Origin of the sequence: Moheibacter lacus (genome assembly GCF_014042165.1) — a bacterium.
In the GTDB taxonomy this organism is placed as follows: Bacteria; Bacteroidota; Bacteroidia; order Flavobacteriales; family Weeksellaceae; genus Moheibacter; species Moheibacter lacus.
In genome coordinates, this window is record NZ_JACDZE010000002.1 from 230,686 (window position 1) to 278,705 (window position 48,020).

46 protein-coding genes (1 of these 46 running past the window's edge) are annotated in these 48,020 nt (G+C 37.1%); 25 read left to right on the forward strand and 21 right to left on the reverse strand.

The window, feature by feature from the left end:
* The 3 genes from HU137_RS09225 to HU137_RS09235 all read left to right on the forward strand — a co-directional run.
* On the forward strand, positions 1 to 200 hold the 3' end of the coding sequence (locus HU137_RS09225; RefSeq protein WP_182043555.1) for a S46 family peptidase. 1,945 nt of this gene lie to the left of the window's left edge; only the last 200 of its 2,145 coding nucleotides appear in the window; its start codon lies off the left edge, out of view; it ends in the stop codon at positions 198 to 200.
* A gap of 120 nt (positions 201 to 320) precedes the next feature.
* Entirely contained in the window at positions 321 to 542 is a 222-nt protein-coding gene (locus HU137_RS09230) for a hypothetical protein (RefSeq protein WP_220457205.1), read from the forward strand.
* A gap of 48 nt (positions 543 to 590) precedes the next feature.
* Entirely contained in the window at positions 591 to 1,154 is a 564-nt protein-coding gene (locus HU137_RS09235) for a thermonuclease family protein (RefSeq protein ID WP_182043556.1), read from the forward strand.
* Positions 1,155 to 1,201: 47 nt separating this feature from the next.
* Here HU137_RS09235 and HU137_RS09240 read toward each other — a convergent pair whose 3' ends face one another.
* Genes HU137_RS09240 through HU137_RS09255 form a run of 4 tightly spaced genes read right to left on the reverse strand, consistent with a single transcriptional unit; the run spans position 1,202 to position 4,423 of the window.
* A complete protein-coding gene (locus HU137_RS09240; protein ID WP_182043557.1) occupies positions 1,202 to 2,299 on the reverse strand; it encodes an alanine racemase in 1,098 nt (365 codons plus the stop codon).
* Complete coding sequence (locus HU137_RS09245) at positions 2,287 to 3,735, reverse strand: sodium:solute symporter family protein (RefSeq protein WP_246361530.1); 1,449 nt, start codon at positions 3,733 to 3,735, stop codon at positions 2,287 to 2,289. The genes HU137_RS09240 and HU137_RS09245 overlap by 13 nt, the downstream gene beginning before the upstream one ends.
* Entirely contained in the window at positions 3,735 to 3,932 is a 198-nt protein-coding gene (rpsU, locus tag HU137_RS09250) for a 30S ribosomal protein S21 (RefSeq protein WP_182043558.1), read from the reverse strand. The genes HU137_RS09245 and rpsU overlap by 1 nt, the downstream gene beginning before the upstream one ends.
* Before the next feature lie 56 nt (positions 3,933 to 3,988).
* Positions 3,989 to 4,423 carry a GNAT family N-acetyltransferase gene (locus HU137_RS09255; RefSeq protein WP_182043559.1) on the reverse strand — a complete coding sequence of 145 codons (435 nt, stop codon included), beginning with the start codon at positions 4,421 to 4,423 and terminating at the stop codon, positions 3,989 to 3,991.
* A gap of 243 nt (positions 4,424 to 4,666) precedes the next feature.
* On the opposite strand from HU137_RS09255, the gene HU137_RS09260 reads away from it, so the two are divergent.
* Positions 4,667 to 5,437 carry a hypothetical protein gene (locus tag HU137_RS09260; RefSeq protein WP_182043560.1) on the forward strand — a complete coding sequence of 257 codons (771 nt, stop codon included), beginning with the start codon at positions 4,667 to 4,669 and terminating at the stop codon, positions 5,435 to 5,437.
* Positions 5,438 to 5,512: 75 nt separating this feature from the next.
* On the opposite strand, the gene HU137_RS09265 is transcribed toward HU137_RS09260, so the two are convergent.
* Positions 5,513 to 6,487: a deoxyhypusine synthase family protein gene (locus tag HU137_RS09265; protein WP_182043561.1), complete on the reverse strand. Its 975-nt coding sequence runs from the start codon at positions 6,485 to 6,487 to the stop codon at positions 5,513 to 5,515.
* Entirely contained in the window at positions 6,484 to 7,920 is a 1,437-nt protein-coding gene (locus tag HU137_RS09270; protein ID WP_182043562.1) for a type III PLP-dependent enzyme domain-containing protein, read from the reverse strand. The genes HU137_RS09265 and HU137_RS09270 overlap by 4 nt, the downstream gene beginning before the upstream one ends.
* Positions 7,921 to 8,243: 323 nt before the next feature.
* Here HU137_RS09270 and HU137_RS09275 point away from each other — a divergent pair, with 323 nt between their 5' ends.
* Together HU137_RS09275 and HU137_RS09280 are read left to right on the forward strand one after the other, a co-directional pair.
* On the forward strand, positions 8,244 to 9,542 hold the full coding sequence (locus HU137_RS09275; RefSeq protein ID WP_182043563.1) for a chloride channel protein: 1,299 nt from the start codon (positions 8,244 to 8,246) through the stop codon (positions 9,540 to 9,542).
* A 15-nt stretch (positions 9,543 to 9,557) separates the two neighbouring features.
* Positions 9,558 to 10,049, forward strand: a complete 492-nt coding sequence (locus HU137_RS09280; protein WP_182043564.1) for a thioredoxin family protein — start codon at positions 9,558 to 9,560, stop codon at positions 10,047 to 10,049.
* Between the two features lie 172 nt (positions 10,050 to 10,221).
* On the opposite strand, the gene HU137_RS09285 is transcribed toward HU137_RS09280, so the two are convergent.
* Positions 10,222 to 11,166 (reverse strand): NAD(P)H-dependent flavin oxidoreductase, encoded by a 945-nt coding sequence (locus HU137_RS09285; RefSeq protein WP_182043565.1) that lies wholly within the window; start codon positions 11,164 to 11,166, stop codon positions 10,222 to 10,224.
* Positions 11,167 to 11,321: 155 nt separating this feature from the next.
* On the opposite strand from HU137_RS09285, the gene HU137_RS09290 reads away from it, so the two are divergent.
* The 8 genes from HU137_RS09290 to HU137_RS09325 all read left to right on the forward strand — a co-directional run bounded on the left by HU137_RS09290 (position 11,322) and on the right by HU137_RS09325 (position 21,868).
* Positions 11,322 to 11,543, forward strand: coding sequence for a DUF2795 domain-containing protein (locus HU137_RS09290; protein WP_084016193.1), 222 nt, complete (start codon positions 11,322 to 11,324; stop codon positions 11,541 to 11,543).
* A 102-nt stretch (positions 11,544 to 11,645) separates the two neighbouring features.
* Positions 11,646 to 15,029, forward strand: a complete 3,384-nt coding sequence (gene secA, locus HU137_RS09295; protein WP_182043566.1) for a preprotein translocase subunit SecA — start codon at positions 11,646 to 11,648, stop codon at positions 15,027 to 15,029.
* 304 nt (positions 15,030 to 15,333) lie between these two features.
* Complete coding sequence (locus HU137_RS09300) at positions 15,334 to 16,134, forward strand: SDR family NAD(P)-dependent oxidoreductase (protein ID WP_182043567.1); 801 nt, start codon at positions 15,334 to 15,336, stop codon at positions 16,132 to 16,134.
* A 173-nt stretch (positions 16,135 to 16,307) separates the two neighbouring features.
* Positions 16,308 to 17,021, forward strand: a complete 714-nt coding sequence (locus tag HU137_RS09305) for a YebC/PmpR family DNA-binding transcriptional regulator (protein ID WP_182043568.1) — start codon at positions 16,308 to 16,310, stop codon at positions 17,019 to 17,021.
* A 186-nt stretch (positions 17,022 to 17,207) separates the two neighbouring features.
* Entirely contained in the window at positions 17,208 to 18,977 is a 1,770-nt protein-coding gene (argS, locus tag HU137_RS09310; protein ID WP_182043569.1) for an arginine--tRNA ligase, read from the forward strand.
* Positions 18,978 to 19,178: 201 nt separating this feature from the next.
* Positions 19,179 to 20,477, forward strand: coding sequence for an aminopeptidase P family protein (locus tag HU137_RS09315; protein ID WP_182043570.1), 1,299 nt, complete (start codon positions 19,179 to 19,181; stop codon positions 20,475 to 20,477).
* A 193-nt stretch (positions 20,478 to 20,670) separates the two neighbouring features.
* Entirely contained in the window at positions 20,671 to 21,162 is a 492-nt protein-coding gene (locus HU137_RS09320; RefSeq protein WP_182043571.1) for a TlpA family protein disulfide reductase, read from the forward strand.
* A 103-nt stretch (positions 21,163 to 21,265) separates the two neighbouring features.
* Positions 21,266 to 21,868, forward strand: coding sequence for a thioredoxin family protein (locus tag HU137_RS09325; protein ID WP_182043603.1), 603 nt, complete (start codon positions 21,266 to 21,268; stop codon positions 21,866 to 21,868).
* A 19-nt stretch (positions 21,869 to 21,887) separates the two neighbouring features.
* Here HU137_RS09325 and HU137_RS09330 read toward each other — a convergent pair whose 3' ends face one another.
* From HU137_RS09330 to HU137_RS09375, 10 genes are read right to left on the reverse strand one after another with little or no spacing between them, the layout of a single operon-like run.
* The gene (locus tag HU137_RS09330) at positions 21,888 to 22,814 is read right to left on the reverse strand and encodes a glycosyltransferase family 2 protein (protein WP_182043572.1); all 927 of its coding nucleotides are present in this window, start codon (positions 22,812 to 22,814) and stop codon (positions 21,888 to 21,890) included.
* A gap of 10 nt (positions 22,815 to 22,824) precedes the next feature.
* Positions 22,825 to 23,754 carry a glycosyltransferase family 2 protein gene (locus HU137_RS09335; RefSeq protein ID WP_182043573.1) on the reverse strand — a complete coding sequence of 310 codons (930 nt, stop codon included), beginning with the start codon at positions 23,752 to 23,754 and terminating at the stop codon, positions 22,825 to 22,827.
* The gene (locus HU137_RS09340; RefSeq protein ID WP_182043574.1) at positions 23,744 to 24,463 is read right to left on the reverse strand and encodes a glycosyltransferase family 2 protein; all 720 of its coding nucleotides are present in this window, start codon (positions 24,461 to 24,463) and stop codon (positions 23,744 to 23,746) included. The genes HU137_RS09335 and HU137_RS09340 overlap by 11 nt, the downstream gene beginning before the upstream one ends.
* Entirely contained in the window at positions 24,450 to 25,673 is a 1,224-nt protein-coding gene (locus HU137_RS09345) for an ABC transporter ATP-binding protein (protein ID WP_182043575.1), read from the reverse strand. Before HU137_RS09345 ends, HU137_RS09340 begins: the two co-directional genes overlap by 14 nt.
* An 8-nt stretch (positions 25,674 to 25,681) precedes the next feature.
* Positions 25,682 to 26,530 carry an ABC transporter permease gene (locus HU137_RS09350; RefSeq protein ID WP_182043576.1) on the reverse strand — a complete coding sequence of 283 codons (849 nt, stop codon included), beginning with the start codon at positions 26,528 to 26,530 and terminating at the stop codon, positions 25,682 to 25,684.
* A 2-nt stretch (positions 26,531 to 26,532) separates the two neighbouring features.
* On the reverse strand, positions 26,533 to 27,393 hold the full coding sequence (gene rfbA, locus HU137_RS09355) for a glucose-1-phosphate thymidylyltransferase RfbA (RefSeq protein ID WP_182043577.1): 861 nt from the start codon (positions 27,391 to 27,393) through the stop codon (positions 26,533 to 26,535).
* A gap of 31 nt (positions 27,394 to 27,424) precedes the next feature.
* Positions 27,425 to 27,814: a four helix bundle protein gene (locus tag HU137_RS09360; RefSeq protein ID WP_182043578.1), complete on the reverse strand. Its 390-nt coding sequence runs from the start codon at positions 27,812 to 27,814 to the stop codon at positions 27,425 to 27,427.
* Between the two features lie 27 nt (positions 27,815 to 27,841).
* Positions 27,842 to 28,900 (reverse strand): dTDP-glucose 4,6-dehydratase, encoded by a 1,059-nt coding sequence (gene rfbB / locus HU137_RS09365; protein ID WP_182043579.1) that lies wholly within the window; start codon positions 28,898 to 28,900, stop codon positions 27,842 to 27,844.
* Between the two features lies 1 nt (position 28,901).
* Positions 28,902 to 29,342: an adenylyltransferase/cytidyltransferase family protein gene (locus HU137_RS09370; protein ID WP_182043580.1), complete on the reverse strand. Its 441-nt coding sequence runs from the start codon at positions 29,340 to 29,342 to the stop codon at positions 28,902 to 28,904.
* A gap of 25 nt (positions 29,343 to 29,367) precedes the next feature.
* Complete coding sequence (locus HU137_RS09375) at positions 29,368 to 30,690, reverse strand: UDP-glucose dehydrogenase family protein (RefSeq protein WP_182043581.1); 1,323 nt, start codon at positions 30,688 to 30,690, stop codon at positions 29,368 to 29,370.
* A gap of 204 nt (positions 30,691 to 30,894) precedes the next feature.
* On the opposite strand from HU137_RS09375, the gene panB reads away from it, so the two are divergent.
* The 4 genes from panB to HU137_RS09395 are packed head-to-tail and all read left to right on the forward strand — an operon-like array spanning position 30,895 to position 34,306.
* The gene (gene panB / locus HU137_RS09380; protein WP_182043582.1) at positions 30,895 to 31,707 is read left to right on the forward strand and encodes a 3-methyl-2-oxobutanoate hydroxymethyltransferase; all 813 of its coding nucleotides are present in this window, start codon (positions 30,895 to 30,897) and stop codon (positions 31,705 to 31,707) included.
* 31 nt (positions 31,708 to 31,738) lie between these two features.
* The gene (locus HU137_RS09385; protein WP_182043583.1) at positions 31,739 to 32,428 is read left to right on the forward strand and encodes an RluA family pseudouridine synthase; all 690 of its coding nucleotides are present in this window, start codon (positions 31,739 to 31,741) and stop codon (positions 32,426 to 32,428) included.
* Between the two features lie 10 nt (positions 32,429 to 32,438).
* On the forward strand, positions 32,439 to 33,308 hold the full coding sequence (locus tag HU137_RS09390; protein WP_182043584.1) for a lysophospholipid acyltransferase family protein: 870 nt from the start codon (positions 32,439 to 32,441) through the stop codon (positions 33,306 to 33,308).
* Positions 33,305 to 34,306 (forward strand): glycosyltransferase family 2 protein, encoded by a 1,002-nt coding sequence (locus HU137_RS09395; protein WP_182043585.1) that lies wholly within the window; start codon positions 33,305 to 33,307, stop codon positions 34,304 to 34,306. Before HU137_RS09390 ends, HU137_RS09395 begins: the two co-directional genes overlap by 4 nt.
* 111 nt (positions 34,307 to 34,417) lie before the next feature.
* Here the strand turns inward: HU137_RS09395 and HU137_RS09400 are convergent, their stop codons facing one another.
* On the reverse strand, positions 34,418 to 34,813 hold the full coding sequence (locus HU137_RS09400) for a hypothetical protein (RefSeq protein ID WP_182043586.1): 396 nt from the start codon (positions 34,811 to 34,813) through the stop codon (positions 34,418 to 34,420).
* A gap of 42 nt (positions 34,814 to 34,855) precedes the next feature.
* Between HU137_RS09400 and HU137_RS09405 the strand changes: the two genes are divergently transcribed.
* Positions 34,856 to 35,455 (forward strand): NUDIX hydrolase, encoded by a 600-nt coding sequence (locus HU137_RS09405; protein ID WP_182043587.1) that lies wholly within the window; start codon positions 34,856 to 34,858, stop codon positions 35,453 to 35,455.
* Here the strand turns inward: HU137_RS09405 and HU137_RS09410 are convergent.
* The 3 genes from HU137_RS09410 to HU137_RS09420 are packed head-to-tail and all read right to left on the reverse strand — an operon-like array spanning position 35,441 to position 37,934.
* Entirely contained in the window at positions 35,441 to 35,887 is a 447-nt protein-coding gene (locus tag HU137_RS09410; RefSeq protein ID WP_182043588.1) for a hypothetical protein, read from the reverse strand. The genes HU137_RS09405 and HU137_RS09410 overlap by 15 nt on opposite strands.
* Positions 35,887 to 36,408, reverse strand: coding sequence for a DUF4920 domain-containing protein (locus HU137_RS09415; RefSeq protein WP_182043589.1), 522 nt, complete (start codon positions 36,406 to 36,408; stop codon positions 35,887 to 35,889). The genes HU137_RS09410 and HU137_RS09415 overlap by 1 nt, the downstream gene beginning before the upstream one ends.
* Positions 36,409 to 36,461: 53 nt before the next feature.
* Positions 36,462 to 37,934 carry a helix-turn-helix domain-containing protein gene (locus HU137_RS09420; RefSeq protein WP_220457206.1) on the reverse strand — a complete coding sequence of 491 codons (1,473 nt, stop codon included), beginning with the start codon at positions 37,932 to 37,934 and terminating at the stop codon, positions 36,462 to 36,464.
* A gap of 109 nt (positions 37,935 to 38,043) precedes the next feature.
* Here HU137_RS09420 and aceB point away from each other — a divergent pair, with 109 nt between their 5' ends.
* From aceB to HU137_RS09450, 6 genes are all read left to right on the forward strand, one after another.
* A complete protein-coding gene (aceB, locus tag HU137_RS09425; protein ID WP_182043590.1) occupies positions 38,044 to 39,636 on the forward strand; it encodes a malate synthase A in 1,593 nt (530 codons plus the stop codon).
* A gap of 21 nt (positions 39,637 to 39,657) precedes the next feature.
* Positions 39,658 to 40,935: an isocitrate lyase gene (aceA, locus tag HU137_RS09430; protein WP_182043591.1), complete on the forward strand. Its 1,278-nt coding sequence runs from the start codon at positions 39,658 to 39,660 to the stop codon at positions 40,933 to 40,935.
* Positions 40,936 to 41,094: 159 nt separating this feature from the next.
* Positions 41,095 to 42,741: a site-specific DNA-methyltransferase gene (locus tag HU137_RS09435; protein ID WP_182043592.1), complete on the forward strand. Its 1,647-nt coding sequence runs from the start codon at positions 41,095 to 41,097 to the stop codon at positions 42,739 to 42,741.
* A 3-nt stretch (positions 42,742 to 42,744) separates the two neighbouring features.
* Complete coding sequence (locus tag HU137_RS09440; protein ID WP_182043593.1) at positions 42,745 to 43,809, forward strand: Fic family protein; 1,065 nt, start codon at positions 42,745 to 42,747, stop codon at positions 43,807 to 43,809.
* Positions 43,810 to 43,952: 143 nt separating this feature from the next.
* Entirely contained in the window at positions 43,953 to 46,589 is a 2,637-nt protein-coding gene (locus tag HU137_RS09445) for a DEAD/DEAH box helicase (protein WP_182043594.1), read from the forward strand.
* Positions 46,590 to 46,625: 36 nt separating this feature from the next.
* Positions 46,626 to 46,946 carry a hypothetical protein gene (locus HU137_RS09450; RefSeq protein WP_182043595.1) on the forward strand — a complete coding sequence of 107 codons (321 nt, stop codon included), beginning with the start codon at positions 46,626 to 46,628 and terminating at the stop codon, positions 46,944 to 46,946.
* The last annotated feature ends 1,074 nt before the right edge of the window (positions 46,947 to 48,020 follow it).

A 48,020-nucleotide genomic window follows, 5' to 3' on the forward strand; every position in this document is an offset into this window, starting at 1 on the left:
CTGGAAGTCCTGCGTTGGACAAAGACGGAAATCTGATCGGATTGAACTTCGACCGTGTTTGGGAGGGAACGATGAGTGATTTGAATTATGATCCTGAAATCTGTAGAAACATCATGGTAGATGCAAGATACATCCTTTTCATCATCGATAAATTTGCCGGAGCCGGTTATTTGTTAGACGAAATGAAAATTGTGAAATAATTGGTTTTCAAACAATCAATATAAATGGTGGCTTTGTTAAGGCCACCATTTTTTATGTTAATATTGAAAAGAAAATCGTAAAATTATTGAATATTTTAATTTAAAATAATACAAACTCAAATGAAAGCTAAAACCCTCCCCATCCTCCTCACCTATTTCCTATTCGCATCTTTTACCACAGCACCGGAAACCAGCGTTTACCTCTGCAACAGTTCCGGTGGTAAAAGATATCATTTTTCGGAAAATTGTCGTGGACTTTCCAATTGCCAACACCCAATCATCAAAGTCAGCCTGCAAGAAGCCAAAAAAAGAGGAAAAACCATCTGCGGATACGAAGATTGAGCGAATGTCATTATTTTTGATGGCTTGAAAAATCAACAATAATTCAACATGAAACTTTCTAAAATCAAACTTTTATTCATTCTCCTCAATCTCTGTTTCGTCCAGTGCGGAAGAGCTTATTCCGAGGGAAATTGCTTTGATTTATACAATTCTGAGAATGCGGAAGTCTCAAATGACAAAGGGATCGATGCGCCATCTTCCGATAAAAATCTCTATACCGCAAAAGTCATCCGAATCGTCGATGGCGATACGCTGGAAGTACTTTTTCATGAATTGCCCGTGATGATTCGCCTGGCGCACATTGATACACCGGAAAAGAAACAAGCCTTTGGAAAACGTGCCAAACAAGCATTGTCAGACCTTTGTTTCGGGCAGGAAATCCAATTTGAATTTGATAAAAAAGACCGAAATGGCCGATACATCTGCGTCATTTACGATGCAAATGGTAAAAATCTGAACCAAGAAATGATCAAACTCGGCATGGCTTGGCATTTCAAGAAATATTCTGAGGACAATACCTATGCTGAATTGGAAAAAGAAGCAAGAGAAAGTAAAATCGGACTCTGGAAAGATCCCAATCCAATTGCGCCTTGGAACTGGCGGAAGAACTGATGCTTGGATGTTGGATGAATTTTTAGATTTGAAACCTCAAGCCCAATTCACTCAAAAACCTTATCGATGAATTTAGAATTCAACAGCCTCGCAACCGCCATATAATTGGGTGTGAAACTGATTTGGTCACCCACTTTATAAACCTGATTTCCTTCTTCATCCAAATTATCACCTAAATCTACCACGATCATATCGGAAGTTATCCCCACAAAATCCAAAGCTGTATTCAGCGGTTCGATGTCTTCCCGATTCACATCCAGCATCCCAAAATCCAAAATGGCTTTTACTGATGATTCTCCTCTTTTTTCTTGATCAAACTCCGCTGTATGACCGATGTTCCCATCGCTGATTACACCATCCGGAACGGTTTGTTTAATTTCGAGTTCGATGATGTTGGCTTTGAATTCAAAGGTATCGACCGACAAACCTTCAAATTTTTCATTGTCATAAGGTGATACCCCAAAAAATGCTGCTTCGCCAATTCTAAAATGGTTGATTTCAGGCGGAATCGTTCCTTGATTGATCAAAGGTAAAGTGATCGAAGAACCACCAGAAATCAAAGGTAAATTTTTATTGAATTTGGCAGAAATCAATTCTTTGTACAAGACCAAATGCAATAATTTGTCTTGTGTCGGGATGATTCCGTACATACAACCGAGATTTGAACCTAACCCAATCACCTCAATATTGGACAATTCAAATACTTTTTCATAAAAATCCATCACATCATTTCGGTTGATGCCTTCGCGCAATTCTCCCAATTCGATCATGATGATGATTTGGTGGGTTTTGTTCATCTTTTTGGCCGATTCATTGAGCGCTTGAATTGTTTCATAAGATGAATTCAAAGAAATATCGGCATACTCGACCACTTGATCTGCATAGATTTTTGCAGGTGGTTTGATGTAAATGGTTTTCATTTCCGGATTGACTTCTTTCAAATTCTTCAAACTGGTCAACCGAGAATCTCCAACTGAATTGATATGCTGAATCACTTCAGGCGTCAACACATTTTCAAGAAAGGTTTTATCGCCGGAAAATACCTTGGTGATCAAACTCCATTGGATATTGTTTTTCGAAAGAAATTGGCTCAAATACTGAATATTTTCTTGTATTTTTTTGGTTCGAATGATTAATTCTGCCATGTTTTTTGTTTATAATTTGAATAATTTTGGACTACTATAAAGCTAATTGTTGCGATTAAAATTCCAAAGAAATTGGCATCGAGGGAAAAAGGTAATTCTATTTTACTTAAAATTAAAATCAAAGTTGTTCCTCCTCCCAAAATCATCGCGATCAAAGCTGCTTTTGAAGATGGTTTTTTACAAATCAAAGCACCCAAAACAGGAACTAGTAGCCCAGAAACCATAAAAGCATACGAATAAAGCATGAGGTCCAAAACGTTTTGCATCATCGTGGCCAATACAATCGCCAAAGCACCGATGATTAAGGTGACAAATTGAGACAAACGGACTTGATTGTACTTTCCTTCTCCTTTGAAATATCCCAAAATATCAGTCATGAAATTACCGGAAGCCGCCATCAAACAACTATCAGCCGTAGACATGATCGCTGAAAAATAAGCTGACATCATCAGTCCGATGAATCCGATCGGTAAAACCGTGGTCAACAATAATGGCAAACCCAATTCTGCGTCCATTTCTGAACCGGGAGCATACCCAATTCCCGTAAACATTCCTTGATTAAATGCAACTCTGGCAAACATTCCTAGAATTACGCCCATAAAAGCCATCACAGGCCACTCAAAAAGTCCGGCGATTTTCCATGCTTTTTTTGCGGTTTTCTCATCTCGGCAAGCATAAATCCTTTGGTACAAAGTCATACCCACAAACCAAATCGGGACGATGGTGATGAGCCAATTGAAAAGAGTGAGCCAAGAAACATTGGTAAATGATAAAAATTCCGCAGGTAAGCTTTGTTGAATCACATCCCAACCGCCGATTTTAAAATAAGCGATTGGAATTCCTATGAAACACAATCCGACCATTAAGATCATCCACTGAATCGTATCGGTATAAATTACGGCTTTGATCCCGCCGATTACGGTATAGACAACTGCGATCACACCCATGAGTAGAGCCGCTTCTTTGATCGTAAAATTTGGGAAAGTTGCAGAAGCCAGTTTGGCTCCGGCGAGAATCTGGGAACTCGTAAACCCGATGTAGCCGATGAGCGAAATGATTCCGGCGACCAGTGCTACTTTTTTGTTATAATGAAAATTTAATGTTTCAGGAAAGGTTAAAAATTGATGTTTTTTGGCAATCGGATAAATTTTGGGAATGAGAAAAACCACACTTAACCAAGCTCCGATCAATCCTGAAAAAAGCATCCAACTCCCAGATAATCCCATCACGAAACCCAAACCTCCTAAACCGATGGAAAATCCACCGCCTACGTCTGTCGCAACGACAGAAAGACCGATATGACCAGCGCTCATATTACGACCACCTACGAAATAATCCTCGTTGGATTTGTTTTTTCGCATGAAATAAATTCCCACACCGATCATTGCGATCATGTACAACACAAAAATCGATAAATCTAGTAGATGAATCTGCATCAGATTTCGTTTTGCTCGTTCAAAAATTGCTGTTTATAAACCGCTTTTTTTCTTTGTTCCCTTTTTTCTATGGATTTTTTGATGAATTGTTGATTTGCTCTGATTTGCTTTAAGACTTTGGTTCGTTGGTATTTTTTCCGGTATCTTTTAATGGCTTTGTCTATACTTTCTGATTCTTTTACTTGTACTATTAACAAAATTTAGTTTTTAAATTAAACATGTATTGAATTGATTCTAAATGAAATCAATCCACTTATCTTTTCAATCTCATTTCCAAATAAGGATTGGTAAATCCATATTTTTCATATAAAAATTTGGCAGGATTGTCTTTCTCAACGTGAAGTGCGATATCACCTTTACAGTTGGCGATGGTGTGTTCCATCAGTAATTTCCCAACTCCGGTTCCACGGTGTTCTTTATGAACAGCGATATAGACCAAAATGTTATCCGGAATGTATTCATCCATTCCCGTTTTATTGACGATAACCGCTCCGGCGATTTCGCCGTCTTTTTCTGCCGTAAAAACATAACCTCCTAAACTTGCACGCTCTTTCATGGCATATTCGATCGCTTTTCTGATGGCAGACTTGGTATCGCCATACTGGTCTAGATTTTCATATAAGAAATTGACGATCCGTTCAACATCAATCGGCGATAGTTGGTTATGGGTTTTGACTTTGTAGTTCATTTATCGTTTTTTAGTTTACCCCCATTATAACCCATTTGGGAAACTGACAAAATAATTACAGTAAAAATTTTAAATGTACTGATCAAATTTATCCATGACATCATCATTTCTACTTTTTATAACATCTGTATCGAATAAGGCAATTGCCGTATTTTGGGGTGTTTAACTGTAGATTTCCTTTAAAATAATTTCGAATCAAAAAATTTCGAATCATATTTACTGAAAATTCTAAAAACTAAAATTATGAAAACTAAATTCCTTTCTATGGTTCTATTGGTTTGTTTTGGTTTGTCTTATGCGCAAGACAAAGTGAAATACACGGACGAAGAGTTAAAAATGTTGAAAACCTATTATTTCAACGAAGGATTTAATAAACCTGCCACCCAAAAAGTTTCTACCGTCATCATGAAAGATGGAACGAAACACAGAGGTTATTGTAAAACCATCATTACCAAAAAGGGTCAAATCGCCCAAATGGTTTTCAAAGACAGCATCACCGATAAAAAAGAAACCTATGATGCAGATCAAATCAAAGAAGCTTTTTTATATGCAAGTGGATTTGAGAAATACAATAAGGTAACGGAAAAATTCAGCAATTATGGAATGGGAAAACGAAATAGCTTAAAAAAAATTACTTCCAATGATCAAATTTACTTTGTAAACCAAACCGTTTCTTTAAAGAATAAAAAGGACGATAAAGAATTTTTGATGCAATTGATCAATCCTGATTTCAGTGATTATATAGATGTTTACCATGATCCATTTGCCAAAGAAACACAAGGAGTGAAATTTGGCGCAGCGCCTAGAATTGGTGGTGGAATCATTAAATCTTATTATGTAAAAAAAGGAGATAAAGTCCTTTGGTTACACAAAGCTGATTTTGAAGAAAATTATGATTTTTTATTTGGTGACAGTCCTGAGTTTATGGCAAAATACCCTTATAAATCGGTAGATTGGGATTGGTTCAGCGGTTTGGTAGTTGCTTATACCAAAATGCGCATAGATGCGATGTAATATAAAATTCTAACCAACAAAAAGGGTGGCTGAATCATTTCCAGTCACCCTTTTTTATTTTTCAAATTAATCTTTCTACTGCCCTAAAATCCATGCGAAAATCAGCGGTGCAACAATCGTTGCATCTGATTCTACGATGAATTTCGGTGTATTGATGTCCAATTTCCCCCAAGTGATTTTTTCGTTGGGAACTGCTCCCGAATACGATCCATAAGAAGTCGTCGAATCGGAAATCTGACAGAAATAAGACCAAAAAGGAACATCTGTCCATTCCAAATCCTGGTACATCATCGGTACAACGCAGATCGGGAAATCACCTGCAATTCCTCCACCGATTTGGAAGAAACCTACTCCTTTTCCACCTGAATTGGCTCTGTACCATTCGGTGAGCCATACCATATATTCGATTCCCGATTTTACGGTTGAAGCTTTTAATTTTCCTTTGATCACGTTGGAAGCAAAAATATTTCCGGTCGTAGAATCTTCCCATCCCGGAACGACGATCGGAATGTTTTTCTCAGCCGCAGCCACGATCCATGAATCCTTTGGATCGATTTCATAATATTGCTCCAAAACACCTGAATTCACCACTTGGTATAAAAATTCATGTGGGAAATACCGTTCGCCATTTGCTTCAGCTTTGTACCAAACGTCTTCCAAATGTTTTTGCAATCTTCTGAAAGCTTCTTCTTCCGGAATACATGTATCGGTCACGCGATTGTAATGGTTTTCAAGCAAATCCCATTCGTCTTGCGGCGTCAAATCACGGTAATTTGGGACGCGCTTGTAATGCGAATGCGCTACCAAATTCATCACATCTTCTTCCAAATTGGCTCCAGTACAAGAAATGATGTCTACTTTTCCTTGTCTGATCATTTCAGCAAGAGAAATTCCCAACTCGGCAGTACTCATGGCTCCAGCAAGGGAAACGAGCATTTTTCCACCTTCGTTGATATGGGTTTCATATCCTTTCGCAGCATCAACTAAAGCCGCTGCGTTGAAATGTCTGTAATTGTGTTCGATGAACTGACTGATCGGTCCTTTGCTCATTTTGTTTTGGTTTTTTTATTTGTTTGAATTTGTTTTTTTGAGGTATGAAATTGATTGTATCCGAGGATATCCAACACATCTTCATGGGATTGTTGTTCGGAAAACACTTCGACATCGTGATTCTCGTCGATCAATAAATATTTGGGTTGCGGTATCAAACAATGGTGAATGCCTCCAAATCCGCCAATGTTGTCCTGATAGGCTCCTGTATTGAAAAACCCGACGTACAACGGTTTATTTTGGTTGAATTTCGGGAGATAAATCGCATTGACATGCTGTTCAGAATTATAATAATCGTCACTGTCACAAGTTAGTCCACCGAGTAAAACCCGTTCATATCGGTCCTGCCAACGGTTGATTGGAAACAACACAAAACGTTTATTGATCGCCCAAGCGTCCGGTAAAGTTGTCATAAATGATGAATCAATCATGTTCCAAGACTCCCGGTCATTTTGCTTTTTTTGTTGCAAAACTTTATAAATCATCGCACCGCTCTCGCCTACTGTAAAACTACCGAATTCGGTAAAAATGTTCGGCACCGGAACTTCCCAATCGTCGCAGATGATTTTGATTTGGTTCAAAATTTCTTCGACCATATAAGCATAATCGAACTCGAAACTTGGAGAATTTTTCACCGGAAATCCACCACCGATGTTCAAACTATCCAACGTCGGACAAACTTCCTTCAATTTCACATACACCTGCAAACATTTGTTGAGTTCGTTCCAATAATAAGAATTATCCTTAATCCCTGTATTGATAAAGAAATGCAGCATTTTCAGTTTGACATTTTTCTCGTCTTTCACATAATTGTTATAAAACGGAACGATGTCTTTGTACCCAATTCCCAAACGAGAAGTATAGAATTCAAATTTCGGTTCTTCTTCAGATGCAATTCGGATTCCGATTTCAAATTTCTTATCGGTCGCTTCAAGTAACAACGGCAATTCTTCATAATTATCGATCACAGGCATCACTTTTTTATGACCGTTGTTGAGGAGTCTTGCGATGTTTTCGATGTATTGGGCTCGTTTAAATCCATTGCAGATGACATATTGGTCTTTGGTCAATAGTCCTTCGTCCAAAAGACTTTCCACAATGTTGATGTCATAAGCAGAAGAAGTTTCGATGTGAATATCGTTTTTGAGTGCTTCTTCAAGAATATGATGAAAATGCGAACTTTTGGTACAATAACAATAATTGTATTTTCCTTTGTAACCCAACTTTTTCCTTGCCGATTCAAACCAAAATTTCGCTCGTTGGATATTTTGAGAAATTTTGGGTAAATAAGTGAATTTCAATGGAGTACCATGTTCTTCAATCAATTTCATCAGATCGATTCCATGAAATTGAAGATTTCCGTCTACCAGGGTAAATTCTTCCGTAGGAAAATAAAAAGATTGTTCGATAAGGTCTAAATAGCGTGTGTTCATTTTTTCTAATGCGTTTGTTTAAAGTAATTTTTGATTTGGTCAATATGATTCATAAATCTTTAAACCCTTAATAAACACCGGACTTCAAATAAAATTGCTTCGTTTAAAATCCACTCTTTAAAATATAATTTTCTCAATTCTAAAGTCTATTTTTTAAATTATGTATAGATGATTCAATTTAAAGAAACAAATATATAGATTTTCAGATGTGATTTTAATGATAATCCTATAAGAATTTAAAGAAATTGGATGAATTGAAGAATTGACAGTCAAAATTAACGAAAAAGGTCTTTGTAGCTTGATCATTATTCTAAATTTGCAAAGTGAAACTGAAACAAAAAAGAAAGTTAATCACCTACCTGAACATTTTGGATCAACCCATACGGTTTAATCCTTTTGTGTTTAGCCGGATGTTTCTTTTATGGGCTTTTCTCGGATTATTGGGCGGAATCATCGCAGGATTGTATTGGTTAGGATTGGAATATTTAACCCATTTGTTGGGTGTATTCCAGGGATGGTTGGTCATTCCGCTTATGGCAATTTGTGGACTGGCAGCGGGTTTGATCATTCATTTTATAGGAGATCCCGGTGAAATTCATCTGATCGTAAACAACATTCGTTTCAACAAAGGAAAATTGGATCCCAAAAACAATCCTTCCATGATCCTTTCTTCTTTACTTTGTGTAGCCAGCGGAGGAAGTTTGGGGCCGGAAGCTCCATTGGTGCAAGTTACGGGTTCCACGGGAAGTTATATAGGAAAACTCTTACGATTAAAAGGCGAGGAATTGCGATCGCTGAGCATTGCAGGAATGGCATCCGGGTTTACGGCGCTTTTCGGTGCGCCACTTGGCGGTAGTTTATTTTCATTGGAAATTTTACACCATAAACATGCGGTCCAATATTACAAAGCGATCATTCCGGCATTGGTTTCGAGCTGTTTTAGTTATGTAGTTTTTGCTTTTATCATCCAAACCGGTTTGGGCGCTATTTGGGATTTACCGGAATATCAATATTCAAATGTTTTTGATTTTGGTTATGCCATTTTATTTGGATTGGTAGGGGTTTTGGTGGCTTGGTTTTTTATTTATGCTACGAAATTTTTAAAAAAATTATTTGAATTCTATCCGCTGCCGATTTATATCAAAACCCTGATCGGAGGTGTTATTTTGGGACTAATTGCCTTTTATTTCCCGATCACTCGATACTTTGGGCATCATCAAATCAACCATTTGATTCAGGAAGATTTTGCGCTGGCACCTTTGTTGGCCATTTTGATTTTCAAAATCATCGCGATTTCCGTTACGGTGACCTCGGGTTGGCGCGGCGGATTTATCATTCCCTTATTTTTTACAGGAGCTGCAGTAGGATTGATTATTCATCATTTTTTCCCGGGATTAAATTTAGGATTAACCATCGTTTGCTGCATGGCTGCCATAAATTCCTGTGTAACGAGAACCCCGATGAGTACTACGATTCTCCTTACGACTTTGACAGGATTTGATTATCTGACACTCATCCTTTTTGCCAGTCTTACAGGATATTTTCTCGCACCCCGCATCCCCTTTATTTCCTCCCAAATGGATAAATCTGAGTTGAAAATAAATAAAATTCAAAATAGATAATTTACCTTTGACTGTATGAAAAATACCATCTTAGTTTTGGGATTCCTATTGGGAATCCAATTCGGAAATGCACAAGAAAAATTTAGTGTTTATCACCCGGAAGCTGACGCCAAAGCCGAAATCGCCAACGCCGTTTCAAAAGCAAATGCGGAAGGCAAACATGTATTCTTACAATTGGGTGGAAACTGGTGCGGCTGGTGTAAATTGTTTCATGAACTGACCACGACCGACGAAGAACTCAAAAAATACATCGCTGAAAATTATGAAGTGGTTCATGTGAATTACAGCAAGGAAAATCAGAATCTGGACGTTTTGAAAACTTTGGATTATCCGCAGCGATTTGGGTTTCCGGTATTTGTAATTCTGGATGGTAAAGGAAATCGGATCCACACCCAAAGTTCAGGATATCTCGAAGAAGGAAAAGGCCATAGTCAGAAAAAAGTAATGGAATTTTTGCAACAATGGTCACCGAGCGCTTTGGATCCTGCTAATTATGAGAAGAAATAATTAGATCAACGCACTAGTAATATTGATTGTTAATAAATTACACAACGAAAGCTCTGTAGGAGTTATGTGTTGGTAGAACTTGTCCATTATAAAAAGTAAACATTTTGTCATGATTTTTGATGTAAAACAATTAAAAATCATGACAAAACCCTAATTAATAATGTACTACGAATTAAAATATTGTATTAAAATCTAGCTTCAATTCTCTGATTTCGGTTAACAACTCTTTAAAAACTTCTTCCACCGAAACCACCGAATCAATCAAGGAAGCTACTTGTCCGATTTCCAATTCTCCATTTTTTAAATCCCCTTCAAACATTCCTTTCTTCGCTCTTGCCCTCCCCAAAAGTTGAATCAAATCTTCTTTTGTCGCTGCATTTTCATAGGCTTTTTTTACTTCTTCGTAAAAACCATTTTTAATTAATCGGACCGGTGCCAATTCTTTTAAAGTCAATTCTGTTCCACCCTCAATTGTATCAACAATGGTTTCTTTAAAAGCATTATGTGATGAAGACTCATAAGTCGCCGCAAATCGACTCCCGATCTGTACACCATCTGCACCAAGTACCATCGCTGCCACCACTTGACGACCTGTTGCGATTCCCCCTGCAGCAATCAAAGGAATCTCGATTTTCCGCCGTACATCAGGAATCAGACAAAAAGTCGTGGTTTCATCTCTGCCATTATGTCCGCCCGCTTCAAATCCTTCTGCCACAACAGCGTCTACTCCGGCTTCTTCTGATTTTAATGCAAATTTGGCACTGCTCACCACATGAACCACCGTAATCCCTTCTTTTTTAAGTGTTTCCGTCCAAGTTTTTGGATTTCCTGCTGATGTAAAAACGATGGGAACTTTATTTTCAATGATGGTTTGGATGTGTTGATCGATGTCCGGATACAACATCGGAAGGTTGACACCAAAGGGTTTGTCGGTCGCCAATTTGCATTTGATGATGTGCTCTCTTAAAACATCGGGATACATACTTCCGGCTCCCAACAGCCCCAAACCACCTTGATTGCTAACGGCTGAGGCCAGTTTCCACCCACTATTCCAAATCATTCCGGCTTGAACAATCGGATATTGAATTTTGAATAAATTACTTATTTTATTTGTCATTTTTTTCGATACATTTGCCCAAAAATAAAAAAATTCGAAACAAAACCTGACAACCTCGTTTTTGGCAAATTATTTGATTCGGGAAAACCGCCTGATTTTCAGACAGGCAAAAGAAAAATTTAGTAAAAAAATAAACGATAAATAAAGTTTAGAATATGTATTGGACTTTAGAATTAGCATCTTATTTAAGTGATGCACCTTGGCCGGCAACAAAGGATGAATTGATTGATTACGCCATCCGTACCGGCGCCCCACTTGAAGTTGTGGAAAACCTTCAATCCATAGAAGACGAAGGTGATTCTTATGAAAGTATAGAAGAAATCTGGTCTGACTACCCTACAGACGATGATTTCCTATGGAACGAAGATGAATATTAAACACCAAAGCCCAAATTAGGGCTTTTTTTCATAAAAAAATAAACCTTTTCACGGACTGATTTTCACAATGAACAATCAAGTCCTTGATGAAAAAAATGAATCATGAGTATTATTGAAAAAGTATTAAAAGGTTTTTTAGGCGATAAAAATCAAAAAGACGTAAAAGAATTACAAAAATATGCCGACAAGGCATTACAGGCTGAAAAGCAAATTGAGCAATTGTCTAATGACCAATTGAGAGAAAAATCTGTCGAATTCAAATCCAAATTGGCTGAAGGAACACAAGCGCAGAAAGCTGAAATTGCCGAATTAAAATCCAAAGCGGAATCTCTGGAAAATTTCGATGAGAAAGAAGCCATTTTTGAACAAATCGACAAAATCAATAAAGAAGCCTACGAAATCGAAGAAAAAATCCTGATGGACATTCTTCCAGAAGCTTTTGCTGTCGTAAAAGAAACCGCAAAACGTTTCACTAACAATCCTGAAATCCAAGTAAAAGCTACCGCTTTTGACCGCGAACTATCCGCTACAAAAGATTATGTCCAAGTTGTAGACGATGAAAATGTCATCTGGAAAAATTCATGGGATGCGGCCGGAAAAGAAGTGGTTTGGGATATGGTGCACTATGACGTTCAGTTGATCGGTGGTACAGCGCTTCATCAAGGAAAAATCGCCGAAATGCAAACCGGTGAAGGTAAAACCCTAGTGGCAACTCTTCCGGTTTATCTAAATGCACTAACCGGACGTGGTGTACACTTGGTAACGGTTAATGATTACCTCGCCAAACGTGACTCCGCTTGGATGGCTCCTATATTTGAATTCCATGGTTTGCGTGTGGATTGTATCGATTACCACCAACCGAATTCTGAAGGACGTAAAAATGCTTACAAAGCAGATATCGTATATGGAACCAATAATGAATTTGGTTTTGATTACCTGCGTGACAACATGGCCAATACGCCGGAGAGTTTGGTGCAAAGAGAATTGAATTTCGCGATCGTCGATGAGGTCGATTCGGTTTTGATCGATGATGCCCGTACGCCTTTGATCATTTCAGGTCCAGTGCCGCAAGGAGATCGTCAGGAATTCGATGCTTTGAAACCGAAAATTGAAAAATTATTCAACGTTCAAAGAGAAGAATTGGGTAAAACCCTGAACAAAGCCAAAAAATTATTTGACGAAGGAAATAAAAAAGACGGTGGATTTCATTTGTACCAAGTTTTCAGAGGATTACCAAAATACAAACCTTTGATCAAATTCCTAAGTCAAGAAGGAATCCGTACCCAATTGCAAAAAACAGAAGGCATTTACATCGCCGACAACAACCGCGAAATGCCACAAGTAGACCAACATCTATATTTCGTCATCGACGAGAAAAACAACCAGGTTGATTTGACCGATAAAGGGATCGAATACATGTCACAAGGTATGGAAGATCCAAACTTCTTTATTTTGCCTGATGTTTCGACCAAAATCGGGGAAATCGAATCAAAAAATCTTCCAAAAGAAGAAGAAGTGGCGGAAAAAGAAGAATTCTTCCGAGAATTCTCCATCAAATCAGAACGCATCCATACTTTGACCCAATTGCTAAAAGCCTATACCCTATTTGAAAAAGACAACGAGTATGTGGTAATGGATGGTCAGGTAAAAATCGTAGACGAACAAACGGGTCGTATCATGGACGGTCGTCGCTATTCGGATGGATTGCACCAAGCGATTGAAGCCAAAGAAAATGTAAAAATCGAAGCGGCAACCCAAACTTTTGCGACCATTACTTTACAGAATTATTTCCGTATGTACAACAAATTGGCGGGAATGACCGGTACAGCAGAAACAGAAGCAGGCGAATTCTGGGAAATCTACAAATTGGACGTTGTAGCGATTCCGACCAATCGACCAATTGCCCGACAAGATTTACAAGACAAAGTATACAAAACGAACCGTGAGAAGTTCAATGCAGTAATCGAGGACATCGTCGATTTGGCAGAAAACCAAAAACGTCCGGTGCTTGTGGGAACCACAAACGTTGAAACTTCAGAATTGTTAAGTCGCGCTTTGCAATTGCGTAAGATCCAACACAACGTTCTCAACGCCAAATTACACAAAAAAGAAGCCGATATCGTAACGGAAGCCGGTCGTTCAGGCGTTGTAACCATCGCTACCAACATGGCGGGTCGTGGTACGGACATCAAATTGACACCGGAAGTAAAAGAAGCCGGAGGTTTGGCGATCATAGGTACGGAAAGACATGATTCGAGACGGGTTGACCGTCAGTTGAGAGGGCGATCCGGTCGTCAGGGAGATCCTGGAAGTTCGCTTTTCTATGTTTCGCTAGAGGATAATTTGATGCGTTTATTTGGGTCTGAAAGGATTTCCAAATTGATGGACCGTATGGGACATAAAGACGGAGACATGATCCAACATTCGATGATTTCGAAATCCATAGAACGTGCGCAACGAAAAGTGGAGGAAAACAATTTCGGAATCCGTAAGCGTTTGCTCGAATACGATGATGTGATGAACAAACAAAGAGAGGTGATTTACCGTCGTCGTAAAAATGCTTTGTTTGGGGAAAGACTAGATGTGGACATCGCCAATATGATTTATGATACGGCTGCGTCCATCGTAGGTGAAGCCAAAAACAATGAGAATTTCAAACAATTGGAATTTGATTTGATCAAATATTTCACCATGGATACACCGATTTCTGAAGGTGAATTCAAATCGATTTCTACACGTGATTTAACCGAAAAAGTTTATCATGCTGCAGTTGCCGATTATCAACGACACGTAGAACGTCAAGCTGAAAAAGCTTTCCCGTTGATCGCTCATGTTTATGAAAATCCGAACAATCAATTTACCCGAATTCAAGTTCCTTTTACCGACGGTACAAAAACGCTGATGGTGGTAACTGATATGAAGGAGTCTTATGAATCTCAAGGTAAAAAATTGATCAAAGATTTTGAAAAAGGAATCGTTTTAAGTTTGATCGATGAACACTGGAAAGAACATTTACGCGATGTGGATGATTTACGTCGTTCCGTTCAAAATGCTGTTTATGAGCAGAAAGATCCATTGGTGATTTACAAACAGGAGTCCTTTTTTGTATTCCAACGCATGTTAGATCGCGTAAACAAAGAAATCATTTCTTTCTTGTTCAAAGGTGAAATCCCAACACCAGATCCTGAACAAATCCAACAAGCGCGTCAACAGGTTAAACAAGAAAAAGTAGAAACCAATCGAGGTGCAGAAGATAGTTCTTCTTCATCTTCCAACAACAACGGATATTACAGCAGTTCAACTTCTTCTACCGGTGCTCCCGCGCAACAACGTCAAGAAGTAACCGCTCCGAGAAGTGTGGTTAAAATCTTACCCAACGACAAAGTAGCGATCCGAAATATTTCTACTGGAGAAAAACAAGAGATGAAATACAAAGTAGCAAAACCCAAAATCGATAGTGGCGAATGGGTTTTGGTTGAAAACTAAATTGATTATTCAATAATTTGATTTGAAACGGATATCTGAAAAGATGTCCGTTTTTTTGATTATAAAATTATTATTTAATCATGCACTACTATTTAATTTAGCTTAAATTTGATTTAATCAATACACTGACAATTAAATACTTGACATTTCACCCAAAATAATTATTTCAAAAGCCAACTTTGTAGATGAATGGATGTTTAGTTCTGAAAATTTGTTTTTTCATATCATGATTGAAACTAAAGAGAAACAGATGATTTAAAAAATATAGCTCATTATATTCGAATTCTACTAAAAAATAACCACCATGAATAAAAATCAAAACCAAGTTATTTGGATAACAGGCGCATCTTCCGGAATCGGAAAAGCATTATCTTTTGAATGGGCAAAATTAGGATACATCGTAATTCTTTCATCAAGACGCAAAGAACTGCTGGATCAAGTAGCAGAAGAAATCAAACAATCTGGAGGAAAATCTTATGTAATTACTTGTGATATCATGGATGAGAAAGAAATTGAAAAAACGATACAAGTAATCATCAAAAATTTTGGAAGACTCGATGTAGTGATTGCCAATGCAGGATTTGGGGTTTTTGGGAGTTTGGAAAATCTAACTGCTGAAAATTGGAACCGACAATTTCAAGGCAATGTGACCGGATTGGCTTTGACGGTGAAATATGCATTGCCCTATTTGAAACAAACCAAAGGCAGAATCGGTTTGGTCGGTAGTGTTGGTGCTTTTTTACCTAGTCCAAATTTAGGAGCTTATGGCGCTTCAAAAGCTGCTGTAAATTCAATTGGACAAACTTTGCAAATAGAATTAATGGGCACAGGAGTGAGTTGTACTACCATGCATCCCGGATTTGTTCAATCAGAAATCACAAGAATCGACAACGATGGGAATTGGCATCCGGAGAGACCTGATCCGCGACCAGCCAATTTGATTTGGCCTGCAGAAAAAGCTGCAAAAAAGATGACCAAAGCCATTTTACAACGCAAAAGAAATTATGTTTTTACCGGTCATGGAAAATTATTTGTCTGTATCCAAAGATGGTTTCCGGGTTTGATGCGGAAAATAATCGCCAAAAGTCCCAAGCCGGAAGCTTAAATTCCTTTAAATTATTTTAGAAATTTCATCCAGAATTTTAATTTTTTACTGTTCATTTTTGTGAAAATTAATTTCTGATTGATTCTTGGTATTCCAGGAAAATAAATTCTCCCCTATTCCATTTTTCATTTACCCAAATTCCCTTAATTTTGCAACGCTAAAAACCTCAAAACATGGGAAGAGCCTTTGAATTTAGAAAAGGAAGAAAAATGAAACGTTGGGCCACGATGGCCAAAACCTTTACACGCATCGGAAAAGACATCGCCATGGCGGTAAAAGACGGTGGTCCTAACCCGGAAGCCAATTCCCGCCTTCGCGCCGTGATCCAAAATGCCAAGGCTGCCAATATGCCGAAGGAAAACGTAGAGCGCGCTATCAAAAAAGCATCTGATAAAGATACCGCGGACTATAAAGAAGTACTTTTTGAAGGTTATGGATTACATGGAATTGCCGTTCTGATTGAAACCGCAACGGACAACAACAACCGTACGGTTGCCAACATCAGAAGTTATTTCAATAAAACCGGCGGAACGTTGGGAACCCAGGGTTCGGTCGAATTTATGTTTGACCATATTTGCAATTTCACGGTCAACGGCGAAGGATTGGATATGGAAGAATTGGAATTGGAATTGATCGACTACGGTGCAGAAGAATTGTTTGAAGAAGAAGGAAATGTGGTGATTTATGCGCCATTTGAAAGCTTTGGACAATTGCAGAAATATTTCGAAGAAAACAACATCGAAATCATTTCCAGCGGTTTTGACCGCATTCCCCAAGTCACCAAAGAATTGACCGAAGAACAACAAGCCGATTTGGACAAATTATTGGAAAAAATCGAAGAAGATGACGACGTTCAAAACGTTTTTACCACCATTGCCAACAATTAATTTTAAATGCTAAATGTTGAATTTTAAATTAATTCGAAACTTCTCGTCACTTCGACTAGGAATTTTGTAGAAATTCTGTATCGAGAAAAAAATTGAATCGTTTTCGATACACCAAATCAAAGATTTGGCACTCAAATAGACAAAATTTCATTTAAAAATTATCATTCAACATTCAAAATAAAAAAAATGAATCTCAAACAAAAAACAGCAGAAATCCTTTCCAACTCTATTTCCGAAATTTTTAACTATGTTCCGGAACGGCTTGAGATTCAAAATACCCGAAAGGAATTTGACGGCCAATACACATTGGTTACTTTTCCGCTGATCAAAGAACTCAAAAAGAGTCCGGAAGAAATAGGAAGTACCATCGGAAATCATTTAAAAGACCAAGGCATCATCATCGATTTTAATGTCGTAAAAGGCTTTTTGAATTTGGATTTCCCCAAATACTTTTGGTTGGAAAATTTAGAAGAAAATGCAAAGAATCCTGAATTTGGTTTTATAAAATCGAATTCAAATTCTAAATCGGTAATGGTGGAATATTCCTCTCCCAACACCAATAAACCGATTCACCTCGGGCACATCCGAAACAATTTGTTGGGCTATTCGGTTGCGGAAATCAATAAAGCGGCCGGAAACAAAGTCCAAAAAATCCAAATCATCAATGACCGGGGAATTCATATCTGCAAATCGATGATCGCTTGGGAAAAATTCGGAAACAGTGAAACGCCTGAAACTTCAGGGTTAAAAGGCGATCATTTGGTGGGGAAATACTATGTCGAATATGACAAACATTACCGCGAAGAAATCAAAAAATTGGTCGCCGAAGGACAATCTGAAGAAGATGCAAAAAAGAATGCTCCTCTTTTTCTAGAAGCCCAAGAAATGCTCCGAAAATGGGAAACCGGAGATGAAAAGGTGCGTGAACTTTGGGCCAAAATGAACGGTTGGGTGTATGCCGGATTTGGTGAAACGTATAAAAGATTGGGTGTGGATTTTGACCATGTTCAGTACGAAAGCAATACCTATTTATTAGGGAAAGATTTGATCCAAAAAGGATTGGATTCCGGCGTATTTTATCAAAAAGAAGATGGTTCGGTTTGGATTGATTTGACGGAAGACGGACTAGATGAAAAATTGGTTTTGCGTTCAGACGGAACTTCTGTTTACATGACGCAAGATTTGGGAACGGCAGTAGAAAGATTTGGAACATTTGACATCGATAAATTAATCTATGTCGTTGGAAATGAACAAGATTACCATTTTAAAGTCTTGTTTCTCATTCTCCAAAAATTGGGATACAAATGGGCAGATCAATTGGAACATCTTTCCTATGGAATGGTCAATTTGCCTGATGGAAAAATGAAATCTCGTGAAGGAACCGTCGTAGATGCAGATGAATTGATGGAAGATATGTTCCAAACGGCCAAAGAAATTTCGGCTGAATTGGGAAAACTCGAAGGCTATTCAGATGAAGAAAAAGACAAACTATACGAAATCATAGGAATGGGCGCCTTGAAATATTATATTTTAAAGGTTGATCCAAAAAAAGGAATTCTATTTGACCCCAAAGAAAGTGTAGACTTCAATGGAAATACAGGACCATTTATCCAGTATACATTTGCGCGAATTCAATCCATTTTAAGAAAAGAATCACCGAAAGCATTTGATTCTAAAGAATTTGAAATCAATGAATCAGAAATTGAAATCATCCGACATTTGCATAATTTTGAAGAAACGATTCAAAAAGCAGCAGAAGAATTAAGCCCTGCTTTGATCGCCAATTATGTTTATGATTTAGTTAAAATATTTAACTCTTTTTACCAGAATCATTCGGTTTTAAAAGCAGAAAATGATGATTTAAAGTCATTCAGACTTTCTCTTAGTCAATGGGTTGCAAAATCGATTGAAAATTCACTGTCATTATTGGGGATTGCTGCCCCTGAAAAAATGTAGGTTAATTTTATCTTAATATTTTTTTTATAAAAAATTAATCCTTAAATTTGTACACATAAAAGCTTAATAGCTTTTTCATAGGTTTAGGTTGGTTAAGGTTAGCTCCTCATTCGTAAGAAAGAGGAGTTACTTTTTTTTATAAGGGTTTCCTTTTCCATTTTGCCTCAAGTTCGTTACATTTGTTTTGCAAAAACAAATTTTATGACGACAAAATACGAGCAAATTCCTTCTTCCTTATTTATTGAAAACAGAAAGAAATTTGCAAATGCCATTCAACCCAAATCTCTCGCAGTATTCAATTCCAATGACATTTATCCAGTAAGTGCAGACAGCATGCTCCCTTTTGCGCAACATCGTGACATTTTTTACTTGAGCGGCGTGGATCAAGAAGAAAGTATTTTGGTGATTTTCCCTGATGCTTATGAAGAAAAAAATCGGGAGATTTTATTTTTACGTGAAACCAACGAGCATATTGCAGTTTGGGAAGGTGAAAAATTAAACAAAGAACAAGCTTTTGAAGTTTCCGGAATCAAAACGGTGTATTGGCTTCAAGATTTCCCTAAAATCTTCCGTCAATTGATGAATGAAGCAGAAAATGTTTATGTCAACACCAACGAACATTATCGCGCAACTGTTGAAGTAGAAACCAGAGAAGACCGCTTTATCAAAAAGCTTCAAAATGATTATCCAGGACATACGTATTTAAGAAGCAATCCTATTTTACAGCGTTTGCGTTCCATCAAAGAACCCGTTGAAATCGAATTGATTCAAAAAGCCTGTGATATCACGGAAAAAGGATTCAGAAGAGTCTTAGAATTTATCAAACCGGGCGTTTGGGAATTTGAAATCGAAGCCGAATTTGCACATGAATTTTTGCGCAACCGTTCCAAAGGCTTTGCCTATACACCTATCATAGGAAGCGGTTATAATTCAAATGTTTTGCATTATATCCAAAACAATCAACAGTGTAAGGACGGTGATATTTTATTGATGGACGTGGGCGCTGAGTATGCCAATTATTCGTCCGATATGACCAGAACCATTCCGGTAAACGGCAAATTTTCAGCTCGTCAAAAAGAGATTTACAATGCCGTTTTGAATTGTAAAAACGAAGCTGAAAAACTATTGGTTGCCGGAAATAATTGGTACGATTACCACAAAGAAATGGGGAAAATCTATACTTCTTCCCTACTCGATTTGGGGTTAATCGACAAAGCGGATGTTCAAAATGAAAATCCAGATTGGCCCGCTTATAAAAAATACATGATGCATGGAACTTCTCACCACATGGGATTGGACACGCATGATTATGGAATTCTTTCGGACAAATTTGTCGAAGGAATGGTTTTCACAAACGAACCCGGATTTTATATTCCAGCAGAAAATTTAGGCGTTAGAATTGAAGATGACTATGTCATCCAATCTTCCGGCGCACCAAGAAATCTGATGAAAAACATTCCGATTACCGTAGAAGAAATCGAAGAAATCATGAATAAGTAAAATTCAACTAAAAAATATTTCAAAACCGTTTCTATTCTTACTAAATTAGAGACGGTTTTTTTATTCAAATTAAACCAATGAACATTAAATTATGCGCGGTTGTCATGGCGCAATTGGTTTATTTAATCGACAAATATTGGTAAATTCAACCTAAAAAATCTTTTGTAGTATGGTTTTTGAGGAATTCAGCGGTATGAAAAATTTATTCTTTATTTTGACCTTAGGTTTATTCATAGGTTGCCAAGGTCAGGAATCCCAAAAAGTATTGAAAGCGGTCAATTACGACGAATTGAAGCCGATCATCCAAAAAGAAGACGGTGTTCTGTATGTGGTCAATTTTTGGGCAACTTGGTGCAAACCTTGTATCGAAGAATTACCTGAATTTATGGCTGTCAACGAGCGTTTTAAAGACAATCCCAATTACAAAATGATTTTGGTATCGCTCGACACTAAAAAAGTGATGGATACAAAAGTCAAAAAATTCATAGAAAAAAATAATTTGGATGTTGATGTTTATTTGTTGGATGACATCAAACGGATGAATATGTGGATTCCGGATGTAGATGCGACTTGGAGTGGAGGAATTCCTGCGACGGTTTTCTATAAAAATGGAAAGAAATTGGGTTTTCGGGAGTCTCAAATGACCGAATTTGAATTGGAAGACATGATCAATGAAAATTTATAAATACGAATTCAATTTACATTAAACAACTAAATTTCAGTTAATTATGCATAAATTATTCGCCATTTTGACTATTGCAATTTCGATGATTGCGTGTCAAAATCAAATGGAAAAACCAGTAGAAGTTGCTTCTGCTGAGACAATTGAACCTAAAACGCATACCGCAAGCGGATATGCAGTTGGTGACGAAGCGACTGATTTTAAATTGAAAAACATAGACGATAAAATGGTTTCGTTAGCCGATTTTAAGGATGCCAAAGGATTTATCGTCATTTTTACTTGCAACCATTGTCCGTACGCCATTGCTTATGAAGACCGAATCATCGCATTGAATAAAAAGTACAAAGCGCTGGGTTATCCGGTGATTGCGATCAATCCAAACGACCCAACAGTTCAGCCGGAAGATGGTTTTGCAGAGATGAAGATTCGCGCAAAGGAAAAAGGATTTAGTTTTCCTTATTTGCTGGATGAAGGCCAAAAGATTTATCCGCAATATGGCGCTACCAAAACACCGCATGTCTATCTTTTGAACAAAGAAAATGGAAAAAACATCGTGAAATACATCGGGACGATTGATAACAATTACCAAGATGCAAACGACGCAGACGAGCATTTTGTAAAAGATGCAGTTGATGCTTTATTAGCAGGAAAACCGATTGTCAAAGAAACGACAGTGGCGATCGGATGTACCATTAAGGTGAAAAAATAATCGATATTTTCAATTGAGATTAGGAAAGGGTTATTTTGGATAGCCCTTTTTTTGTGAGTTTATAGGTTTTTAAAAGGAATAGATTCTTGCGTTTGCGCCAACCTTTTGATTCATTTGAAATGATTTCTGTAGCCCAATTGAATTTCATCATTTTAATCAATTCATAAAGGATTTTTTGCAAATATTCTTTGTAATATTCCTCTAAATTAACTTTCTGTTCGGCATTCAAATAATCGTTGAAGATGATGTGCCGAGCTTTGTAGTAATGGTAATATTTTTGAGGTTGCAGTGTTGGATTTTGAGAAATATTATCCAAATGCTTTCGTATTTTAACCTTAGATTGATTGGTCAGATTAAATTCAAGCTTAGGATTAAGCAACAAGATTTTCATAAAAAACTCCCAGTCTTGCGCCGCCAATAAATTCTCGTTAAAAAATATTTGTTTTTTCGTAATAAATGCACTCTTTATCAAAGGATTACTTATTAACCATATAGATTCTTTTTTAAAAAATGAAGTAATCAAACTTTCTTCTGAGTTTATTTTTACGATGTTTTCTTCATTGGAATTATTTTCAAAAAAATAAACAGACTGATAAATTATCAAATCATTTTTTGTGTTAGTTATTTTATCCTTAACCGAAGATAAAAAATCAAACCCCAGCAAATCATCACTATCTAAAAACAAAAGAAAATCCCCATTCGATTTTTCGATTCCGATGTTCCGACAAGCATTTGCTCCTTTGGGTTTATTGAAATCCTGCCTTTTGAAGATTTTAAATCGATCGTCTTTTGATGAATAATTCTGCAAAACATTCCAGGTTTGATCTGTGCTACCATCATCAATCAGCAAACACTCCCAGTTTGTTTCGCTTTGGGCAAGTATAGAGTCAAGGGTTTCTTGAATCAAATCTTCACGATTGTATGTGGGGATGATGATAGAGATCATAGTAGCTGAATTATAGAAATGCAAATTTATCTGCCACTTTAGAAATTTCAAGGTTTTTCACTAACTCCTCTTCATTTGAGTCAATCATTTTTAATTCTTTTTTGAGGTGCTTATAAGCGTCTTTCTGTAAAAGAATTTTGCTTTTCAAAATCTTTGTCTTTATTTGTTTTTTAGTCTTGTAAAGATGATTTATGGATGAAATATTTGGATTAGATAATTTGTTTAAAATAGTTCTTTTATTTTGTTCTTCTCTTTCTTCATAAAGTGATTTAGGTCTATCCTTTCGATCGTGAAAAATACTCGTTTTAGGATGAATTCCTATTTTTAGTTTATGATAATGTAGTCTATGACAATAATTATCATCCTCACCATAATGATAAAATACGGGATTAAATCCACCAACTTTTTTTAAACATTCCTTTGAAATCATCCATGCAGCTGCACACACAAATTTAGTTTCATAAATTTCATTTTTGACTTTATTCAGAACAAAATCAGAATAAAGATTTGGGCAAGAATATGGAGAAATTTGATTAGAAAATTTAAGATCCAACGCATTTCCCTCACCATTTAGATGTAGCGGACTAACTATACCATACTCCGGATTTCCTTTCAATTGATAAACTAACTTCTCAATGGTATTTTCTTCAACCCAAGCATCCTGATTTAATAAGAAAAAATATTCTCCGCCGCTTTCTAATGCATATTTTAATCCTTGGTTATTGGCTCCACCAAATCCTTTGTTTTCCTTGTTTTCAATCAAATGAACCGAAGGGTATTTTGATTTAATAACTTTAACTGTTTCATCAGTTGAAAGGTTATCTACTATTACAATTTCTGTTTTGAGAGTAGATTTCAGTAAAGAATCCAAACATTTTTGCAACCAATTATTGCGGGTAGCATTGTAAGTTACGATTATGGAATAAGTTTTATATTTCATAATTGTATCGAAGCTTATAATATATTCTTTTTATAATTCTTTTAATACCCTTACTATTATTGTTTTGTGAAAAGTATTTCCCGTATTTATTAAAGTTTTCTTTATGTCTACGGTAATAAAGTAACCCCTCCTTTATATAACCTACTTTTGCTCCATATTCTAATAACCCATTCCACAACCTTAAATCTTCCGTTGAATATCTACGACCTTCTTTAAATTCTCTGTAGCCTACTTTTTTCGCCAATTTAACATTATAGAAAATTGATCCATGATGTCCACCTTCTCTGTCCCAATAAAAATCTCCATAAAATGGTTTCATTTTCTCTGACCACCCGTCTAATATTTCATCTTTTATTTCACCTGTAACTATAATATCATAGGTAACTACATCAGCGTCTACTTTTTTTAGTAATTCTATAGCATCTGAACGCAACCAATTATCTGCTCCTAAAAATAAACAATAATCTGTTTGAACTCGATCGAGCATATCTTGAAAGTTCGATGCAGTACCTAAATTCTTTTTTCTTAATATATATTCTACTTGAGGATAAATTTTAGGCAAATGTTTGCAATCTCCTACACCATCATCTACAAATAATATTTTATCTGGTAAAACAGTTTGAGATAATATAGATTCTATACAATGCGCAGCTAAGTGTCCATATTTATAAGATGCAACAACTACAGTTACTGTTTTATTCCCATTCATGATCAATTAAAATTTTAGAAGGTATTTTTTCAGTTAATCTACCCTGACCATAGTAATCTCCATTCAGAACATTAAACATTAAACACTTGGAATAATGTTCTCTTTTATCACTATCAGTTATAAGTAAATTAACATAATAGTTGCCTTCTACCAAATTATTTTTGAAGATGCAATTTATTTTATCTCTTTTAGTATCAACATCAAAATAAGAAGTTGAAAGATTAAATATCTTTTCATCTTGAGTGTTATAGAGTCCTATATCAATCAACAAATTAGACTTCGGATTTTTCAGTTTCAATTCAAATCTTAACCTCTCACCACTTTCAATGACATTTTGTAAATTTGATTTTATACTAAAGCTTTCTAAAAATTGGCCTTTTTCAGGTGTAAAGTTTAATCTATTAAATTCTTCTCCTATATTATATGCAAAGTATTGTTCTACTACAGAATTAACATCAGTATCCAAAACAATATTTCCATTCTGCATTAAAACCCCTCTATCACACAAAGATTTAACACTTGCCATATTATGACTCACAAAAAGAATGGTCCTTCCCTCTCCTTTTGTGACATCACCCATTTTCCCCAAACACTTTTTCTGGAATTCTGCATCTCCTACCGCCAGAACTTCATCGACAATTAAAATCTCAGATTCCAAATGTGCTGCTACCGCAAAAGCCAGACGAACGTACATTCCAGACGAATAGCGTTTTACAGGTGTGTCTATGTATCTTTCAACGCCCGCAAAATCTACGATTTCATCAAATTTCCGGGTGATTTCTTTACGCGTCATCCCAAGTATTGCACCATTTAAATAGATGTTTTCTCTTCCGGTCATTTCAGGATGGAATCCGGTTCCAACTTCAAGCAAGGAAGCAATTCTTCCTTTATATTTGATCGTTCCAGTGGTCGGTTTGGTGACTTTGGAAAGCAATTTTAAAAGGGTGGATTTCCCGGCTCCATTTCTGCCAATGATCCCAACGGCTTCTCCCTGCTCTACTTTAAAATCGATATCACGTAGCGCCCAAACATAATCAGAATCACCCTTCGATGTTCTATCATTGGTATCTCCAATTTTTAAATAAGGATCTTCTTTTCCTCTTATTGCAGACCACCAACGGTTCAAATCATGCGAAAGGGTTCCCGTCCCTACTTCTCCCAAACGATATTGTTTGGATACATTTTCTATGTCTAAAACGATATTTCCCATCTTCCAATTTATACAGAATCCATAAAGGATTTTTCAACTTTATTAAAAATCAAAGTTCCAACCATCAAAATGATAAAAGTTGAAACTGCTGAATAAATCAACATACCTGGTTCAAAACTTCCTGATCCGATGTATCCGAATTTAAAACATTCAAATACGCCAGTCAAAGGATTGGCTTTAATAAAAGGAATCGCCCATTCCGGCATACCGGAAACCGGTAAAATTACAGGTGTTGCATACATAAACAATTGAATACCAAACCCCAACAACATACTCAAATCTTTGTATTTGGTGGTCATAGAGGAAAAAATCATTCCCAATCCCAATGAAAATCCGGCCATCAAAATGATCAGAAAAGGCGTTGCTAAAATCCACCAATTGGGCCAAACATTTTTTTCAAAAATCAAAAAATACAGGATCACCAAAATGAACAATAAAAACTGAACACCAAACCGCATCAAATTGGAAATCACTATCGATAAAGGCATCACCAATCTAGGAAAATATACTTTACCAAAAATCCGGGCATTTCCCCTAAAAACATTTGATGTCGTACTCAATGTCGTAGAAAAATAACTCCAAAGTGTCGTTCCTGCTAAATAAAATGCGATTGGCGGTCCATCAACCGGTAAATTGGCTATTCCCTTGAAGACGACTAAAAATGTCAAAGTCGTCAAAATCGGTTGGATAAAAAACCAAACAGGTCCTAATAAAGTTTGTTTAAATGTGGTAACAAAATCTCGTTTTACCAGCATATACACCAAATCTCGGTACCGCCAAACCTCTTTGAGATTGAGCGAAAAAAGTTTGTGTTTTGAGCTGATGATTTCGGTCCATTGGTTGGTGGTTGAATTCATTTTTATTGAATAATTTTTCTTAAATAATCGCCGTATCCGCTTTTCCCGTATTTATCGGCTGATTTTAACAATTGATCTTTATTTATAAATTGAAGTCTATAAGCGATTTCTTCGATACAACTTACTTTAAATCCTTGGCGTTTTTCTAATATTTTGACAAATTCGGAAGCTTCATGAAGTGAATCAAAAGTTCCGGTATCCAGCCAAGCTGTACCTCTTCCCATTATGCCCACTTCCAATTCGCCCAAGTCCAAATAAATCTTGTTTATATCCGTGATTTCCAATTCGCCTCGATGCGATGGTTTTAGATTTTTTGCAAATTCCACTACCCGATTATCATAAAAATACAAACCCGGAACGGCATAATTTGATTTTGGCTTTTTTGGTTTTTCCTCAATTGAAAGCGCCTTAAAGTTGTTATCAAAATCAACTACTCCATATCGTTCAGGATCAGAAACTTGATAAGCAAAAACACAACCTCCATTTACTTTGGTTTTACTTTCAAGCAATGCCCTCAATCCATTCCCATAAAAGATATTGTCTCCCAAAACCAAGGCTACACTATCCTCCCCGATAAATTCTTCTCCTATGATAAAAGCCTGCGCCAATCCGTCCGGACTTGGTTGAACTTTATATTCGATTTTGCATCCGATTTGAGAACCATCCCCTAAAAGACGTTGAAAAGGTTCGGAATCTTGCGGAGTTGTGATGATCAATATTTCTCTGATTCCGGCCAACATCAACGTAGAAAGCGGATAATAAATCATCGGTTTGTCATACACCGGCATCAACTGTTTGCTGACGGAAATCGTCAACGGGTAAAGCCTTGTCCCTGAACCACCTGCTAGTATTATTCCCTTCATTATTAATTACTTGAGTTATTGAGTATTTGAGTTATTGAGTATGTTTTTGAAAAGTCCATTTTTCATAATCTTTAGACAATTTCACAAGCATAGCCAATATTTCATCATATTTTATATATAATTCTTTGTACGTTTCTTCATTCAAATAATTGCATGCCAATGCGAAATCTAACCAATTTTGCGTTTCAGCTGCTTCGCCTTCGGAATCGATTAATTTGTTTACAAATAATTTTTCATATCTTCTTTTTCGCCATGCTTCCGCTAAGTTTCCACAAACGGATCGCGATGAACGTCTAATTTGGTCGGTCAATGCGTATTTCTCCTCAGAAGGAAATGTTTTTGTGAGATTAAATATTTCCATTGCACTCTCAAATGCTTTTTGGTACACTATTAAATCTTTATGATATTTTATTAAAGCCATTTCTCAATTACTCAACCATTCAACCACTCAATTATACTGTTTGTCATAATACTTCTGATAATCACCGCTGGTTACATGATTAAGCCATTCTTGATTTTCCAGATACCAATCGATCGTCAATCCCAATCCTTGTTCAAAAGTCACACTTGGACTCCATCCCAATTCTTGATGGATTTTATTGGCGTCAATTGCATAACGTAAATCATGTCCCGGACGGTCTTTCACGAAAGTAATCAATTTTTCACTCTCTCCTTTTTCTCGTCCCAATTTCTCATCCATTTGGCGACATAGTTCTTTTACCAAATCGATGTTTTGCCATTCGTTAAACCCTCCTACATTATAATTTTCCCCATTTCTTCCTTCATGAAATACCAAATCGATGGCTTTTGCATGGTCAATTACATACAACCAATCCCGCGTATATTTCCCGTCACCATAGATGGGAAGTGGTTTTCGGTTGATGATGTTATGGATACAAAGCGGAATTAATTTTTCAGGAAAATGATTCGGTCCGTAATTATTGGAACAATTAGTCAAAATAATCGGCAAACCATAGGTATCGGCATACGCACGCACAAAATGATCGGAACTTGCTTTGGAAGCCGAATACGGCGAATGAGGATCATAACTCGTCTCTTCCGTAAAAAATCCGGTTTCACCCAGAGCGCCATAAACCTCATCGGTTGAAACATGGTGAAATCTTTTTCCATTGAATCCATCTTCCATCTCATTCCAAAGCCTTTTGGCAGCGTTCAATAAATTGACCGTTCCCAATACATTGGTTTTTACAAACTCCAAAGGCGAACTGATGGAACGATCCACATGCGATTCGGCAGCGAGATGGATCACACCATCTGGGCGGAATTTTTGAAAAATTTCGTCCATCCGCATTTCATCTGTGATATCGGCTTTGATAAAAAGATAATTCGGTTCGTTTTCGATATCTTTTAGATTTTCCAAATTCCCTGCATAGGTCAAAGCATCCAGATTGATGATTTTGTATTGCGGGTATTTTTTCACAAATTCTCTTACAACGTGCGAACCGATGAATCCGGCGCCGCCGGTTATGATGATGGTTTTATTCAAATCAATTGGCTTTTTTATGAATGATTTTTAAATTCTCGATTTCATGAACGGTTTTCCGTAAACCTGAACTTGAAAAACGGTGATCTCGTCTATTGTAGTATAATTCGATGCCTTTTTCCTCACAATATTGACGACCTGTGAAATTTTTATCTTGGTATTCGTCACCCAATATGCGAACATCAATTTTAAACGAACGCAATATATCTTCCAAATCCTGTTCCGTTGCATACGGAATGATTTCATCTACAAATTTGCAGCCTTTTAATTGGATGTAACGCTCCACGATCGTTTGTGTGGGTGAATTCTTTTCCGGTCTATCAATCGTAGGGTCAGTTTGCAATCCTACGATCAAATAATCACAATTTCGTTTGGCTTCTTCCAGCATTTTTATATGTCCGGCATGAAGCAAATCAAATGTACTAAAGGTAATTCCTACTTTCATTTTCAAATAATTAGTAAAGATAAATTTAGTTTTTTAAACCGATTCCATAATAAGTAAAACCTAATTCTTTCAGATAATTGGCATCATAAATATTTCGTCCGTCAAAAATCACTTTGTTTTTTAACAATTTCCCCAAAACATCCCAATTCGGTATTCTAAATTCCGACCATTCGGTAACGAGTAACAACGCATCTGCATCATTGGCGGCTTCATAGGAATCTTTGCAATATTCCACTTTGTCACCCAAATAAAATTCGCGGGCGTGATCCATTGCAACTGGATCATAAGCCTTTACTTCTGCACCCAATTTTTTCAATTCGTCGATGATAACCAGTGAAGGTGCTTCGCGCATATCGTCTGTATTGGGCTTAAAACTCAAACCCAAAAGCGCAAAAGTTTTTCCGGTCAAATCATTTCCGAAATGTTTTTTTACTTTTTCCACCAAAATATGTTTCTGCGCATCATTTACATCTTCAACTGCTTGTAAAACCCGCAATTCATAATCGTATTGTTTAGCCGTACGAATGATGGCTTTTACGTCTTTTGGAAAACAAGAACCACCATAACCAACGCCCGGATAGATGAATTTATTTCCGATCCTTGGGTCAGACCCTATTCCTCTTCTTACCATATTGACATCGGCTCCTACTCTTTCACACAAATTGGCGATATCGTTCATAAAGCTGATTTTGGTTGCCAGCATGGCATTCGCAGCATATTTGGTCATTTCGGCGGACGGAATATCCATATACACAATTCGTTCGCCGCTCAATTGAAATGGTTTGTATAATCTTTGCATGATTTTTTGCGCACGCTCGTCTTCTGTCCCGATTACGATTCTGTCCGGTTTCAAAAAATCTTCAACTGCTGCACCTTCCTTTAAAAATTCAGGATTGGAAGCCACTGAAAAAGCCAAATCTGAATTTCGGTTTTGCAATGCTTTTTCAATTTCTGCTTTTACTTTTACACCTGTTCCAACCGGAACTGTACTTTTTGTAGCCACTACCAAATAATCAGACATTTTCTCTCCGACTTCTTTTGCCACACCTAAAACATAACTCAAATCAGCAGATCCATCCTCACCCGGAGGTGTTCCAACAGCGATAAACACCACTTCGCTTCCTTGAATGGCTTCGCCCAAATCAGTCGTAAATTTTAATCTTCCGTTTTTATGGTTTCTTACAACTAATTCTTCCAATCCGGGCTCATAAATCGGAATGATTCCATTTCTTAATTTTTCGATTTTTTGTGCATCGATGTCTACACAAACCACTTCTATTCCTACATCAGCAAAACAAGTTCCCGAAACCAATCCTACATATCCCGTACCTACAACTGTAATTTTCATGCGTTTATTTTATGCTTTTTTCATTTGTTTCATACAACTTTAAAGATTATTTTAATCATTAAGGTTGCATATTATATCAATATTATTTTTACCTAAATTAAAATCTCATGAAATTAATGGAGAATGATTTAGGAAAAAATTTGGCGATTCAAAAGTAAACAAATCCTATGAATTAACCCTATCTTAGCCGAAATTTAGAAGGCAATGTCTATCAATAAAGAAATAAAAAGAATCACGACTGAAACCATCAGAAGCATGAAGGGAAAAGAGAAAATCTCCATGCTTACTTCTTATGATTTCACCATTGCGCAAATGGTGGATGCTGGTGGAATCGATGCGATTTTGGTTGGAGATTCCGCTTCCAACGTAATGGCAGGTCATGAAACCACTTTACCCATCACACTGGATCAGATGATTTACCATGCACAGTCTGTCGTCAGAGGAGCAAAAAGAGCGTTGGTCGTTGTCGATTTACCATTTGGAACTTATCAATCCGACCCGCAACGCGCATTAGACTCTGCGGTTCGAATCATGAAAGAATCTGGCGCTCACGCCGTAAAATTAGAAGGTGGTAAGGAAATCGAAAAATCGGTTAAACGCATCATCAACGCCGGAATTCCGGTCATGGGACATTTGGGTTTAACTCCTCAATCGATTTATCAATTTGGAACTTATAAAGTTAGAGCGAAAGAAGAAGCTGAAGCTCAAAAATTAATAGATGATGCCAAATTACTGGAAGATTTGGGTGCATTTTCTGTCGTGATGGAAAAAATCCCTGCTGCTTTGGCCAAAAAAGTGACGGAAAGCATTTCCATTCCGACCATTGGAATTGGCGCAGGAGCACATTGTGACGGACAAGTTCTCGTTGTTCACGACATGCTCGGTATGACGCATGAGTTCAGTCCAAAGTTTTTACGTCGCTATTTGAGCCTTTATGATGAAATCACCGGTGCCGTTCAACAATATGTTCAAGACGTGAAATCTGTAGATTTCCCAAATGAAAATGAACAGTATTGATTTTAGTAATTAGTAATTAGTTTCTGCTTGTTTGAAAACAAAACCCGAAATACTTTTTGAAGACAATCATCTGCTGATCATCAACAAAAAAGCAGGTGAATTGGCGCAAGGTGATGCAACAGGTGATATTCCTTTGATTGATTCTTTAAAAGAATTCATTAAAATCCGTGATCAAAAACCCGGTAATGTATTTTTAGGCTTAGTGCATCGTTTGGATCGTCCAACAAGTGGAATACTCGTCTTTGCCAAAACCGGAAAAGCACTTTCTCGGATGAATGATTTATTCAAAACCCGAGACGTAAAAAAAGCATATTGGGCCATCGTGGAAGGAAAACCGGAAAAGGATTTTGAACGACTCGAACAGTATTTGAGAAAAAATCAAAAAAACAACAAGGTCACAGTTTTCACCAAACCCACTCCGGAAGCCAAATTGGCGATTCTCGAATACAAACTACTCGGGAATTTGGACAATTATTCGCTGCTTGAAGTGGATTTATTTACAGGACGTTCGCATCAAATCCGTTCCCAATTAAGTTTCATAGGAAATCCGATAAAAGGCGATTTGAAATACGGTGCCAAACGCTCCAATCCTAACGGTAGTATTTCGCTTCATGCCCGGAAAATCAATTTTATTCATCCTGTAAAAAAGGAAGAAATCACCATCATAGCACCTCCTCCGGTTGATAAAATTTGGCAGGATTGTCTTAAATTTGCGCAGTAAAATTCAGAAAATGAAAAGAATTTCTCAGGCCATTTTATACACTTTTTCCCTTTTGCCTTTTTGGGTACTCTATGGTCTTTCTTGGTTCATTTACGTGTTGCTCAACTATTTGATCGGCTATCGCCGAAAGGTGATTTATACCAATTTAAAAAATTCTTTTCCTGAAAAATCTGATGCTGAAATCAAATCCATTCAAAAAAAATTCTATAAAAATTTTGCAGATTATTTAGTTGAAACCTTAAAGAGTTTTTCTATTTCCAAAAAAGAATTGGACAAAAGACATACTTATTCCAACTTAGAAGTCTTTGAAACCTGTAAAAAAGAAGGAAAAGATGTGATGCTGATGGCAGGACATAATTTTAATTGGGAATGGTTTGTGGGTTTAGGAAATCATTTGGTCACAAAAAATAGATATGCGGTTTACCATAAAGTAAGAAATGACTTTTGGAATGAAATGATCAACGGAATACGAGGGAAATTTGGGACTGTTCCACTAGACATGAAAAAAACGGCAAGATTTATTCTCAGTACTACAGATAATGGCGAATATTCTTATTTATTTGTCGCCGATCAAAGTCCTAAAAAGACAAACATCCATTACGATTTAGAATTTCTCAACCAAAATACACCAGTATTTATCGGATTTGACAAAATCGCCATCAAAAAAAACATGGCAGTCGTTTATTGTAAAATGACAAAAACCAAACAAGGTCATTACCACACTAGTTTCGAAAGAATTCTTCCGGAAAATGAAAAATTTGAACCTTATGAAACCGTGCATCAATTCTTCCATAAATTAGAAAAAACCATACAAGAACAACCGGACAATTGGCTATGGAGCCACAAAAGATGGAAATACAAAAAAGGAATCGACTATTGAAAACAGCCGTTGTCATATTGAATTGGAATGGAAGAAAATTATTGGAAGAATTCATTCCTTCTGTCGTTGAGTTTTCCCAATCAGCTGATCTTTTTGTCATAGACAATGCTTCTGATGATGATTCGATTGCTTATATTAATGCTAATTTCCCAAAAATTCAAATCATCCAAAACGAAGGTAATTTCGGATATGCAAAAGGATACAATGAAGGAATTAAAAAACTTCCCGATTTAAAGAATTATGAAATTCTCTGCTTGCTCAATTCCGATGTTCAGGTTTCGGAAAATTGGTTAGAACCGATCGAAAATCTATTCGCTACAAATGCTGAAATTGCCGTGGTTCAACCCAAAATTTTGGATTATAAAAACCCAAATCTATTTGAATACGCCGGCGCCGGTGGGGGATTTATCGATAATTACGGCTATCCATTTTGCCGTGGCCGTGTTTTTTGGGATTTGGAAGAAGATAAAGGACAATACGATGATACGATCCAAACTTTCTGGGCAAGTGGTGCTTGTTTCTTTATCCGAACAGAAGAATTTTTGAATTCAGGCGGATTTGACGAAGGATTTTTTGCGCACATGGAAGAAATCGATCTTTGTTGGCGGATCAACAATTACGGAAAGAAAGTTTACTATTGCGGCGCTTCAAAAGTCTACCATCTCGGTGGCGGAACACTTAAAAATTCCAACCCAAAAAAAACCTATCTCAACTTCCGAAACAGTTTGTGGATGTTGGTAAAAAATCTTCCAGCTTGGAAAGCTTTTCCGATTGTATTTCTACGACTTAGTTTTGATGGAATTACAGGAATTGTCTTCTTATTTTATGAGGGATTTGGGCATTTTTGGGCTGTTTTAGATTCCCATTTCGGATTCTACAAAAGATTGTTCCACTATATGAAAATCCGCAAACCGGGCATTCAAAAGTATTCTTCAAAACAATTTGTTCCGTATCAATATTTCATTCAGAAACGTAAAAAGTTTTCCGATTTAAAATAATGTGAAGTAAAATTTAAGGACGACATCTCGACAGCTTCGCTGGTAAGCCCCCGGCTCATGCTCGATGTGACTTTATCAATAAGCATGAAGTAGAATTCTTAAATTTTAGAGCTAAACCTGCCCCAATTTCGTAGCGATTGTATTGATAAAATTGGTCAATGGACCTTTGGCCATCATTTCGATCATCATGTTGAATTTCCCATCAAAATTCAAAGAAACATCTGAACTGGAATCGTCCACCGGATCGATGTTAATTGTAAGATAATATTCAAAATTGGGTGAAGGCGATTCAAAAACCAATTGAGAATCTGGAGTCGATTCCTTTAATTTCATCCCAACTTTTGGCAAACTACCGATCTGCACTGCAAACCCATTACCAGATTCATGAATTTCAAAGGATTTGGTATCGTCCGGCATCAATTGTCGGTAGTTTTCCATATCGGACAGAAAAACAAACGCCTCTTTTTGGTTTTTGGAAAATCGGGTTTTATCGGTATTTACATTCATTTGAGTTGTTTTTTAATTATATTTGTGAACAAACGTTCCCAAATGTACAAAGTTTTTTACAATGAAAAAGCCTTAATTCTTAGCGAAAAACCTATTTCAAATCTAAAAAATTTAGCATTTAACAACGAAGGTCAATTTGAAGAAGCATTGGCTTTATTGCGAAATTCCTCCAATACAGAAGTAAACATTTACCACCATAACTTGAATAGCCTTTGGGAAAATTTCAAAAATCATTTGGAATATTTAGAGGCTGCCGGTGGTTTGGTTCAAAATCAAAAAAAAGAAATTTTGTTCATCCACCGATTGGATAAATGGGATCTACCAAAAGGTAAATTGGAAATTGGAGAAACACCCAAAATAGCTGCTGTACGCGAAGTGGAGGAAGAATGCGGAATCAGCAACTTGATTCTAAAAGATTTAATCACAATTACTTACCATATTTATTTTCAAGACAACTTGAAGTTAAAAGCGACGTATTGGTATGAAATGGATTATGATGGAAATGAAGAATTAATTCCACAAACTGAAGAAGGAATTGGGATAGCCGAATGGAAAAACCAAAGTGAAATTCCTCAAATTCTTCAAAATACCTATGAAAATATCAAACTCGTTTTGGAGAAAATCCCCTTAATCAATCAATAATTTCCCGATTCTATCGACCGGACCTATACAACCTGCATCAGACCGATGACAAGTGATACAGCTTTTCACTACGTTGTTATAGATTTCTTTCCGATTGGGATTTTCCTTTTCAACATTGTGTAAATTTTGAAGATTCAGCAAATAAAGATCAGCCAAACGGTTGAATTCCTCATTGCGTTGAAAACTCGGCGTCATTTCTGCAGTATGGATTTTATTGAATTCTTTTGGAAATTCTCCAATTGAATTCCCCTCAAGAACCATAGGTCTATTTTTCTCCAATTCTGCATACATTTTTTCCATGAGCAAAGCCATGTCCGACATTTCGTAGACTTGCTGAAATGAAGAATTGGTTTCTGTTTTTTCAGGTTTTTTTTCAGAACAACTCAAAACACAAAAACCAATACTCAAATAAATGATGAAGAGAATACGCATCAACTCTTTTTCTTGATCAAAACGCCATCGGCAAGAAAACGGAATTCGACTTTCGGTTCCGTAATTTTTGCGATTTCTTCTTCCGATTTTCCTGCGTCTTTTGCATAATGTTTCAATTCATCCACAGAAGTTTCGTCTTTGTAGGCATATCCTTTGATGATGGCGTCACTTCCACTTGCGTCCATCGGTACAAAGAATTTATAGTCTTTGAAACGGACAAATGATTCGGATTCCGGTTTTCCCAAATCCAATTTCATCCAGCAACCTTTGGCTTGACAAACCGAATTGACTTTTCCTTTAAAAGCAATTTCTACAGAATCACCCACGGCCATGGTTTCATATTTTGCCAACATTTCATCGGCAGTCAATGCGCCTTCGGGTGAAATTTCCGCACCAAAAGATTCATATTGGCTTGCATCTACCCATTCAGTTGAGGCCGGTTTATCAGCTTCAACTTTGGTTTCTTGCTTACATGAAATAATGGCTGCAGACAAAGCAACTCCCAAAAATATTTTTCTCATTTTAATTGGTTTATTGATTAATGCTCACAAATATAAATGTTTAATTTCATAAATCAATTGCTCCCGATAAAAGCATCGATGGCTTCATTTAACTGTTGATTTTGAAGCTTTTTCAAATATCTTTTCGGATGAGCCGCTCTTTCAGAACAATTTTCCATGCCACAATTTTCACAAGTCACCGCCACTTTTTTCACCGGAATTTTGGGATCTTTCAGGAACTTTATTTTCTTTTGGGCAGCTTCCAGTTTCACACCAAGCGTCACACTTCGCAAAAGATCCGAATTAAATGGATCTACTGTCGCAGAGGAAATTACAAAATATTCGTTCTGATTTTGAAAAGGGTAAACCGAAATCTGAGCATCCAAAAGATGGGATTTTTCATCTTTTACTTTTTCAAAATCTTGTAAAACCCGCACCGAAACCCAACGACGGCAATAATGTTCATCCGATTCGTTGGCATGTGGCGATTGATGTTGGTTCAAATGCAATTCTTTAGTCAATTTATAACTATCCGTTCCCACTTTATAGGACAATCTCAAGAAAAACAAATCGTTGATTTTAAAATGTTTAGCAAAAAGATTGGTCATGCGTTGGTAAATCGTTTCGGGCGATTCGGTATATTTTCTCATTACATTTTCAAAAATCTCCGGATTAAATCGATTGATATCAAACATTCGGTTCATATCCCTGACCAAATTCTCTTCGGGCAATAAAATAGCACCGGCAAAATAAGAAGCATAAAAATTATTCAGCAATTGATCAAAACTTTCAAATTTCGCCCATGAAAAAGTCAGCAATCTTTCTTCCAATTTCAAATAATTATACCCCAATTCTTTGGCGAGAATAAACCGAATTTGATTCAGGTCAGCCGAATTATTGATGTACAATTCTTTGTTTTTCGGTTTATAAATAGATCTTAAGGTTTGCAATTCTGAACTGAAATCTTCAAAAATAATTTGGTATCCAAATTCTTCTTTGAGAATTTCCAGCATCCAATCCTCGTTGATTTCATCTTTTTCATCGATCAAATAAGCTTTCATGAAATTTTTGGCTGCCGCTTCGATTTCCGGAAAATAATTATCGTTGGCTTCTTGATAGGAACGAAGCGCAGCAAGGAAAAAACTTTCACGCGTCAGATTGTAATTGTTCCCAATTTCGATCATGGTAGAAATAAAAGCATTCACCTTGGAAGGCGCATTGGAAATGATTTCAATCAAATCTCTTTCTTCGATCCCAAACAATTCAAATGGAATTTCTTTTAACAGTTTTGACTGGAGAATGCCCGAAATCGGTGCCAGATTTTTATCCAATTTTAAAGAAACCAAATCTTCATAAGAAACTTCTAGTGATTCAGCCAACAAGATAATTTTATCGGTCTTTGGATATTTTTTCCCTTTTTCTATTTCGTTCAAATAAGATTTGGACAAACCGGATATTTTACCCAACTGAAACAAGGACAAACCTTTATCGGTACGGATTTGTCGCAATTTCAAACCAAAAATCAATTTCACATATTCCTCTTCCATCGAAATTTATTTTACACAAAGTTGAAAAAAAATTTGGAAATTAAAAACGAAAAGTTATAATTTAGCGAACGTTCGCTGTTTAATATTAATCCGCTTAAAATTAAAAATTATGCAGACCACCGCAGAAAATAAATTAGCTATACAAATTTCGGAGCATCACTATTCCGACATTTTAACTCCGGCTGCCATCGAATTCCTATTGGCACTTCATACGCAATTTGATCAAAAAAGATTGGAACTTCTAGAAAACCGAAAAAAGGTTCAATCCCAATTGGATGAAGGACATCTCCCGAAATTCCCTGTAGAAACGGAAAATTTGCGCAAACAGGATTGGGTGGCGGCAACGATTCCTTTGGATCTACAAGATCGCCGTGTAGAAATCACTGGACCTGTTGATCGTAAAATGATCATCAATGCCCTAAATTCTGGAGCCAAAACTTTTATGGCCGATTTTGAAGACAGCAACTCCCCTACTTGGAAGAACAATTTGGAAGGGCAACGCAATTTAAAAGATGCCGTCAATAAAACGATTTCTATCGAGACAACAAATGGCGAAAAAACTTACGCACTTCATGAAAATCCGGCTGTTTTGATTGTTCGCCCAAGAGGATTGCATTTAAATGAAAAAAATTTCACCATAGGAAACACAGGAATAGCGGGTTCATTATTTGATTTTGGTCTTTACCTTTTCCATAATGCTTTTCAATTAATCGCCAACGGTAGTGGCCCCTATTTCTACTTACCCAAATTGGAGCATTATGAAGAAGCCCGTTGGTGGAACGAAGTTTTTGTTTTCTCACAGAACTTTTTGAGAATTCCGCAAGGAACGATCAAGGCCACGGTTTTGATCGAAACGATTACGGCTTCTTTTCAATTGGACGAAATTATTTTTGAATTGAAAGAACACATTGCCGGGTTAAATTGCGGGCGTTGGGATTATATTTTTTCTTACATCAAAAAATTCAGAAACCACAAAGACCGAATCGTCCCTGATCGTTCCCAAGTCACGATGAATTCTCCTTTTATGTTGGCTTATTCGCAACGCGTTATCCAAATCTGCCACAAACGAAACGTTTTGGCTATCGGTGGAATGGCGGCGCAGATTCCGATTAAAAACGATGAAGAAGCCAATAAAGTCGCATTTGAAAAAGTCCGCAACGACAAATTACGGGAAGTAAAAAACGGACATGACGGGACTTGGGTGGCTCATCCGGCATTGGTTCCGGTCGCCTTAGAAATATTTGACGAATTTATGCCTACGCCCAATCAAATTGAAGTCAAACGAGAAGATTTAAATATTTCAGAATCGGATTTAATCGAAAAACCTATCGGAACGATTACCGAAAAAGGATTGCGGGAAAATATCAACGTAGGCATTCTGTATATCGAATCTTGGTTGTCCGGAAAAGGTGCAGCTGCGCTTTATCATTTGATGGAAGATGCAGCTACCGCAGAAATTTCAAGAACACAAGTTTGGCAATGGCTGCATGCAGATGCCGTGCTTGACAACGGTCGAGTCCTGAATTCGGAATTGTACAAAACGATTCGTTGTGAAGAAATCAAAAAAATCATAAAGATGGTCGGAGCCGAAAATTTCGAAGCCGGAAATTTTAGAAAAGCCATTGAATTATTTGACGATTTGGTCTTAAAAAATGAATTCAAAGAATTTTTAACACTGGAAGCTTACAAATATTTATCATAAATCATCTTAATCTTTAAAAACATGAATACGAAAAATGAACGCATCGAAGCCCTGGAGTTGGATTGGAAAATCAATCCACGTTGGAAAGGCATCAAACGAAATTATACTGCAGAAGAAGTCATCAAACTGCAAGGTTCGGTTCAAATCGAATACAGTTTGGCAAAATACGGTGCAAATCGTTTGTGGAATGGATTAAAAAACGAACCTTTTATGGCCGGTTTGGGCGCCTTAAACGGAAATCAAGCGATTCAAGAAGTGGAAGCCGGTTTGAATGCAATATATCTGAGTGGCTGGCAAGTAGCAGCCGATGCTAATTTATCGGCCGAAATGTATCCGGACCAATCCTTGTATCCCGCCAATTCTGTACCCATGGTGGTAAAACGCATCAACAATGCATTAAAACGCCGTGACGAAATCCAATCCGTAACCGGTCTGGGTGAAATCGATTATATGGTGCCGATCGTGGCTGATGCCGAAGCGGGATTTGGTGGGAATTTAAATGCTTACGAATTAATGAAACAAATGATCGAAGCCGGTGCTGCAGGTGTTCACTTTGAAGATCAATTGTCCTCTGCCAAAAAGTGTGGGCATCTCGGAGGAAAGGTTTTGGTACCTACTCAGGAGGCAATCAATAAGTTGTTGGCTGCGCGTTTGGCGGCTGATGTATCAGGTGTTTCAACGGTTTTAATCGCCCGTACAGATGCTGATGCTGCAAATCTGATTACTTCAGATATCGACGAACGCGATCATAAATTTATCATCGGCCAACGAACAACTGAAGGATTTTATCACGTGAAAAACGGCATCGAACAAGGCATAGACCGTGGTTTAAGTTATGCGCCTTATGCCGATTTGGTTTGGATGGAGACTTCTAATCCAGATTTAGGCTATGCCAAAGAATTTGCGCAGGGCATTCATGAAAAATACCCAAACAAAATGTTGGCCTATAATTGTTCGCCTTCGTTCAATTGGAAAAAACATTTGTCGGTAAGTGAAATGGAAAATTTCAGAGAAAATTTGGCTGATATGGGTTATAAATTCCAATTCATTACCCTCGCTGGATTTCATGCGATGAACACCTCGATGTTTGAATTAGCAAGAGCCTATAAATCAAAAGGTATGGCCGGATATTCCGAATTACAAGAAAGAGAATTCGCCTTGCAAAATGAAGGATTTAACGCAGTGAAACACCAATCATTTGTCGGAACCCAATATTTTGATTTTGTGCAAAATACGGTTCAGAAAAACGCCTCAACCGTGGCGATGGCAGAATCTACGGAAACGGCGCAGTTTCATTGAGCGAAGTTCGAAGTTCGAAGTTTCAGGTTTAAAGTTTAAAGTTTCAGGTTTTAGGTTTTAGGTTGAATGCCTAAAGCCTATTTCCTTATATGCTTATGTTTTGAGATTTGTCGATTTTATGGGGAGTTTGGTTATATTTGGGGTTTAATAATTTTAACCATGCCCACCCTCAACTGGATAGGAAAAGACAAGGTGGTGAGCCACCACCAAGATGTGCCATACAGAGTTTTGGAACACAAATATGGATTTACAGCCGACCCTTCGACAGGCTCAGGACACGAACAAACCGAACCCACCAACAGCGGCAACAAAATCATACACGGAGACAACCTTGAAGCTTTAAAAAGCCTACTCCCTGAATACGAAGGAAAAATAAAATGCATCTATATCGATCCGCCTTACAACACAGGAAACGAAAATTGGGTGTACAACGACAATGTCAACCACCCAAAAATAAAAAAATGGTTGGGCGAAGTAGTAGGAAAAGATGGGGAAGACCTTACGCGCCACGACAAATGGTTGTGTATGATGTATCCTAGGGTTCGAATGTTACAAAAGCTCATGGCAAGAGATGGCCTTATATTTATGAGTCTTGATGACAACGAATTAGAAAATGGGTTGTTTCTTTTAAATGACATTTTTGGGAAGAAAAACAAATTAGCTTGTGCCCCATGGCTTGCAGAACCAAGCGGAGGTAAAGAAAAGAGATGGTTGCGGAATGGTCACGAGTATATTTTAATATATCACAATGGTTCCGCAGACTCAGTCACCCAAGAGGAGAGATCCAGTGGAAAACTTGATTTAAAGGATAATCAGGGGAAATATAAAAAAGGTCGTGAATTAAGAAAATGGGGTGGAGCATCTCAAAGAGAGGATAGACCTGGACAATGGTTTCCTTTAACTACCCCGTCAGGGGAGATTGTATGGCCACACAAAAATGATGGAACTGAAGGACATTGGCGTTGGGGAAAAGAACAAAAAATGCAACCAATCATTGAGAACCCCAATGTAGCTCATTGGGAACTCTGTAGTTATGATTCAGGTGTAGTTGTTGGTGGCAAAACAGAGCGGTGGGTTCCATTTGAAAAAATAAGAGATGTAAAAAAGATGGTAGGTTGGACAACTTGGTTAAACTCCGTTGGCTATAACTCTGATGGAACATCAACTCTAAAGAATATTTTTGGACATAAAATTTTTGACACCCCAAAACCAGTATCTCTAATAGAATGGCTAATTTCTCTACATAGTGATGAATCTGCTTTGGTATTAGATTCTTTCGCAGGTTCAGGCACCACAGCTCACGCAGTATTAAACTTAAATAAGCAAGACGGTGGCAATCGTAAATTCATTTTGGTAGAAATGGAAGATTACGCCAATGATATTACGGCAGAACGTGTAAAGCGTGTATCTAAAGGATATGGTTCAGGCAACAAAAAAGTGGAAGGCACAGGCGGAGCATTTGACTTCTACGAACTAGGTTTACCACTCTTTGACGAAAACCAAAACTTAAATGAAGAAGTCGGCTTGCCAAAAATCAGAGAATACATTTGGTTTTCAGAAACTCGAACTTCATTTAAAGAGCCAAACAAAGAACCATATTTTTTAGGCATAAAGGATGAATCGGTATATTATTTCATCTACGAAAAAGAAAAGCTCACCACACTCGATTATGATGCTTTGGAACTCATCAAAACCAAAGGTGAGCAATACATCATATATGCGGATAATTGCCTTTTGCCGAAAGAGTTTATGGCGAAGAACAACATCATTTTCAAAAAAATACCAAGAGACATCACAAGATTTTAAGCTATGGAAGAAACCAAAATACAAAACCTGCCGCCAAGTGTTGATTGTGAGTCTGTAGCTATCTTAAAACAACTCAACAAAGCGTCACGGGCATTGGGTCAACTCAAAGGAGAAGTTTCTAAAATTCCTAACTCACAGATTTTACTCGACACGCTTACGCTTCAAGAAGCAAAGGACAGTAACGAAATTGAAAATATTGTTACAACAGATGATGAGATGTACCAAGCCAGCATTGATGAAACAGTTGCTTCGGTTACAGCAAAAGAAGCTCTTAATTATTCCAATGCCATAAAATTAGGATTGGATATTGTTCGCAACAAAGGTTTGTTGACCATAAACGATATTTCCCGAATCCAACATATCATATCGCCAAATCATCCCATTCGGAAAATACCCGGAACGGTTTTGAAAAATCCTAAAACGCAAGAAGTGGTTTACACACCGCCCCAACATTATGACGAAATAAAAAGCTTGCTCGATAATTTAGAGCGATATATAAACGTACCTGAATTTCATGATACCGATGCCTTGATAAAAATGCCGATTATTCATTTTCAGTTTGAAAGCATCCATCCTTTTTTAGATGGCAATGGCAGAACAGGCCGTTTATTGAACATTCTCTACCTAGTGCAACAAGGTTTGTTGGATATTCCTGTATTGTACCTAAGTAGCTATATTATTAAAAACAAAAGTGATTATTACCGTTTATTGCAAGAAGTACGCACAAAAGGGAGTTGGGAAGAATGGATAGTCTGGATGCTAAAAGGTGTTGAACTTACCGCTAAAGAAACCATTGTAGTAGTAAATAAGATAAAATTGCTGATGGACGAATACAAAAAGGAAATCCGTAGCAATTATAGTTTTTACAGTCACGATTTAATAAACATTCTTTTTAAGCATCCATACACCAAAAACAGTTTTTTGGAGCGTGAATTGAAAATTCATAGAAATACAGCTTCAAGTTACTTAAACACTCTAGCCGAAGCGGGCTTGCTTACGAAGGTGAAAATTGGCAACAGAAACTATTACTTGAATGAACCACTTCTGAAAATTCTAAAAGAAAGATGATAGTTGAATCAAAGTATGCACAAGAAATAGCGTTTTGTTGTGCAAAGAATCAAAGTATGCACAAGAAATGGCGTTTTGTTGTGCAAAGAAATAGGGTGTGCACAAGAAATGGCAGCTTATTGTGCACGTTAAAATAGTAGATTATGGAATTAAAGAGCTATCAACAGAAAGTAATTGAAAATCTTGAAGAATACTTGACCTACGTTCAAGAGCAAAAAGATTTAGGCAAAGCCTTCAACCAATATTGGGAAGATAAAATCGGTCCTTACAATCCATTGGATGGTACAGGAATGCAACCTTATAAAAACACTGTTCCGAATGCGGCACACGTTGCGGTTAAAGTGCCAACGGCAGGCGGAAAAACCTTTATTGCCGTAAATGCTTTGCATTCCATTTTTGAGGCTTACGATTCCAGCAAACCAAAAGCCGTAATTTGGTTAGTGCCTTGGAGTAATCTTCTGCAACAAACGGTTGATGCACTTTCCAATCCGGAACATCCGTACAGACAAAAACTCAATACACTTTTCAATCACCGAGTAGAAGTTTATCAAAAGGAAGATTTGTTGCAAGGCTCAAACTTTAACCCAACAGTGGTAAAAGACCAGTTGAGCATTTTTGTGATGAGCTTTGCCAGCTTGCGAGCAAGAAACAAAGACGACAGAAAGGTCTATCAGGAAAATGGACAATTAGAAGCCTTTGTATCACAATTCAAAAACAGCGAACACATTTTAGACGGTGTGGATGATACCGCACTTATCAATGTTTTGCGTTATCTCAATCCTGTTTTGGTAGTGGATGAAAGCCACAATGCGGAAAGCGATTTAAGTGTGGATATGCTCAAAAATCTAAATCCGTCTTTCATTCTTGATTTAACTGCAACACCAAAAGACAATAGTAATATTGTAAGCCTTGTTCCTGCCATAGAATTGAAAAAGGAAAATATGGTAAAACTTCCTGTAATTGTTTATAACAATCACGATAAAACGGAAGTCATCAACAATGCTTTGCATTTACAACGCAAGTTGGAAAACCTTGCGAAAAAGCAAGAAGCAGAAGGTGGTAAATACATCAGACCTATCGTGCTGTTTCAGGCTCAACCCAAAACCAATGACGACAATACAACTTTCGAGAAGTTAAAGGAACAGTTGTTGATTTTGGGTATTCCAGAAAATCAAATCAAAATCAAAACGGCCAACATAGACGAATTGAAAGGCATTGATTTGATGAGCAAGGAATGTGAAGTCCGTTATATCATAACCATCAACGCCTTGAAAGAAGGTTGGGATTGCCCGTTTGCTTATATCTTGGCATCCTTGGCTGATAAGTCAAGTGCAGTAGATGTGGAACAAATTTTAGGTCGTGTGTTGCGTCAGCCTTATGTGCAAAGGCACAAGTCATTTCAGCTAAACCTCTCTTACGTTTTAACGGCATCTGCCAAATTCAACGAGACCTTACAAAGTATTGTAAAAGGCTTGCAAGAATCAGGGTTTAGTGAGAAAGACTATCGCAAAGTGGATAAGATGACCGAAGAAGAAAAGAAAACGGTTACGACAGACCCAGTTGAATCTTTCCTTTTCCCTGAACAACAAACAAACAATGAGGAAGAAGAGATAGATGCTGGTCGCATTACATATAGTATTGAAAATATTGAAGAAACACAAAAAGAAAATGAATTCCTTCAAGAGGTAGATGTCATTTCAAAAGAACAAAATGACGAAATGGAACAGCAAATAAAAGAACAGGAACAACAACCTGTTGACGAAAATATCTTTCAAGAAATGGGTGATAAAGTAAAACGCTACAAGGTTAAAGAAGCCTACAAGGAGTTTATAGACAAAATTGAGTTTCCGCAGTTCTTCATCAAAGTTACTGCAAGCGACATTTTTGGAACAGACGAAGAATTACTGAACAGAGAATCTTTACTCAAAGACTTCAAACTTTCAGACGAAGACATTAAAATTGACTTTGACCAAATCTCTTCGGACTTGTATAAAATCGACTTGGAAGAAGCCAAGAAAAACGAGTACAGACCTTCATTCACGAAGATTGAAGACAATTTGGTAAAAGACCCAATTGCGGAATACATTTTGGCAAAACCAAAAGAGAATCAGATAACAGACATCACACATCAAATGATGCAAATTATCGGAAATATGTACCCGATTCCTGACCAAGAAATCAAGGTTTACATCGGTCGAGTTCTGAATAGCATGAACACCGAGCAATTGAGAGATATTTTAGTTCGCAAATGGAGTTACACAGACAAAATCAAATCGAAAATTAGACAATTAGCTGACTCGTATGCCGAAGGTCGTTTTATGGATTTAATCAAGTCTAAGCGAATCAGCACCAAAGGAAATTGGAATTTGAGTAAGGAGATTGTTCCAGGGAATACAGGTTCTTCGATTGGTAATTCTCTTTACGAAAAAGAAGGTTCAATGAACAACTTTGAAGAACGAGTAGCAATGGAACTCGGAACTTCTTCTAACATTGAGTTTTGGCATAGGAATTTAGAACGTGGAAAAGGGTTTTACATTAACGGATTTAAAGCCAACCACTACCCTGACTTTATTATGCGGACAAAATCGGGCAAGACGATTTTGGTAGAAACGAAAGGCGACCATTTGGACAATACCGACAGTGCTGCAAAATGCCGATTGGGGAATGAATGGGAAAAACAAGCAGGGAATGACTTTGCCTACTTTATGATTTTTGACAAAAAAGAAGTGGAAGGAGCATATACGTTGGATAAAGCAAAGGAGTTGATAAGTAAAATGTAGAGGATAGAATTTTAATTGATAAATTTAAATTAGAAAATGGATGCTACAAAAATTGCTTTATTCTGTCTGATTGTATTGATGTTTTTGATTCTATTGGCAATTGTAGAATTAAGAAGAGTTTTTGATAAAGCCAATGTCATTGAAACCCGCTACCAAACTTTAAAAGAAAAAATAGACGCGCTCCCACAAATCATTCTGCACCAAGCCTTCCAAGGAAAACTGGTTCCGCAATTAGACAGCGACGGCGATGCAAAAGATTTGTTGAGAGAAATTTCGGCACTTTGGGACTCCGGCTACACTCAGTCTGACATTTTGGGGATGGTAGCGGAGGAGAAGGGGGAGTATGAAAGGAAATAAAACTACGTCAGTTCAAGTAGCGAAACGCAGTGTAGCCTATCGATAATCGTTGAGTAAAACTTCTCGAATTTTAAGTCTTTAAACTTTTTACATGCTTCTCGATATGGTTTTTAGCAAAAAATTACTCGAATTGACTCAAGAGATAGCTTTAAACCCTAAACCTATGCTCCAACACCACCGGAAGCATAGCTCGCCAAGTTGGCCAATCATGTGTCCAACTTCCGTCCCAGATATCCAAATCGTGTTGGATACTTTTGCTGTGCTGAATACCGCTTAGGGTTTAACTGGATTCGGATTATTCAGACTCAAATAAATCTATGAATATCTGATAGTTGCGTAATTAGCACGTTAGATTACCTTATAATATGAACAACCATACTGCCAAAAAATTCTTTATTAAATAAAAATGATAGAGGATTCTCTGTATCGAATAAGGATTTAAGATTAAGAATTTGAAATTAAGAGGAGGAATTCCGGTGGACTTCAGGTATATATTGAGTTGTGGAATATTTAAAGCTTAAACGTTAAATGTTAAATGTTAAGGAATTGAATAAAAACAAAAAAAGCTCATCAAAATTAATTGATGAGCTTTTAAAAAAGACTGGCGGCCCGAAGCACTGCTTCGGCTACTCTCCCACTTTCGTAGCCCCGATGTTTCGGGGTCGATGCGCTGGCAGGCTTACCCGCCGCGGCGGGTCGGAATGGAATTGAAATTAAGAGGATGAATTCCGGTGGATTTCAGGTATAAAAATCAGGTGAATGAATATTTGATTTATTGAGTGGTTGAGTTTATGAATAATTGAGTAATAAAAAACTTTAAACTTTAAACCTTGAACGTTAAACGAAATTTCTTGAAATAAAAAAAAAGATCATCAAAATTAATTGATGAGCTTTTAAAAAAGACTGGCGGCCCGAAGCACTGCTTCGGCTACTCTCCCACTTTCGTAGCCCCGATGTTTCGGGGTCGGCGCTGGCATGCTTATCCGCCGCGGCGGATCGGAATGGAATTGATATTAAGAGGATGAATTCCGGTGGACTTCAGGTATAAAAATCAGGTGAATGAATATTTGATTT

Excerpts from the sequence above, each read along its gene's own strand:
- HU137_RS09230 (WP_220457205.1), top strand. The coding sequence starts at position 321 with ATGAAAGCTAAAACCCTCCCCATCCTCCTCACCTATTTCCTATTCGCA.
- HU137_RS09235 (WP_182043556.1), top strand. The coding sequence starts at position 591 with ATGAAACTTTCTAAAATCAAACTTTTATTCATTCTCCTCAATCTCTGT.
- HU137_RS09240 (WP_182043557.1), bottom strand. The coding sequence starts at position 2,299 with ATGGCAGAATTAATCATTCGAACCAAAAAAATACAAGAAAATATTCAG.
- HU137_RS09245 (WP_246361530.1), bottom strand. The coding sequence starts at position 3,735 with ATGCAGATTCATCTACTAGATTTATCGATTTTTGTGTTGTACATGATC.
- HU137_RS09255 (WP_182043559.1), bottom strand. The coding sequence starts at position 4,423 with ATGAACTACAAAGTCAAAACCCATAACCAACTATCGCCGATTGATGTT.
- HU137_RS09260 (WP_182043560.1), top strand. The coding sequence starts at position 4,667 with ATGAAAACTAAATTCCTTTCTATGGTTCTATTGGTTTGTTTTGGTTTG.
- HU137_RS09265 (WP_182043561.1), bottom strand. The coding sequence starts at position 6,487 with ATGAGCAAAGGACCGATCAGTCAGTTCATCGAACACAATTACAGACAT.
- HU137_RS09270 (WP_182043562.1), bottom strand. The coding sequence starts at position 7,920 with ATGAACACACGCTATTTAGACCTTATCGAACAATCTTTTTATTTTCCT.
- HU137_RS09280 (WP_182043564.1), top strand. The coding sequence starts at position 9,558 with ATGAAAAATACCATCTTAGTTTTGGGATTCCTATTGGGAATCCAATTC.
- HU137_RS09285 (WP_182043565.1), bottom strand. The coding sequence starts at position 11,166 with ATGACAAATAAAATAAGTAATTTATTCAAAATTCAATATCCGATTGTT.
- HU137_RS09290 (WP_084016193.1), top strand. The coding sequence starts at position 11,322 with ATGTATTGGACTTTAGAATTAGCATCTTATTTAAGTGATGCACCTTGG.
- secA (WP_182043566.1), top strand. The coding sequence starts at position 11,646 with ATGAGTATTATTGAAAAAGTATTAAAAGGTTTTTTAGGCGATAAAAAT.
- HU137_RS09300 (WP_182043567.1), top strand. The coding sequence starts at position 15,334 with ATGAATAAAAATCAAAACCAAGTTATTTGGATAACAGGCGCATCTTCC.
- HU137_RS09305 (WP_182043568.1), top strand. The coding sequence starts at position 16,308 with ATGGGAAGAGCCTTTGAATTTAGAAAAGGAAGAAAAATGAAACGTTGG.
- argS (WP_182043569.1), top strand. The coding sequence starts at position 17,208 with ATGAATCTCAAACAAAAAACAGCAGAAATCCTTTCCAACTCTATTTCC.
- HU137_RS09315 (WP_182043570.1), top strand. The coding sequence starts at position 19,179 with ATGACGACAAAATACGAGCAAATTCCTTCTTCCTTATTTATTGAAAAC.
- HU137_RS09320 (WP_182043571.1), top strand. The coding sequence starts at position 20,671 with ATGAAAAATTTATTCTTTATTTTGACCTTAGGTTTATTCATAGGTTGC.
- HU137_RS09325 (WP_182043603.1), top strand. The coding sequence starts at position 21,266 with ATGGAAAAACCAGTAGAAGTTGCTTCTGCTGAGACAATTGAACCTAAA.
- HU137_RS09330 (WP_182043572.1), bottom strand. The coding sequence starts at position 22,814 with ATGATCTCTATCATCATCCCCACATACAATCGTGAAGATTTGATTCAA.
- HU137_RS09335 (WP_182043573.1), bottom strand. The coding sequence starts at position 23,754 with ATGAAATATAAAACTTATTCCATAATCGTAACTTACAATGCTACCCGC.
- HU137_RS09340 (WP_182043574.1), bottom strand. The coding sequence starts at position 24,463 with ATGAATGGGAATAAAACAGTAACTGTAGTTGTTGCATCTTATAAATAT.
- HU137_RS09345 (WP_182043575.1), bottom strand. The coding sequence starts at position 25,673 with ATGGGAAATATCGTTTTAGACATAGAAAATGTATCCAAACAATATCGT.
- HU137_RS09350 (WP_182043576.1), bottom strand. The coding sequence starts at position 26,530 with ATGAATTCAACCACCAACCAATGGACCGAAATCATCAGCTCAAAACAC.
- rfbA (WP_182043577.1), bottom strand. The coding sequence starts at position 27,393 with ATGAAGGGAATAATACTAGCAGGTGGTTCAGGGACAAGGCTTTACCCG.
- HU137_RS09360 (WP_182043578.1), bottom strand. The coding sequence starts at position 27,814 with ATGGCTTTAATAAAATATCATAAAGATTTAATAGTGTACCAAAAAGCA.
- HU137_RS09370 (WP_182043580.1), bottom strand. The coding sequence starts at position 29,342 with ATGAAAGTAGGAATTACCTTTAGTACATTTGATTTGCTTCATGCCGGA.
- HU137_RS09375 (WP_182043581.1), bottom strand. The coding sequence starts at position 30,690 with ATGAAAATTACAGTTGTAGGTACGGGATATGTAGGATTGGTTTCGGGA.
- panB (WP_182043582.1), top strand. The coding sequence starts at position 30,895 with ATGTCTATCAATAAAGAAATAAAAAGAATCACGACTGAAACCATCAGA.
- HU137_RS09390 (WP_182043584.1), top strand. The coding sequence starts at position 32,439 with ATGAAAAGAATTTCTCAGGCCATTTTATACACTTTTTCCCTTTTGCCT.
- HU137_RS09400 (WP_182043586.1), bottom strand. The coding sequence starts at position 34,813 with ATGAATGTAAATACCGATAAAACCCGATTTTCCAAAAACCAAAAAGAG.
- HU137_RS09405 (WP_182043587.1), top strand. The coding sequence starts at position 34,856 with ATGTACAAAGTTTTTTACAATGAAAAAGCCTTAATTCTTAGCGAAAAA.
- HU137_RS09410 (WP_182043588.1), bottom strand. The coding sequence starts at position 35,887 with ATGCGTATTCTCTTCATCATTTATTTGAGTATTGGTTTTTGTGTTTTG.
- HU137_RS09415 (WP_182043589.1), bottom strand. The coding sequence starts at position 36,408 with ATGAGAAAAATATTTTTGGGAGTTGCTTTGTCTGCAGCCATTATTTCA.
- HU137_RS09420 (WP_220457206.1), bottom strand. The coding sequence starts at position 37,934 with ATGGAAGAGGAATATGTGAAATTGATTTTTGGTTTGAAATTGCGACAA.
- aceB (WP_182043590.1), top strand. The coding sequence starts at position 38,044 with ATGCAGACCACCGCAGAAAATAAATTAGCTATACAAATTTCGGAGCAT.
- aceA (WP_182043591.1), top strand. The coding sequence starts at position 39,658 with ATGAATACGAAAAATGAACGCATCGAAGCCCTGGAGTTGGATTGGAAA.
- HU137_RS09435 (WP_182043592.1), top strand. The coding sequence starts at position 41,095 with ATGCCCACCCTCAACTGGATAGGAAAAGACAAGGTGGTGAGCCACCAC.
- HU137_RS09440 (WP_182043593.1), top strand. The coding sequence starts at position 42,745 with ATGGAAGAAACCAAAATACAAAACCTGCCGCCAAGTGTTGATTGTGAG.
- HU137_RS09445 (WP_182043594.1), top strand. The coding sequence starts at position 43,953 with ATGGAATTAAAGAGCTATCAACAGAAAGTAATTGAAAATCTTGAAGAA.
- HU137_RS09450 (WP_182043595.1), top strand. The coding sequence starts at position 46,626 with ATGGATGCTACAAAAATTGCTTTATTCTGTCTGATTGTATTGATGTTT.